The organism is Lutimaribacter marinistellae (assembly GCF_042648365.1).
Lineage (GTDB): Bacteria > Pseudomonadota > Alphaproteobacteria > Rhodobacterales > Rhodobacteraceae > Lutimaribacter_A > Lutimaribacter_A marinistellae.
The window spans coordinates 110,528-167,214 of sequence record NZ_JBHRXI010000016.1 but is presented as its reverse complement, the minus strand read 5'-3'; the positions used below and the strand labels follow the sequence as shown (position 1 = coordinate 167,214).

General features: G+C 61.0%; 54 protein-coding genes, 1 tRNA gene and 2 pseudogenes (1 of these 57 cut by a window edge). 29 read left to right on the top strand and 28 right to left on the bottom strand.

The features are described from left to right. From ACFORG_RS14930 to ACFORG_RS14915, 4 genes are all read left to right on the top strand, one after another. Positions 1 to 64 carry the 3' end of a hypothetical protein gene (locus tag ACFORG_RS14930; protein WP_386736331.1) on the top strand. 440 nt of this gene lie to the left of the window's left edge, so the window shows 64 of its 504 coding nt (coding positions 441-504); the start codon falls outside the window, past its left edge; it ends in the stop codon at positions 62 to 64. Beyond that, a complete protein-coding gene (locus ACFORG_RS14925) occupies positions 65 to 2,122 on the top strand; it encodes a DEAD/DEAH box helicase (protein ID WP_386736330.1) in 2,058 nt (685 codons plus the stop codon). It abuts the gene before it with no gap. A gap of 247 nt (positions 2,123 to 2,369) precedes the next feature. Continuing rightward, on the top strand, positions 2,370 to 3,308 hold the full coding sequence (locus tag ACFORG_RS14920; protein ID WP_386736329.1) for a GIY-YIG nuclease family protein: 939 nt from the start codon (positions 2,370 to 2,372) through the stop codon (positions 3,306 to 3,308). A gap of 62 nt (positions 3,309 to 3,370) precedes the next feature. Next, positions 3,371 to 3,838 carry a N4-gp56 family major capsid protein gene (locus ACFORG_RS14915; RefSeq protein ID WP_386736328.1) on the top strand — a complete coding sequence of 156 codons (468 nt, stop codon included), beginning with the start codon at positions 3,371 to 3,373 and terminating at the stop codon, positions 3,836 to 3,838. Positions 3,839 to 4,125: 287 nt separating this feature from the next. Here ACFORG_RS14915 and ACFORG_RS14910 read toward each other — a convergent pair whose 3' ends face one another. Next, the gene (locus tag ACFORG_RS14910; protein ID WP_386736327.1) at positions 4,126 to 6,519 is read right to left on the bottom strand and encodes a hypothetical protein; all 2,394 of its coding nucleotides are present in this window, start codon (positions 6,517 to 6,519) and stop codon (positions 4,126 to 4,128) included. 254 nt (positions 6,520 to 6,773) lie between these two features. On the opposite strand from ACFORG_RS14910, the gene ACFORG_RS14905 reads away from it, so the two are divergent. Continuing rightward, positions 6,774 to 7,031: a ParA family protein gene (locus ACFORG_RS14905; protein WP_386736326.1), complete on the top strand. Its 258-nt coding sequence runs from the start codon at positions 6,774 to 6,776 to the stop codon at positions 7,029 to 7,031. 493 nt (positions 7,032 to 7,524) lie between these two features. Here ACFORG_RS14905 and ACFORG_RS14900 read toward each other — a convergent pair whose 3' ends face one another. Continuing rightward, on the bottom strand, positions 7,525 to 8,097 hold the full coding sequence (locus ACFORG_RS14900; RefSeq protein WP_386736325.1) for a recombinase family protein: 573 nt from the start codon (positions 8,095 to 8,097) through the stop codon (positions 7,525 to 7,527). A 280-nt stretch (positions 8,098 to 8,377) separates the two neighbouring features. On the opposite strand from ACFORG_RS14900, the pseudogene ACFORG_RS14895 reads away from it, so the two are divergent. From ACFORG_RS14895 to ACFORG_RS14885, 3 genes and pseudogenes are all read left to right on the top strand, one after another. After that, positions 8,378 to 9,440 (top strand): annotated as a pseudogene (locus ACFORG_RS14895) (IS3 family transposase); the annotation flags it as partial. A 245-nt stretch (positions 9,441 to 9,685) separates the two neighbouring features. Further along, a complete protein-coding gene (locus ACFORG_RS14890) occupies positions 9,686 to 10,603 on the top strand; it encodes a hypothetical protein (RefSeq protein WP_386736324.1) in 918 nt (305 codons plus the stop codon). Positions 10,604 to 11,315: 712 nt separating this feature from the next. Then, a complete protein-coding gene (locus tag ACFORG_RS14885) occupies positions 11,316 to 11,858 on the top strand; it encodes a hypothetical protein (RefSeq protein ID WP_386736323.1) in 543 nt (180 codons plus the stop codon). Between the two features lie 500 nt (positions 11,859 to 12,358). On the opposite strand, the gene ACFORG_RS14880 is transcribed toward ACFORG_RS14885, so the two are convergent. From ACFORG_RS14880 to ACFORG_RS14870, 3 genes are all read right to left on the bottom strand, one after another. Continuing rightward, complete coding sequence (locus ACFORG_RS14880; protein WP_386736322.1) at positions 12,359 to 12,685, bottom strand: hypothetical protein; 327 nt, start codon at positions 12,683 to 12,685, stop codon at positions 12,359 to 12,361. Positions 12,686 to 12,782: 97 nt separating this feature from the next. Continuing rightward, a complete protein-coding gene (locus ACFORG_RS14875) occupies positions 12,783 to 13,745 on the bottom strand; it encodes a hypothetical protein (protein ID WP_386736321.1) in 963 nt (320 codons plus the stop codon). Between the two features lie 26 nt (positions 13,746 to 13,771). Further along, positions 13,772 to 14,086 carry a hypothetical protein gene (locus tag ACFORG_RS14870; protein WP_386736320.1) on the bottom strand — a complete coding sequence of 105 codons (315 nt, stop codon included), beginning with the start codon at positions 14,084 to 14,086 and terminating at the stop codon, positions 13,772 to 13,774. Between the two features lie 648 nt (positions 14,087 to 14,734). On the opposite strand from ACFORG_RS14870, the gene ACFORG_RS14865 reads away from it, so the two are divergent. Continuing rightward, positions 14,735 to 15,946: an RSP_2647 family RNA methyltransferase gene (locus ACFORG_RS14865; RefSeq protein ID WP_386736319.1), complete on the top strand. Its 1,212-nt coding sequence runs from the start codon at positions 14,735 to 14,737 to the stop codon at positions 15,944 to 15,946. Next, positions 15,943 to 16,485: an RSP_2648 family PIN domain-containing protein gene (locus ACFORG_RS14860; protein WP_386736318.1), complete on the top strand. Its 543-nt coding sequence runs from the start codon at positions 15,943 to 15,945 to the stop codon at positions 16,483 to 16,485. Before ACFORG_RS14865 ends, ACFORG_RS14860 begins: the two co-directional genes overlap by 4 nt. Here ACFORG_RS14860 and ACFORG_RS14855 read toward each other — a convergent pair whose 3' ends face one another. From ACFORG_RS14855 to ACFORG_RS14825, 7 genes are all read right to left on the bottom strand, one after another. Beyond that, positions 16,486 to 17,172, bottom strand: coding sequence for a M48 family metallopeptidase (locus ACFORG_RS14855; protein WP_386736618.1), 687 nt, complete (start codon positions 17,170 to 17,172; stop codon positions 16,486 to 16,488). Positions 17,173 to 17,211: 39 nt separating this feature from the next. Beyond that, positions 17,212 to 18,639 carry an alkaline phosphatase D family protein gene (locus tag ACFORG_RS14850; protein WP_386736317.1) on the bottom strand — a complete coding sequence of 476 codons (1,428 nt, stop codon included), beginning with the start codon at positions 18,637 to 18,639 and terminating at the stop codon, positions 17,212 to 17,214. Between the two features lie 7 nt (positions 18,640 to 18,646). Next, on the bottom strand, positions 18,647 to 19,831 hold the full coding sequence (locus ACFORG_RS14845; RefSeq protein ID WP_386736316.1) for a vWA domain-containing protein: 1,185 nt from the start codon (positions 19,829 to 19,831) through the stop codon (positions 18,647 to 18,649). Between the two features lie 6 nt (positions 19,832 to 19,837). Continuing rightward, a complete protein-coding gene (locus ACFORG_RS14840) occupies positions 19,838 to 20,005 on the bottom strand; it encodes a hypothetical protein (RefSeq protein ID WP_386736315.1) in 168 nt (55 codons plus the stop codon). A 7-nt stretch (positions 20,006 to 20,012) separates the two neighbouring features. Then, complete coding sequence (locus ACFORG_RS14835) at positions 20,013 to 21,380, bottom strand: DUF2927 domain-containing protein (protein WP_386736314.1); 1,368 nt, start codon at positions 21,378 to 21,380, stop codon at positions 20,013 to 20,015. Then, the gene (locus ACFORG_RS14830) at positions 21,377 to 21,826 is read right to left on the bottom strand and encodes a GNAT family N-acetyltransferase (RefSeq protein WP_386736313.1); all 450 of its coding nucleotides are present in this window, start codon (positions 21,824 to 21,826) and stop codon (positions 21,377 to 21,379) included. Before ACFORG_RS14830 ends, ACFORG_RS14835 begins: the two co-directional genes overlap by 4 nt. 126 nt (positions 21,827 to 21,952) lie before the next feature. Beyond that, positions 21,953 to 22,798, bottom strand: coding sequence for an AAA family ATPase (locus ACFORG_RS14825; RefSeq protein WP_386736312.1), 846 nt, complete (start codon positions 22,796 to 22,798; stop codon positions 21,953 to 21,955). A 307-nt stretch (positions 22,799 to 23,105) separates the two neighbouring features. Here ACFORG_RS14825 and dksA point away from each other — a divergent pair, with 307 nt between their 5' ends. Further along, complete coding sequence (gene dksA, locus ACFORG_RS14820) at positions 23,106 to 23,528, top strand: RNA polymerase-binding protein DksA (protein WP_386736617.1); 423 nt, start codon at positions 23,106 to 23,108, stop codon at positions 23,526 to 23,528. A gap of 72 nt (positions 23,529 to 23,600) precedes the next feature. Further along, positions 23,601 to 24,773 (top strand): FAD-dependent monooxygenase, encoded by a 1,173-nt coding sequence (locus ACFORG_RS14815; protein ID WP_386736616.1) that lies wholly within the window; start codon positions 23,601 to 23,603, stop codon positions 24,771 to 24,773. Positions 24,774 to 24,777: 4 nt separating this feature from the next. Here ACFORG_RS14815 and xth read toward each other — a convergent pair whose 3' ends face one another. Both xth and ACFORG_RS14805 read right to left on the bottom strand, forming a co-directional pair. Next, the gene (gene xth / locus ACFORG_RS14810) at positions 24,778 to 25,557 is read right to left on the bottom strand and encodes an exodeoxyribonuclease III (protein WP_386736311.1); all 780 of its coding nucleotides are present in this window, start codon (positions 25,555 to 25,557) and stop codon (positions 24,778 to 24,780) included. 70 nt (positions 25,558 to 25,627) lie between these two features. Continuing rightward, positions 25,628 to 25,951 (bottom strand): HesB/IscA family protein, encoded by a 324-nt coding sequence (locus tag ACFORG_RS14805; protein ID WP_386736310.1) that lies wholly within the window; start codon positions 25,949 to 25,951, stop codon positions 25,628 to 25,630. 77 nt (positions 25,952 to 26,028) lie between these two features. Here ACFORG_RS14805 and ACFORG_RS14800 point away from each other — a divergent pair, with 77 nt between their 5' ends. The 7 genes from ACFORG_RS14800 (at position 26,029) to ACFORG_RS14770 (ending at position 32,944) form a co-directional block, all read left to right on the top strand. Then, positions 26,029 to 27,198, top strand: a complete 1,170-nt coding sequence (locus ACFORG_RS14800; RefSeq protein ID WP_386736309.1) for a deoxyguanosinetriphosphate triphosphohydrolase — start codon at positions 26,029 to 26,031, stop codon at positions 27,196 to 27,198. A 63-nt stretch (positions 27,199 to 27,261) separates the two neighbouring features. Beyond that, positions 27,262 to 29,013, top strand: coding sequence for an arginine--tRNA ligase (gene argS, locus ACFORG_RS14795; protein ID WP_386736308.1), 1,752 nt, complete (start codon positions 27,262 to 27,264; stop codon positions 29,011 to 29,013). Between the two features lie 95 nt (positions 29,014 to 29,108). Beyond that, positions 29,109 to 30,206 (top strand): SPOR domain-containing protein, encoded by a 1,098-nt coding sequence (locus ACFORG_RS14790; RefSeq protein WP_386736307.1) that lies wholly within the window; start codon positions 29,109 to 29,111, stop codon positions 30,204 to 30,206. Beyond that, on the top strand, positions 30,203 to 31,210 hold the full coding sequence (gene nagZ, locus ACFORG_RS14785) for a beta-N-acetylhexosaminidase (protein ID WP_386736306.1): 1,008 nt from the start codon (positions 30,203 to 30,205) through the stop codon (positions 31,208 to 31,210). The genes ACFORG_RS14790 and nagZ overlap by 4 nt, the downstream gene beginning before the upstream one ends. Next, a complete protein-coding gene (locus tag ACFORG_RS14780; protein WP_386736305.1) occupies positions 31,200 to 31,997 on the top strand; it encodes a segregation and condensation protein A in 798 nt (265 codons plus the stop codon). Before nagZ ends, ACFORG_RS14780 begins: the two co-directional genes overlap by 11 nt. Further along, a complete protein-coding gene (gene scpB / locus ACFORG_RS14775; RefSeq protein ID WP_386736304.1) occupies positions 31,990 to 32,652 on the top strand; it encodes an SMC-Scp complex subunit ScpB in 663 nt (220 codons plus the stop codon). The genes ACFORG_RS14780 and scpB overlap by 8 nt, the downstream gene beginning before the upstream one ends. Before the next feature lie 67 nt (positions 32,653 to 32,719). Beyond that, positions 32,720 to 32,944, top strand: coding sequence for a hypothetical protein (locus ACFORG_RS14770; RefSeq protein ID WP_386736303.1), 225 nt, complete (start codon positions 32,720 to 32,722; stop codon positions 32,942 to 32,944). Positions 32,945 to 32,959: 15 nt separating this feature from the next. Here the strand turns inward: ACFORG_RS14770 and ACFORG_RS14765 are convergent, their stop codons facing one another. The 8 genes from ACFORG_RS14765 to ACFORG_RS14730 all read right to left on the bottom strand — a co-directional run bounded on the left by ACFORG_RS14765 (position 32,960) and on the right by ACFORG_RS14730 (position 38,393). After that, positions 32,960 to 34,054 carry a 2'-deoxycytidine 5'-triphosphate deaminase gene (locus ACFORG_RS14765; protein WP_386736302.1) on the bottom strand — a complete coding sequence of 365 codons (1,095 nt, stop codon included), beginning with the start codon at positions 34,052 to 34,054 and terminating at the stop codon, positions 32,960 to 32,962. Between the two features lie 57 nt (positions 34,055 to 34,111). Beyond that, positions 34,112 to 34,188, bottom strand: a tRNA-Pro gene (locus ACFORG_RS14760). A gap of 61 nt (positions 34,189 to 34,249) precedes the next feature. Continuing rightward, positions 34,250 to 34,930, bottom strand: a complete 681-nt coding sequence (locus ACFORG_RS14755) for a MerR family transcriptional regulator (RefSeq protein WP_386736301.1) — start codon at positions 34,928 to 34,930, stop codon at positions 34,250 to 34,252. A 15-nt stretch (positions 34,931 to 34,945) separates the two neighbouring features. After that, complete coding sequence (ihfA, locus tag ACFORG_RS14750) at positions 34,946 to 35,248, bottom strand: integration host factor subunit alpha (protein ID WP_386736300.1); 303 nt, start codon at positions 35,246 to 35,248, stop codon at positions 34,946 to 34,948. 97 nt (positions 35,249 to 35,345) lie between these two features. Beyond that, positions 35,346 to 36,317 carry a beta-ketoacyl-ACP synthase III gene (locus tag ACFORG_RS14745; RefSeq protein WP_386736299.1) on the bottom strand — a complete coding sequence of 324 codons (972 nt, stop codon included), beginning with the start codon at positions 36,315 to 36,317 and terminating at the stop codon, positions 35,346 to 35,348. 5 nt (positions 36,318 to 36,322) lie between these two features. After that, positions 36,323 to 37,429, bottom strand: a complete 1,107-nt coding sequence (plsX, locus tag ACFORG_RS14740) for a phosphate acyltransferase PlsX (RefSeq protein ID WP_386736298.1) — start codon at positions 37,427 to 37,429, stop codon at positions 36,323 to 36,325. 23 nt (positions 37,430 to 37,452) lie between these two features. Next, positions 37,453 to 37,659, bottom strand: coding sequence for a 50S ribosomal protein L32 (rpmF, locus tag ACFORG_RS14735; RefSeq protein WP_386736297.1), 207 nt, complete (start codon positions 37,657 to 37,659; stop codon positions 37,453 to 37,455). Between the two features lie 203 nt (positions 37,660 to 37,862). Further along, positions 37,863 to 38,393 (bottom strand): YceD family protein, encoded by a 531-nt coding sequence (locus ACFORG_RS14730; protein WP_386736296.1) that lies wholly within the window; start codon positions 38,391 to 38,393, stop codon positions 37,863 to 37,865. Positions 38,394 to 38,480: 87 nt separating this feature from the next. Here ACFORG_RS14730 and ACFORG_RS14725 point away from each other — a divergent pair, with 87 nt between their 5' ends. From ACFORG_RS14725 to ACFORG_RS14715, 3 genes are all read left to right on the top strand, one after another. Continuing rightward, positions 38,481 to 38,945, top strand: a complete 465-nt coding sequence (locus ACFORG_RS14725; protein WP_386736295.1) for an outer membrane protein assembly factor BamE — start codon at positions 38,481 to 38,483, stop codon at positions 38,943 to 38,945. A gap of 82 nt (positions 38,946 to 39,027) precedes the next feature. After that, positions 39,028 to 39,768: a GNAT family N-acetyltransferase gene (locus ACFORG_RS14720; RefSeq protein WP_386736294.1), complete on the top strand. Its 741-nt coding sequence runs from the start codon at positions 39,028 to 39,030 to the stop codon at positions 39,766 to 39,768. Between the two features lie 42 nt (positions 39,769 to 39,810). After that, complete coding sequence (locus ACFORG_RS14715; protein ID WP_386736293.1) at positions 39,811 to 41,619, top strand: ABC-F family ATP-binding cassette domain-containing protein; 1,809 nt, start codon at positions 39,811 to 39,813, stop codon at positions 41,617 to 41,619. Positions 41,620 to 41,745: 126 nt separating this feature from the next. On the opposite strand, the gene ACFORG_RS14710 is transcribed toward ACFORG_RS14715, so the two are convergent. From ACFORG_RS14710 to tyrS, 3 genes are all read right to left on the bottom strand, one after another. Further along, a complete protein-coding gene (locus ACFORG_RS14710) occupies positions 41,746 to 42,501 on the bottom strand; it encodes a 3-hydroxyacyl-CoA dehydrogenase (RefSeq protein ID WP_386736292.1) in 756 nt (251 codons plus the stop codon). After that, positions 42,471 to 43,373, bottom strand: coding sequence for a GNAT family N-acetyltransferase (locus ACFORG_RS14705; protein WP_386736291.1), 903 nt, complete (start codon positions 43,371 to 43,373; stop codon positions 42,471 to 42,473). Before ACFORG_RS14705 ends, ACFORG_RS14710 begins: the two co-directional genes overlap by 31 nt. A gap of 163 nt (positions 43,374 to 43,536) precedes the next feature. Beyond that, entirely contained in the window at positions 43,537 to 44,787 is a 1,251-nt protein-coding gene (tyrS, locus tag ACFORG_RS14700) for a tyrosine--tRNA ligase (protein ID WP_386736290.1), read from the bottom strand. Positions 44,788 to 44,850: 63 nt separating this feature from the next. Here tyrS and ACFORG_RS14695 point away from each other — a divergent pair, with 63 nt between their 5' ends. Next, on the top strand, positions 44,851 to 45,975 hold the full coding sequence (locus ACFORG_RS14695; RefSeq protein WP_386736289.1) for an anhydro-N-acetylmuramic acid kinase: 1,125 nt from the start codon (positions 44,851 to 44,853) through the stop codon (positions 45,973 to 45,975). Positions 45,976 to 45,984: 9 nt separating this feature from the next. Here ACFORG_RS14695 and ACFORG_RS14690 read toward each other — a convergent pair whose 3' ends face one another. After that, entirely contained in the window at positions 45,985 to 46,875 is an 891-nt protein-coding gene (locus ACFORG_RS14690) for a fatty acid desaturase (protein WP_386736288.1), read from the bottom strand. A 32-nt stretch (positions 46,876 to 46,907) separates the two neighbouring features. Next, on the bottom strand, positions 46,908 to 47,327 hold the full coding sequence (locus tag ACFORG_RS14685) for a cupin domain-containing protein (RefSeq protein ID WP_386736615.1): 420 nt from the start codon (positions 47,325 to 47,327) through the stop codon (positions 46,908 to 46,910). A 79-nt stretch (positions 47,328 to 47,406) separates the two neighbouring features. Between ACFORG_RS14685 and ACFORG_RS14680 the strand changes: the two genes are divergently transcribed. From ACFORG_RS14680 to ACFORG_RS14660, 5 genes and pseudogenes are all read left to right on the top strand, one after another. Continuing rightward, entirely contained in the window at positions 47,407 to 48,825 is a 1,419-nt protein-coding gene (locus tag ACFORG_RS14680) for a protein adenylyltransferase SelO (protein ID WP_386736287.1), read from the top strand. A 527-nt stretch (positions 48,826 to 49,352) separates the two neighbouring features. Further along, positions 49,353 to 51,158: an adenylate/guanylate cyclase domain-containing protein gene (locus ACFORG_RS14675; protein ID WP_386736286.1), complete on the top strand. Its 1,806-nt coding sequence runs from the start codon at positions 49,353 to 49,355 to the stop codon at positions 51,156 to 51,158. A gap of 169 nt (positions 51,159 to 51,327) precedes the next feature. Then, positions 51,328 to 51,897, top strand: a complete 570-nt coding sequence (locus ACFORG_RS14670) for a carboxymuconolactone decarboxylase family protein (RefSeq protein WP_386736285.1) — start codon at positions 51,328 to 51,330, stop codon at positions 51,895 to 51,897. A gap of 594 nt (positions 51,898 to 52,491) precedes the next feature. Then, positions 52,492 to 53,876 (top strand): annotated as a pseudogene (locus ACFORG_RS14665) (IS1182 family transposase). Positions 53,877 to 53,982: 106 nt separating this feature from the next. After that, a complete protein-coding gene (locus ACFORG_RS14660; RefSeq protein WP_386736284.1) occupies positions 53,983 to 54,522 on the top strand; it encodes a DsrE family protein in 540 nt (179 codons plus the stop codon). Positions 54,523 to 54,682: 160 nt separating this feature from the next. Here ACFORG_RS14660 and mazG read toward each other — a convergent pair whose 3' ends face one another. Beyond that, positions 54,683 to 55,522, bottom strand: a complete 840-nt coding sequence (gene mazG, locus ACFORG_RS14655) for a nucleoside triphosphate pyrophosphohydrolase (RefSeq protein WP_386736283.1) — start codon at positions 55,520 to 55,522, stop codon at positions 54,683 to 54,685. 64 nt (positions 55,523 to 55,586) lie between these two features. On the opposite strand from mazG, the gene ACFORG_RS14650 reads away from it, so the two are divergent. Then, positions 55,587 to 56,687 (top strand): M20 aminoacylase family protein (locus tag ACFORG_RS14650; protein ID WP_386736282.1); only part of this gene is annotated, 1,101 nt, incomplete at its 3' end.

The window sequence follows — 56,687 nt, the reverse complement described above, 5'->3', positions numbered from 1 at the left end:
CCAACGTGTCTTGGATTGGTGGCAGGCAGTTTTGATGCCGATCGTCAAGAAGGAGGGCAGCTAGATGTCTCAACTGAAATCAGTTCCTTCCGTTTCCGTAACCTACGCCCAGACCGGTAGTTCCACCAAATCGAATGAGCTCGGTATGCGGGCCATGCAGGAGCGCGCTTATGAAAAGCGGGGCGAGCAGTACCTTCTGATCAAGTCGCCGCCTGCCTCGGGAAAGAGTCGCGCACTCATGTTCATCGCGCTCGACAAGCTGCACAACCAAGGGCTCAAGCAGACGATCGTGGTGGTGCCCGAGAAGTCGATCGGGTCGAGCTTCAACGACGAGCCGCTGAGTAAGTTCGGCTTCTGGGCGGATTGGACCGTCGCGCCGAAGTGGAACCTCTGCAACTCGCCTGGCACGGATGGCGGCAAGGTCAAATCGGTTGGTGCGTTTCTGGAAAGCGGCGACCAGGTGCTTGTCTGCACCCACGCAACCTTCCGCTTTGCCGTGGAGAAGCTTGGGATCGAGGCTTTCGATGATCGGCTGATCGCCGTAGACGAGTTCCACCATGTCTCGGCGAGCGAGGACAGCATCCTTGGCTCGCAGCTCAACGAGTTTATCGCTCGCGACCGCGTGCATGTCGTTGCCATGACAGGCAGCTACTTCCGAGGCGATGCCGTACCGATCCTGTTGCCCGAGAACGAGGCGAAGTTCGACACGATCACCTACACCTACTACGAGCAGTTGAACGGCTACAAATACCTGAAAACGCTCGATATCGGCTACTTCTTTTACTCAGGATCATACGCCGACGACATCCTGAAGGTGCTCGATCCGAACGAGAAGACGATCGTACACATCCCGAACGTCAATTCACGCGAGAGCACGAAGGACAAGCACCGCGAGGTCGAGCACATCATCGACGCCCTGGGTGACTGGCAAGGGACCGATCCGGCCACCGGTTTTCAGCTTGTGAAGACCCCTGAGGGCAAGATTCTGAAGATCGCTGATCTGGTCGATGATGAGGCGGTGAAGCGCGACAAGGTATCGAGTGCGCTCAAAGACCCTGCCAACAAAGGCAACCGCGATCATGTGGACATCATCATCGCTCTTGGGATGGCCAAGGAAGGCTTTGACTGGATTTGGTGCGAACACGCGCTTACGGTCGGATATCGCGCCAGTCTGACCGAGATTGTGCAGATCATCGGTCGGGCGACCCGCGATGCCGAGGGCAAGACGAGCGCCCGTTTCACCAACCTGATCGCTGAGCCCGACGCCTCTGAAGCAGCCGTCACCGAGGCGGTGAACGACACGCTGAAGGCGATCGCCGCAAGCTTGCTGATGGAGCAGGTTCTTGCCCCGCGCTTCAACTTCACCCCGAAGACCCCGAAAAGCGGTCCGGTCGAAGGCTTCGACTATGGCGAAGGCGGCTATGACCCCGACAAGGAAAACATTGGGTTTAGCGAGGAAAGTGGGCAGTTCCAGATCGAAATCAAGGGATTGGCCAAACCTAAGAGCAAGGAGGCCGAGCGCATTTGCCAGGAGGACTTGAACGAGGTCATCACCGCCTTTGTTCAGGACAAGACGGCGATCGAGCGCGGGCTTTTCGATGAAGAGCTCGTACCCGAAGAGCTGACGCAGGTGCGCATGGGTAAGATCGTCGGCGCGAAATTCCCTGAGCTCGACGCCGAAGATCAGGAGGCCGTGCGCCAGCACGCGACTGCCGCGTTGAACCTGACGCAGAAAGCGAAGGAGGCCGCTCTTGCGAGCTCTGACGACGATGCGCAGGTGAGCGGCAACACGGCGTTGATCGATGGGGTGCGCAAGTTTGCGATGGATGTGCGCGAGCTTGATATCGACCTGATCGACCGCATCAACCCGTTCGGCGAAGCTTACTCAATCTTGGCAAAGACCATGAGCGAGGAAAGCCTCAAGCAGGTTGCGGCGGTGATTTCGGCGAAGAAGGTCCAACTCACGCCAAAAGAGGCGCGCGACCTGGCGCGGCGCGCGGTGAAGTTCAAGCAAGAAAGGGGGCGGTTGCCGTCCATCACATCTCCCGATGCCTGGGAAAAGAAGATGGCCGAAGGCGTGGCGTTCCTAGCCCGCATGAAGCAGGAGGCCGCCAATGGCTAGAGAGTTCTCCGAAGAAGATGATGCGCTTCTGGCCGAGCTTGGCGTCGAGGTCGAAGCCAAGAAGGCCGTCACGCGCACGCCGCGCGAAGAGCGCATTATCGCAGGCTTCGAAGAGATTCAGCGCTTCGCTGAGGAACACGGGCGCGCACCGCAGCACGGCGAAGATCTTGACATTTTCGAGCGGCTCTATGCGGTCCGGTTAGATCGCATCCGCGAGCTTCGGGAATGCCGAGAGCTGGTCGAGCCCTTGGACGACACAGGGCTTCTCAGTGGCGCGGCACAAGCGGCCGTGGTGGACACCGAAGAGCTCGACGATGATGCGCTTTTGGCCGAGCTAGGAATCGAGCTCGAAGCGCCACCAATCACTGAGTTGAAGCACGTCCGATCGACCGCAGAAAAGAAAGCCGCTGACGAGGTGGCCAGTCGCGATAGATGCGAGGACTTTGAGACCTTCAAGCCTCTCTTTGAGCAGGTGCAAAAGGAGCTCGATAGCGGCCTGCGCGATACGCGGCCTTTCGAGATGAAAGCCGAGATCGAGAAGGGGCGCTTCTTTATCGTCGGCGGTCAGAAAGCGTATGTTGCGGAGAAGGGGGAGACGACGATCACCGACCAGGGGCGCACGGATGCCCGCCTGCGCGTGATTTTCGACAACGGCACCGAGAGCAACATGCTCATGCGATCACTCCAACGCGCCTTGAACAAGGATGAAGCCGGGCGACGGATCACGGAACCGACCGCCGGTCCCTTGTTTTCCGATCAAACGATCGACGGGGACGAGGCAAGTGGCACGATCTATGTCCTGCGTAGCAAGTCCGATCATCCGCTTGTCGCTGAAAACCGCGATCTCGTGCACAAGATCGGCGTGACGAATATGAGCGTTGATAAGCGTATCGCGGGCGCACATCTTCAGCCGACCTTCTTGATGGCCAATGTCGAGATCGTTGCGACCTACGAGCTCTACAACATCAACCGGACCAAGCTCGAAAACCTGATCCATCGCATCTTTGAGCCCGCTAGGCTTGAGATCGAGATCATGGACAGGTTTGGACGGCCGGTCGTCCCGCGCGAATGGTTCCTGGCGCCCTTGTTCGCGATCAAAGAAGCCGTCGAGCGGATAAAGGACGGCACGATTTCCCGGTATGTCTATGACCCGAAAAAAGCAAAATTAACAAGGAGCGGGCAGTAGTGGGCAAGAATTTTCAGATTTAGGAGAAAGGACTTCCAGGCCTGCCCGAGCTGGAGAAAGCCTTGGCCACCCTCTGTGAAGAAGACTTGCTTAGGCCCAAGCACTATGGCAAGACCATCAAGGTCTACCAGTATGTGCCGCTGCTCGATGACCGCAACGTCAACGATCAGGGTATCGACGCAACCGGTGCTGCCATCGCAAATGGTAACCTCTACGGTTCGAGCCGTGACGTGGGTACGATCACCAGCCGTCTGCCGACCCTGTCGGAAACTGGTGGCCGTGTGAACCGTGTCGGCTTCAAGCGTCTGGAGTGTGAAGGTTCGATCACCAAGATGGGCTTCTTCATGGAATTCACCCAGGAGAGCTTCGACTTCGATACCGATGCAGATCTCTATGGCCACCTGAGCCGTGAGATGGTGACCGGTGCGACCCAGTTGACCGAAGCTGTTCTGCAGGTCGATCTTCTGAACGGTGCAGGCGTGACCGTCTATGCTCGAAAAAGGCGAGGTTCAGATATTACAATTTACTGACCGGCAGTATGAACTGATCCTGAGATATTCGGCCCAAGGCCGCGCAGCACAAAGGAAAAATCCTGAGCAGTTGGTGCTATTTTGATAAATGTAAGCATATTGCGTGCTAGGTCATCTTGGTTTTGTGCCATGAAACCATGGCATTACCGGATGACCCAGCGTAGCAGATCAGGAATGACGGTCCAGCCGCAGCGCACGTTGCGTGTAGCTGTAGCTGCGCAGCGTAGCAGATCAGGAATGACGGTCCAGCCGCAGCGGCACTAGCCATCAAAAGCCGGGCAGTGGCTTCATTTCTCTGTTGGAAGGCCTTGGTGTCGTTCCGTGATGGGTGCTCGGTTGAGTGCCGAATCCCTCTTGCCCTTCGCCCACTTTCTCGCCGCCTCAAATGGCCGTCGAAAGGCGACCTCATTCAGCCCGGGACGTGCGCCTAACCGTCGTTCCACCGCCTTAGCTACCCGAAGAACCCGTGTGCTGCTGGGGGCCATACGCCTTGCTGAAATGACCAGTTCGATGACATCCTGCTCGTTACGCGGTACCGGGCCGAGATCCCATCGCTTTTCAAGGGCAGCAACAAGATCATCCTCGGCGCGCCGCGTCATCCAGCAACCGAGTTCACCATGCTCTCCGGCTTTTACTCGCACTCGTACAGCACGTGCTGAGAGACGTTCGATCTGCTGCTCAACGGCCTCGACAACCGCGTCGTGTAGCCTTTTGCTTTTGTGCAGGAGTTCGCGGCGCCAGTCCTTCATTAGAAGGCTAGTTACCGCTTCTCTCGTACCACCGACTCCGAACAGGGCAGCACACGCAGCGGCTGGACCAAGGATCAGTGTACCTGCAGGTCCGACCGTGACGAGACCGACCCACGCACCGGCCTTGCCGCCAACGAAACCCAAAGTACCGCGTGCGGCTCCGTCAATGATGAGCCACGCCGGCAGGTCCTCAATAGGGATTTCCCCCCGAACCACTTCGAAGCCACCACGCAGTGCGCCAACCCAGAGCGCGAGTTCTAGGACGCCGGGATCGGTCAGCACAGCCGCATGCCCGATTGTGTCAGCAATCAGGGTCTCGATATCGCCAACCTCAAAACCAGGCAATGTCGTCACGAGGTCTGCCCATACCTCTCCGGGCTGCGATGCGCCCCAGTCGGCTGCCTTGGCTGCAAGCTCCTCGTTGGCGATCACCGGGATATCCGGATACCTGGCGAAATGCTCCTCGAGATTGGACAACTCTGTCCCGCACTTCACCTGAACAGGGTTCCCATCAACGATCAGGTCAAATCCAGGAGTGCTGCTGGTTTCTGCGAGGGCAACGTCATGACCCTCGGCTACGAGCCAATCCAGAACGAGACGTTCAGCCACATAGCCTCGTAATGCATAGTTGGCGCCGTTGACCGCAAACTCCTGAGCATGCAGCGCGAAACTCAGCGGATCGCCAATATCTGCGCTTCGGGAAAAGTCTGCGGCCTCTAGGACACGTTCATCGATAGCAGTAGCGCTCCAAAGCATCTCCCCGGCCGTCATCAGTCCGATACTGCTGGCATCAAATTCATTGAGCCCAAGCCTGTGGGAGTCCGCACGAGCAATCCAAGTGTTTGGAGGTGGACCGGCAGACTCGGGAAGCCGCCGTGTGAGGCGCTTGTTCATGAAAGCCAGTCGCTGTCGCAAGGCCTCGCGATCCCGCTTGCTCAGATGGGAAAGTGCCGCGGCAGGCGCGTTGTCGAGCAGGCGCATTTCGTTGAGGAAGTTGGCAAGCGCGCGCTCTGTGTCTCGCGTGCCGGACATAGCCAGGATCACGCACAAGCGTGCAGCAATCTGGCTTTGGACTGCACATGACCCCTTGCCCACGCCGTACCACGCGAGCGCCCCCACGCCGACCATAACAGTCGCGGGGTGGATAAGTGTTGCCAGCAGCGACACCAGAGCTGGTCCACTCACCATGGGTATCCAGGCACTGAGCTGCGCGGCGAGGATGTATGGTGCGAAACCTGTATTCCCGACGATCGCTGCGAACACGGCCCAGCTACCACCGACAGCGATTGCTTTCTGCGCGGCAGCATGAGTCTTCTCCAAAGCCTCCCTGACCGCCGGATCAGCTTTGCCGGCGGCTGCCTCCACCACTTGCTCGTTCGAAAGCATGTGGAGCATTTCTTCGCGGACGAGTTCTGGGAACGCAAGGGGCTTCTCCTTGTTCAGAAGGTCTCGTGCTGACTTGTAGATTTCGGCGGCTTTGGTGGCCGCGAGTTCCCCCATCCCTTCTGACGAAAGCTTTTTCGCTCTTCGATTGCGTTCAGAAACTACAGCTGGGGTTAGCCTTTCTGAGGCCCGGATCGCCAGAGCAGCCGCCATTTGCATCGCAGATTTTCCCGATAGTGGCGGGATCGGTGGCACCCCAAGTGCCGTTGCAAGGTGTGTCAGGAGACGATGCCGCAACACACTTGTTGTCAGACAAGAGGTCTCAAGTTCCTGACCGCGCTCCTCAAGATCACGTCCTTCTCCCTCGCGCATAATACGTAGCTGCTTGCCGATATCTTCGACGGCACCCTTGGCCAGCTTAAGTGCGTTGATGCTCTCCATCAGAGCGATCAGGCTGCAGAGCTCTCGGCGCTCCAGCGCGCCGATGCCGGCTAGAATGGAGACAGCCGTTATCTGATGCGGAAGGTGCCCGTCGATGGCTACCGGCAAGTTTGTATCTTTGCTCATCGTTTTTTAGGTGGCCTATCGTATCAGGAATGACGGTCCAGCCGCAGCACCATCGACACGGCCCCGACTGCCATCGGGAGCGTAGCAGATCAGGAATGACGGTCTAGTTACAACAGCGACCTGTGGCTTGCCTGCAGCAAGTGCAGTGCATCTGAACACCTGAATGTTGGCAGACATGCAGGTGTGGTAGTGTGCACACGTGAAGACGTGAAAACACGCAAAGCGAGCAGTTACCAATGAAAACCATAGCCATCATCAGCCAGAAAGGCGGGGCTGGGAAAACCACCCTCGCCCTGCATCTAGCCACCGCTTCGGTCCTTGCCGGTTACAATACCGCGATTATTGACCTAGCCTCGCTTACATCCCCAAGAGAGTTCCCAATGCCCCCCGCGCCAGCGCTTAAGACTCTTGCGGTCTCCACGCTGCCGCTAAACACTGCAACCCAATGCTCTGCCCCCAGAAAACTGGATCGTTCGGAGCTGCAGTATTCCTGAGATTTTCCAAAAATGGTGATAACCTCCTGCAAGAGCCAAGATCACCTTTGCTTGGCCCTGGCCCCATCGGGGCGCTGGTTTCGGTACCACAAGCCATCAGTCCCAGAAGATGTGAGGCGCCCTGGCAAACCTAAGTTCAAACTCGTGGCATTTTGGGCAACGATAATGCCCATCAGGATAGTAAGAGAGCTCTCCCAGAACATAGTGGTTCGTGATCTGTGCGTTCTTGCCATCGCCTGCCCACACAGTCGACGCGTCGAGACGTTCCACCGCTTGCGACCCGCAAGAGCTGCATGAAAGGGGTTTGGCAAGGTAATTCGTCGTGACAAGGGTTCTGCATGAAGCACAAATAACGGGCCATCCTACGTAGTTGTCGTAGTTCGTCCGACCGCTGCCGAGAGATAGTTCAGTATTGTAGCCGCATGCACTGCAGAGGCATCTCACACTCATTCCCATTTACTACCCTCAAGTGTCTGCTGCGAAAGCAGGAACCTCATCCTTCCTTTACCTGGGACCGTGCTGCCGGCAGATGCCGGTACAAGGTCGCTGGTGAGACCCTTAACTGACGCGCGACTTCTTCGACGGTAATCTTGGCATCAGCCAGCATGGCTTTGGCGGCTCTAAGATCACCCTCCGAGAGCTTCTTGGGTCGTCCACCTGTTCTTCCCCTGGCTCTGGCTGCGTCCAGCCCTGCGCGCGTTCTCTCGCGGATGATGGACCGTTCAAATTCCGCCAGCCCTCCAAAGATGTGAAAGACCAGCTTGCCACCTGGCGTGGTCGTGTCGATCGCTTCGGTCAGGGAACGAAAGCCAATGTTTCGAGCTTCCAACCCTTCTACTGTTTCGATGAGTTGCTTCATGGATCGAGCCAAGCGATCCAGTTTCCAGACCACCAAGGTATCCCCTTCACGCATGTAGTCGATCGCAGCTGCCATCTCGGGGCGGTCTCTCTTGGCTCCCGAAGCCTTCTCCGTGAAGATCTTCTCGCACCCCGCCGCGGCAAGAGCATCATGTTGAAGCTCCGGTTTCTGATCCTGGGTCGAAACCCGTGCATATCCAATCAACATGCTCAATCCTCTCAAAACTCATGTTTCGTCATACAAAGTGAGAGAGATATTTCAAGAGACTGTTTTGAGAGACTATGGGCGGTCTGGTGAGCTGGATTAGGGGGTGGGCACAGGGTCTCTCAAAAATAACCGTTTTTTGTTCGACAAGTGGTATCGAGCGGGAATGCAATGAGCATGCCACATACGGGACAACATGAAGACGGAGGTGACCTTCCCCCCGATATCCGGGCCATTGCGAACTGGAATTTTCCACCTTTGAATGGACGAAGGAGGAAGACCCATGAAGCGGAAGCGTTTCACAGAAGAACAGATCATCGGCGTGCTGAAGGAAAGCGAGGCTGGCGCGAAGACGGATGACATTTGTCGGCACCACGGCATCAGCTCAGCTACGTTCTATAGCTGGCGGAAGAAGTACGGTGGCATGGAGGCTGGCGACGCCAAGCGTCTGAGGGCCTTGGAAGTGGAGAACGCCAAGCTGAAGCGGATCGTCGCGGACCAGATACTCGACATGTCCGCGATGAAGGATCTGCTGCAAAAACATTGGTAAGCCCATGGCGAAGCGACGAGCCGTGGGCTTTCTGATGACTGAGCGCGGGTTCAGTGAGCGGCGCGCGTGCCGGATCGTCGGCCTCGCGCGGTCGGTGCAGCAGTATCACCCCATGCCCAAGGATGACGAAGCAGCCGTTACGCGCATGAAAGAACTGGCGTCGGAGAACCGGCGCTATGGCTATCTGCGCCTGCACGCGATGCTGCGCCGGGAAGGCCTCGTTGTGAACCACAAGCGCACGTATCGGCTTTACACCGAGCATGGCTTACAGGTTCGCACGAAGAAGCGGCGCAAACTGCCCAGGCGGGATCGCGTCGAACCTCAGGTGCCCGATAGGCCGATGCAAAGATGGTCATTGGACTTTGTCAGCGACCAGTTGGCTGACTGCCGCCGGTTTCGTGTATTGAACATCGTCGATGACCACAGCCGGTTCTGTCCCGGCCAGATCGTCGATGTGTCAATCCCAGGGGCTCGCGTTGCTCGGTTCCTCGATGATCTGGCCCATCGCGTTGGCTTGCCCGAAGAGATCATCCTCGACAACGGGCCCGAGGGCACCAGCAAGGCGATGTTCGACTGGTCCGAGCGGACCGGCGTGCGCCTGCGGTTCATCGAGCCGGGCAAGCCCGTGCAGAACGCCTTCGTGGAGAGTTTCAACGGCAAGTTCCGGGACGAATGCCTGAACCTGCATTGGTTCCGCTCCCTGCGCCATGCCCGCGAAGAAATTGGACAATGGCGAAATCACTACAACACCAAGCGCCCACATTCGGCGCTCGGATACCTGTCACCAACGGAGTTCCTGATGAAAACCACCGCGCCAGCGCTTGAGACTCTTGCGGTCTCCACGCTGCCGCTCAACACTCAAACCCAACCGGAAGATTCCAGATCAAAACCGGCCCTAACCGCGGGGGAAGGTCAGAGGTACTCATGGATTGGTTTGAAGAGATTACTGGGTTTAAGGAAGCTGACTATCACACCACGCAATCGCGATTGTTTGTGCAAGATGGACATCTCTGTTCCCATTTTACGAGTCGGAAAACTGGCGTGGGAGACTTGCAGCTGCCTTCCCTTGCAGAGCTGAGGGCATCCGCTTTATTCCAATATGGAGAAAGTCGCCTTTCTGTCTCAAATATTGTGGGTGATGTACGGAAAATACACCAAAAATCGCAGTTCCGAGGAGCGCTTTTCCAAGTAGCCTCGCAGTTCAACGTGCTAGAAATGGTGAGTCCGGGTGTTTCGCCAGAAGTTGGTGTGTCAGGTTATGCGTTTGACCGAACACAGGGACCTGCATGTGCTATTGCTGCCGGCGCGGCTACCATTTATCGAAACTATCTTTTCCCACTGGCAGGAGGGCTGGGACAAACCGCAGACCGTCAAATCAACACATTAGCTGATCTATCGCAAGCACTTGGGACCTCGCTTGCGACAGACGCTGGTGACCTGTTGCCGATGAAAAACGGTTACGCACTTCCAAAAAAATCCAATCTCGAACGCATCAATAGTGTACTTAGTGCAATGACTGAGGCCGAGTTGGAAGACTTGAAGGGTAAGCTCAGAATAGGCTTCCACAGAGATGTCGAAGTCACAGACGTCCAAGCCGAAAAACCACTTATTGTATCACAGGCATTTTGTTCTGCTCTTCCAGTCGCATACTCTGAAATTAGTGTAGATGTTTGGGAACCTTTTGCGCGTCTAGTACTCGAAGCTGCCTACGAGGCAACACTCTGGGCAGGTTTGATTAACCATGCTCGCGGCGGTTCAAATAAAGTCTTGCTTACTCGGCTGGGAGGCGGAGCTTTCGGCAACCGCGATAGCTGGATCGATGACGCGATAGGCAAATGTCTAGAGCAGTTTCGTGACAGTGGTCTGGAGGTCGTATTCGTAAGCTCTAGATCGACTCCCCGGTCGATGATCGACCTCGCCGAAAAACATGGAGGAAGGCAAGTTCAGCCCGATTTCTAAAGGGCACTTGTTGTAAGGCTTTCGGGTACCGGAGGACACATTCCGGCGCCTGCTGCCGACAGGTCCGACGACACCATGAGCGCGCTAGTATTTGAAGGTGTTGGTCAGCCTGCGCCGGCGGCGAACTCGTTAACCTTTCGCGGGCAGGACAGCTTAACTGCGGTTCCGGTGGAGGCCCGGTGCGTATGCAGCAAACAAGGATTCACATGAATCCATCCGCGGATGGAGGATGGTGAAGAGCCGACTTAGTCTTGCTCTGTCCCCGAAAGCTAGATCGTTTGAAGCTTGGGTTTTTGGCTAGGCTTCCCTCGCTGGAGAGCAGAGCACCGGGGTATTCCGCTGTGAGCAGCCCAGATTTAGCCTTTAGGGGTGCTTTAGTCGGATCAGGTACTGAAATGAGTTTTAGATTTTAGGGGTAGGACCGTGTGGGTCAGTTCTGACTTGGCAGATCAGAAACGTTAAGGTTTAGGTCTGCTTTATCGGCCCCGAGGTAGTCGAGACTTCCAGCGAGTAGTGCGCGCCATGCGGGACACTGCGGCGGCTGCCGTGCTGCCCCGCTGGATGTAGGAGGCGCTCAACTGGCCGGATGGTTTCTTCCCGGGGGGAACGAGTGAAGAAGAAGCCCAAGCGGCGCAACCGCACTGCATGACCACTTGCGGCAATGCTATGGCCTCGCCTGTTCGACTAGCACGGAGGGGTGTATGCTGCGCACATGCGCCAACTCAGCTTTGTCGAGAAACTCCAGCAAATCCGCGATGACAATCGCGTCCACCCTGTCGTGGCGCATGTGCGCAGGTGGCTGGAGTTCAACAGACACAGGCTCGTGCCGGTGTTGATGCACGAGAATAAGGCCGAACTGCTCGAACCAGACAACCTGCCCACCGGCAAGGTCAGGCCGGTGCAGTGCCTGCCACGGAGCAAGTTCGCCAGGGTTCACGAGGTAAAGCCCGCGACCCCGCCACCCATCGCAGGCTTCCGGGTCTACGAGGAGGGCAGGCTGATGGGGTTCTACGTCTGGCCTGGTGTTTTCAACAGCGAGCTCGTGCCTCACGGGTCCACGAGCATCCTTACGCGCAAGAAGCTCGCCGCCCTTGGACTCCTCATGCACCGCTATAACCGGCTGACATGCGTGCTGCCGCAACCCATCAAGCTTGCGTTCATCGAAGGGTCCACCAGGACGCACACCTATCGTGTCGTGGGTCTGCGTGGGTTCGACCTGCGACAACCAGCGCAGACCGGGGCCCATCCGTGGTAAGTGCGCGTCCACCGGCGCGCACCAACCCGGCCTGAAGCGAGCCCCAGGCACCAGACAGCCTGTATTGCTCCGACGCCTGCTCACAGGCTGCCGTAGCAGCTTACGAGGCGGCGAGTTGGGGAGAAGCCGCCAGGCCGACGACAGAGGCTGTTCGGCGGCTCGAGAAGGTGGTTGAGCACTCCCGACCGTTGCACGCGGCAACATCCACGGCCTGACGCCCCGAAAAATACGAAGAATAATCGGATGATGACTGGACTTCGTGCGCTCCTGACATTTGTCGTCATCCTCGTCTTATCCATTTTACCACTTCAAAGCGCGGCAGAAAATGCCAGGACGGAAGCATTCGAAACAGCATGTCTGTTCATGCACAGAGGTGTCACCCATATCGACGGTTCGTGCTTTGTAGTGACCCATGGCGAGGTCATCATTGTAGGATTTGACCCAGGCGACAGAGACCCAACAAATAGGCTTATATTCTTTTTTCGCGCAACGGAGAAATCTCAGGATACTGGAGTGGGGAACCAGGTGCGTCGCATGCACATGAAGTTCTGGGCGCCTTGCAGAAGCACGACGAATGTTCCCGAAATGGAGAAACGCGAATCTGCTTCGGCAATCACCTTGCTCTTCCCGTCAGGGTTCCAACCAGTGGTCGCCTTTTCGGTTATACTATCCAGATCGATGGCGAGATTATCTGCGAAGATCCGAAGATCCGAAGATCCGAAGATCCGAAGATCCGAAGATCCGAAGATCCGAAGATTACCAACAATGCGCGAGATGGTCGGATGTACATCTATTGCTCCACCGACGGAAACGAAAAGAAGTGACACTTCTCTCCTTCGAGCATGAGACGGACGCGCACAGGCCCCGGCCCGCGCCCTCGTCGGTCCTTAACCCGACACGGTGCAACGCCCTCAGTTCGAGCCTCTATTCAGTGCACCCGTCAACCCGGAACAAATAAGTGTAAGTATCTTTAGACGTTGCTGTGACGAACCTACCGTCATCCATTTTCCTATGTTCCGCCTTTAACATGTTGCCTGAATGCCACACGGTTGTTTTCCAATATGATTTTTCTTCCTCGTTGAGCCCAAATATCGTTCCCCCCACGCAGGTCCTAATGTCCCCCTTTTCGGTACATTCTAGATTGGTGATGTCTATCCAACGGCCACCGTTTTCTTCTTTTTCATGGGTAATCAGGACCGCCTTTAAGTCGTCTGAGGTTCGATGGTATTGAATTTCGGCTTCGATGATTTCTTCATTGCTGGATGGGGCCAGTTTGCAGACTTCGGGGGAAAACTCTTTTTTTGCCACTACATCCGATGGCAAACCAAGCCTTTCGGCCTCGGATTTCGTAACTGCCCCAGAAAAGCAACTGCGCAAATTCTCCTCCGAAAATGCCCCCGCCCCATCTCCCAGGTAGAGCCGATGTTCGCCCACGAAAAACTCGTCGTGGTTCCGGAAACGACCAATGATGGACTTAGCTACCAAACCGGCAGTCAAGTCGTCCTCAATGTCGGTCAGAAACTCCAGTTCCAGATTTGCTACATCGCCTTCAGTGTAGAGGTCTGTTGGTCGAGAGGGAGGCGGAAGGTCGCTTCCGCCCATGGAAAACGAAGTTGAGCTTTCGTTCTTTGGAACTTCTGTAAAAATCCAAAGCAAGCTGACAGGGGGCTCGTCGAACACGTTCATGTCCCCAGCTACACCCAAGGCCAACTCAAGGTCTGTCTTTCTGTTTTTGAAAAGGCAAATAGGTCCCACATCCTGTTCTTTTGAAACAGACCAGTTTTTGTCGAGATAGACCTGTTCTCCTTCTTCTGCTGAGGCGACACTGGAAGTCGATGCGAAGGCGCTTATCGCGAGTGCGACTATTCGCTGTTTCATTTCGTTCATCCTTGTTCCGTCGCTTCAGAATATTTCTACTGCGCTTTGTCTGAACAAATTTTCGATAGCTGTTTCGCTCCCAGGCTTGTTTCGACAGATAAAACATCGTCAAGAACACAATTTGCCCATCGCTTCTTTCTTTTCCAAACTCTAATGCCGCTATCTGTCTCGGGTTTTTCAGTGAAGAGATACCTACAAGCATAAGCTGCAGCTTTGGCCGCATCTTCGGTTTTTGCCACTACCACATAATCGCCTCGGCAGTCGGCTTCACTCGAAGGTCCAAATATCCAGGCTGCCGCCTGCGTGGGGATAAATGGAAAAAAGACTATAAGAAGAATGGCTTTTCTCACGGCTCCCTCCCGGCAAGCAACGATATTTTGGGGATGCTTTTGCCGATCAAGAGACAAAGGCTGCTGTGGACTCGTGTGCCGTCGCAATCCAACGTTTCTGGGTCATGTCCGTTCTCCTGTGGCAACAACTCTTCAAGTTGGAGGTAATGGCGATTGGCCCTTACGGCTTGCGGTTCTCTGCCAAATTTTTTGTAATTTGCGCCAATTCTCTGGAGTGGCGCACTCCAAGCCTGGTGCGCTTGCTGCTGGCTGACATTAGTTTCTACCCCCGACATATTGGCACACCTCCAGAACGGGATAACAGAGGGGGCACCCCCTGTCCAACCCCCCCCCGGGGGCGGCACAGGCCGGGCGGCGCGCCCATCCACACAATCGCTCAAGCCCCTGGTTACACGGTGCAACCTCGCCCTCGAATGTCGCCAGGGCAGGCGCAGCGCAACGCATCCCGCAACGCGCAAGCAAAGCACCCACCGACAACCCCTTCGTGTCCACCTCGCCACCAGCCCCGGGCTGTGCTAAACGACAACCATAACAACCTGCAATCGTGAGAGTGCGCAACGAACCGACCACGCCGCCAAACCCGGCTATCGTGATGCTGCTGTGATGCGAAGCGCTTAAGGCATTGATAGTAAAGGATACGAGTCTGCCATGACAGCGCCCTCTTCTCATTCCGACCGTCCCCGCATCCGCCTGAAACCCAAGGCGAATGCACGTGCCATCCGGCATGGGTTTCCATGGGTTTACGACAACGACATCGTGACCGACCGCCGGACCCGCAGAATCCAACCGGGTTCACTGGCCGTTCTCGAAGACGGGGACCGCTCTCCGCTTGGGCTCGTCGCTGTCAATACGAACTCCCGCATCATGTGCCGCATGCTGGACCGTGACCCCGAGGCGGTGCTTGATGCTGCCTGGTTCGAGGCGCGTCTCTCCCGCGCGCTGGAGTTGCGGCAAACACTATTCGACGCTCCATTCTACCGTCTTGTCCATGCCGAGGCCGACGGCCTGCCGGGCGTCATCATCGACCGGTTCGGTGATGCCTGCGTGATCCAGCCAAACGCGGCTTGGGCCGAGGCGCATCTCGACCTGATGACTGCCGCCCTTGTTGCTGTGACCGGAGTGACCTGCGTGATCAAGAACGCCTCTGGTCGTGCGCGTGGGCTGGAGGGGCTGGACGATGTCGCGGCGGTATTGCACGGCGCGTCGCCTGATGGGCCGATACAGGTTCCGATGAACGGTGCAACTTACATGGCCGATCTGACGGGCGGGCAAAAAACCGGCCTGTTCTACGACCAGCGTCCGAACCACGCTTTTGCTTCCCGGCTGGTGACACCGGGGGCAAAGGTACTGGACGTGTTCAGCCATGTGGGCGGTTTCGGTCTTGCTATGTTGGCCGCCGGTGCGGGTGAGGCGCTCTGTGTCGATGGCTCGGCGCCCGCGCTCGATCTGGCCAGAAAAGGGGCGGAAATCGGCGGCTTGCGGGATCGGCTGCAAACCCGCCAAGGCGATGCTTTTGAGGTCTTGAGCGCGCTAGGGCAGGAAGATGCGCGTTTCGACGTGGTGATCTGTGACCCACCTGCCTTTGCGCCGTCCAAACCGGCGCTCGATGCCGGGCTGCGTGCCTACGAGCGTATTGCGCGCCTAGCCGCTCCTCTGGTGAAGCCCGGAGGCTACCTGGGGCTTTGTTCCTGCTCGCATGCCGCCGACCTCTCCCGCTTCCGCGACGCTTCGGCGCGCGGTATCGGACGCGCAGGGCGGCAGGCGCAGTTGTTGCACACGGGTTTTGCCGGACCCGACCATCCGCAACTGCCGCAACTGGCTGAAACGGGCTATCTCAAAGCCTTGTTCTTCAGGCTGTGAGGGCGGTTCTCGATACCTGCGTCATATACCCGACGGTGATGCGCGAGATGCTTCTGGGTGCCGCGGGCCTGGGTCATTTCACGCCGCTGTGGTCGGCGCGCATCCTTGAAGAATGGGCGCGCGCCGCGGTCAAGCTGGGACCAGACGGCGAAGCGCAGGCACGAGCGGAGATCGCCATCACCAGAACGGCCTGGCCGCAAGCCGAGGTCGCGCCCGCACCAGGGGTCCAGGCGCGGCTGTGGTTGCCCGATCCCGCTGACATCCATGTGCTCGCCACCGCGGTGGCTGGATCCGCCGATACGATCGTGACACTCAACCGCGCCGATTTTCCGCGAAACCTTCTGGCCGAAGAAGGGCTGGACCGGATCGACCCCGATACGATGCTCATGCAATTCTGGCAGGATGCACCAGAGGGAATCGAAGCATTGGGATCGAAGGTATTGGGTGAAGCAAACCGGCTGTCGGGGCGGGAATGGGAGATGCGGCCGCTTTTGAAGAAGGCGAGGCTGCCGCGGCTGGCCAAGGCGCTGTCGGCCTGATCACGCCTTCGTCCAGCGCGCCTCCAACGCCTCGAGCGCGGCAATGCGCTCGTCTGTCTTGGGGTGGCTCATCAGCCAGGCGGGCACCACTCCGGCACGGTTTTGTGTCAGCGCATCCAGCTTGCGAAACAGGGATTTCTGCGGCTCGACGCCTATGCCTGCCTTTGTCAGCAAGGCCGCCGCATATTCGTCGGCCTCGTACTCGTCGCTACGTGACAGGCGAGAGGCCAGCAGGCTTGTCAGGAAGTTGGCAATCCAGACACCGACAAAGGGGATGAACCGGTTCAGCAGCAGGATCAGGGCCGTTCGCAGCGCATTCTGACCCGAGAAATCGATCATCCGGCGGCGGGCATGGCCGAGCGCCACATGGCCCAGCTCATGCGCGATGACCGAGGCCATTTCCTCACCCGTCACTTCGCCCGACCGGAACTTGCGGTAAAAGCCGCGGGTGATGAAAATGCGCCCATCGGGTGCGGCAAGCCCATTTACCGGGTCGACCTCGTAGACATAGACCGGGATCCGCCGCAGATCGAGCGCGGCAGCCAAACGGTCAGTCAAGCGTTTCAACTCGGGATCCGCCAACTCGGTCGACCGGGCATCAAGGTCTCGATGCGTACGCCAGACGGACACGCGGTACATGACCAGCGCGTACAGGATCGCAAGAAGAATTGGCGTGAACTTGAGCATAGGCATGATATGGGCCGGCACGCCCCTCGCGGCAAGGGATCAGAGGGCGAGGGCAGGGGAGCGTCCGGACTCTTCGAAGACCCAGCGCGCGGACCAGTCCTGCCCGGATGTCTCGACTGTCAGGTAATTTCGTTCCGCCACATACCGCCGGGGCTGGCCGGGGATGGGCAGGATGCGCACCTTGTGGCCGGGCAGGGGGCTTTCCCCCATCCACGCGAGGGCACCCAACGCACGCGCCCAAGCCTTGGGCGGGGCGCGATGAGCAATGCCAGACGCGACGAGTTGATGCATGGGTTTGCCATTGGGCAGCGCCATTTCGCCGCGTGTCGCAAGGTGGATTTCCCCGGACAGGACGGTCACGTCTTGCCCCTCGGGTGCCGCGATGCGGGCCATAGTCTCCAACATCTGGATCCATGAACCGCGATGCGCGCGGCTTTGCCATTGATCGCGCAGGTCGTCCTCGTATTTCTGCATCGACGGCATCAGTACCATCAGGAGTTCAAGCAGGGAAAGACGAGGCCCCAGCAGCGGCACGCTCGACATCACCAGAGTGCGGCCCGGAGCAGCTTTGCGGGATTCTGCTTCGATCCATGTCCAGCCGCGTGCCCCCATCACCTCGCGCCGACTGCGTTCCGAACGCAGGTCGGGACCGAGGATGCGCAGGCCGAGTGCCGCGACCGACCAGCCCAGATGCAGGCCCAGCGGATCGGCGAAACGGCCGGGCAGGTCACCATCGACAGTGCCGTGTTGAAACAGAAGCGCTGCCTCCCGCGCGGTGTCGAACAGGGTCTGCCCGACGGGAGAATAGGTGCGCGACCGTCGCAGCGATCCCCAGCCGTCGCAAATGTCGTGATCGTCCCACTGCATCAGCGAGGGAACGCGCGCCATGACATGGGCCATCCCGGGGCAGCGATAGACGGCAAGGTAGCGTTCCATGAACCGCTCGCGCAGATGTGTGCGCAGATTGCCGAGATCGGCCCGGGACGGATCGCGCGGAATGCGGTCGGGCCAATCCTCGCTCATGGGATGTCCATGAGTGACCTCGTCAGCATAGACCTGATCGCCCCCGTGAAGCAAAAGCGAAAAGGGGAACGTCTCGTGGTCTTGCGCCAGGCGCGACCACATCACGTTGCGCTCTTCGTTCGGGCGGTCCAGGTCGCCATGTTCCTCACCATTGCACGACACATAGGCGATCCGCATGTCGGGGCCGAGGCCCGCCAGATCGAAGCTTTCGCCGCGCCACCGGTAATCCGATGGGCGATCGGCGGGCACGCTGAAGCGGGCGCGGAAGACGTCCACCTCCCGATACCGCGCAAGGCGTTCTGGTTGGACAGGGCCCTCTGGTGTGTCCAGTGGCGTAGGCAATTCGCCCGAGGTCATCACGATAAGCGCGGCCAGGCACACTCGCCCCTCGCGGATATCATCGACGATCAGGATTGGCCCAATCGGCCCCTGCGCAGCATTCATGGAGCCGTCAGCGTGTTAACTCGCGCATGCCGCGTTCCAACCCTTGAAGTGTCATCGGCACCATCTGGTCGTCAAAGATGTCGCGGATCATCGAGATGGAGTGGGTGTACTCCCAGTATTTTTCAGGCACGGGATTGATCCACAGGTTCGACGGCCATTGCTCTCGCGCACGCATCAGCCATGCCTGTCCGGCTTCGGCGTTCCAGTGTTCATTCGCGCCACCGGGATAAGCAATCTCGTAAGGGCTCATCGACGCGTCGCCGACAAAGATGCACTTGTAGTCGGGCCCATAGGTCCGCAACACCTCCCATGTGGGAATCTGCTTGTCCCAGCGACGCCGGTTGTCACGCCAGACACCCTCGTAGAGGCAATTGTGGAAATAGTAGTATTCGAGGTGCTTGAACTCGGATCGCGCGGCCGAGAACAGTTCCTCCACCACTTTCACATGCGGGTCCATCGACCCGCCAACATCCAGAAACAGGACGACCTTGACCGCGTTGTGCCGTTCGGGCCGCGTCTTGACGTCAAGATACCCGTGTTCCGCCGTCGCGCGGATCGTGCCGTCAAGGTCCAGTTCTTCAACTGCACCTTCGCGCGCCCACCGGCGCAAGCGTTTCAGCGCAACCTTGATATTGCGGGTGCCCAGTTCGACCGTGTCGTCGAGGTTCTTGAACTCACGCTTGTCCCAGACTTTCACCGCACGGCGGTGACGGCTTTCCTTCTGGCCGATCCGCACGCCCTCGGGGTTGTAGCCATATGCGCCAAAAGGCGAGGTACCGGCGGTGCCGATCCACTTGTTGCCACCCTGGTGGCGGCCTTCCTGCTCCTTGAGGCGTTCGCGCAGCGTCTCCATCAGCTTGTCGAAACCGCCAAGCGCCTCGATTTCGGCCTTTTCCTCCTCGGAGAGGTGCTTTTCGGCCATCTTCTCGAGCCAGTCGCCGGGAATGTCGACGGCTTCGAGGACGTTTTGCAGGCTGATCTCTTCCAGCCCCTTGAAAGAGGCGGCAAAGGCCCGGTCGAACTTGTCGATATTGCGCTCGTCTTTCACCATCGCAACACGTGCGAGATAGTAGAATGCTTCGACGTCGTAGGTCGCCAGACCCGCCTTCATCCCTTCGAGAAAGGTCAGGTATTCGCGCAAGCTTACCGGCACACCGGCCTTGCGCAGGTTCTCGAAAAACGGAAGGAACATGGCGCCTCAGATTAGGGTACGATCTAGAACCAATGTAATGACCAGACCAAGAAGCGCAAAGGCAATCCCGTAACCGGCCGCATATTGAGCAACATCCGCACCGCTGCCCTTGCGTCGTTTCGCCGTCATGGCACCCAGTGCCGCGCCCAGCACGGCAAGCCCCAGAATGATCATCGTTTCTCTACCCGCCCAGCCTGTTGCGGGGGTTCAAAAGCGCGACATCCCTCATCAGCGCCCGAACCGCCCAATCCGAGCCGAAGCCGTAACGCGCCCAGCCCAGACTGTCCAGCCGGGTGGCCGCGGCTTCCTCGCCGCGCCCTTCCAGGTCAAGCGCTTCGGCCTGAAGCAGCATCATCGTCGCCAGAAGCGCTGCGTTCTCGGCGCGACGCACGTCTTCGATGGGGCCTCTCAATTGGGCAAGCGCGTTCGCTCCGTCGCCGCGGGATATCGCATAGGCTGCAGTCTGTGCGCGGACATGCGCCTTATGCAGGTCGGTGCCGGGTGTCTGGTCCAGAAATTTGAGCGCGGTCGCGTAATGCCGCTGGGCAAGATCTGCGTCACTCATCTGTATCATCCGCCCGAGGGTGTAGTGCGAGAACGCACGGCGCTGATCCGTCCAACCCTGGCCCTGCGCGATGCGTGTGGCCTCGTTGGCGGCACGGACGCGTGTTTCAAGCCCCGCACCGGGGCCAAGTGCACGTTGCATCGCATCGATCCAGGAACGCGGCGTGCGACTCACCCGCTGTCGCCCGATCCCGTTGCCTGCCGGATTGAGGCGGGCGAGAAGATCGGGCAGCACCCGCGCGACCTGTGCCCGGGTCATGCCGCTGCGCAGCTCCGGCGCATAGGTCGCACGAAGGATCAACATGTCATACCCGGTCAGAACGGTATGCATGTTGTCGTCGTTGAAGACCGATTCCGGCAGCGAGTAGAGGTCGTTGAGCGGGCCGATCGCCTGTGCCAGTTCTTCGTGCAGGCAGTCCCGCACCTCTTGCGGGGTGGCATCGTTGGGCAGGAAGATGCCCAGCGTTTCGCGCGTGCTCAAGAGCGACCAGTTGGTTTTCTCCCGGCGTCGTTCGCGACGGAAATCGGCGAGGCTGGTGATGTTGGGAACAACGAAACAGGCGGCCTGTGGCAAAGCGCGCCGGATCTCGGACCGGCCGACGGCTTCGATCGTGATATTCGCAGCGCCCGATCCGACCTGGCGAATGTCGATGCCGGCCTCGTTGCGCAAGCGCGACAAGAGGCGCGCCAAATCGGCCTGAAGCGAAGGCGGTGGTGCACCGGTCACGCGAACAGTGATCGGGTTTTCGAACCGGGTCATGATCGGAAGTTCGCGCCCGCTTTCAAGTTCGAAGTGGAGCGCGAGAAAATCCGCCGCGATGTTCGCGTTCGACCGCGACGGCACCTGCGGCCGAGGGGCCGAAAAGCTCTTCATCGGTGGCAGGGTGCTGTCTGCGATCTGGGCGCGCGTGGGCGTGTCCTGAAGCGGAACCGTGTCGCATCCGGCCAACACCAGGGCCATGGAAAGGAGGGCACGCTTTATCATGGGCGCTGGTACTTGATGAATGGGCTGAGCTTGCCGATCCGGTCGTATAGCTGGCGAGCAGTGTGGTTGAATTCCTGCGTCAGCCAGTAGACCGATGGCGCCCCGCGCCGGTCAGCCTCGACATAGACCGCTTCGATCAGTTTGCGACCTATCCCCGTGCCGCGACTTTCAGGCACGGCATAGAGATCCTGAAGGTAACAGACATTCTCGATCTTCCAGCCGTGGCGGTGGAACAGGAAATGTACCAAACCGACCAACTGACCGTCCTGTTCGGCGACAAACCCCGAAAACTCCGTCGGGTCGTCACTGAGCATCCGTTCAAAGCTGCTATCATAGATTTCTTGGGGAAGCTCGGTTTCGTAAAACGCGAGGTAATCACGCCACAATGCGCCCCAGGCCTGCCTGTCATCGGCCCGCAAGGGGCGGATCTGCACGTCACTCGTCAAAGGCTGCATCCCGGAACAGTCAACACGTTTCAAGGAACCGACATGCCGGACGTTCCCGGCATGTCTATGGTGGCATTCTGACCAGATCAGGGCAAGGCCCGCGTAAAACGCGAAGCCGGTCGTGGTTTAGCGTTGCGCGCGAGCCATGAAGGCGAGGCGTTCGAACAGGTGAACGTCCTGCTCGTTCTTGAGAAGGGCGCCGTGCAGCTTTGGCAGGGCAGAGGCTCCATCACGCTTGAGGTCTTCTGCGGTCAGATCCTCGGCCAGAAGCAGCTTGAGCCAGTCCAGAACTTCCGAGGTCGAAGGTTTCTTCTTCAGCCCTGCGGTATCGCGCAGCTCGTAGAATTGAGTCAGCGCGGTTGTCAGCAGTTGCTCCTTGATGCCGGGGTGATGCACCTCAACGATGCGCCGCATGGTCGCTTCGTCCGGGAAACGAATGTAGTGGAAGAAGCAGCGCCGCAAGAAAGCGTCGGGCAGTTCCTTCTCGTTGTTCGACGTAATGATTACGATGGGGCGTTGCTTGGCGCGGATCGTCTCGCCGGTCTCGTAGACATGAAACTCCATCTTGTCGAGTTCCTGCAAAAGGTCGTTCGGAAACTCGATATCCGCCTTGTCGATCTCGTCGATCAGCAGCACGATCTTTTCGTCCGCCTCGAAGGCCTGCCAGAGCTTGCCCTTCTTGATGTAGTTGGAGACGTCGTGCACCCGTTCCTCGCCCAGCTGGCTGTCGCGCAGGCGGCTGACCGCATCGTATTCGTAAAGACCCTGCTGCGCGCGCGTGGTCGACTTGATGTTCCATTCGATCATGCGCAGCCCAAGCGCACCCGCCACCTGCTTGGCCAGTTCGGTCTTGCCTGTTCCGGGCTCGCCCTTGACGAGGAGCGGCCGCTCCAATGTGACCGCGGCGTTAACGGCGATGGTCAGGTCGTCGGTGGCCACGTAATCGGCGGTCCCCTCGAAACGTGCGGTCATGTGTGTCTCCGGAAATCTGTGCATGCGATAGCTCGCAACCGACCTAAAGGCGGTGTTGCCCTTTGGCAAGCACCACACCAGGGCCGGTTTGGGACATACTGTCGGGAATGCTTTGAAATCTGACCTAAAAACAAGGATTTGTCTTTGGGCAATGATGCCACCGTCTCGATCCCGTTTTGACATGATGTTGCGCTCTTTGTGTAGTGACATTCCCCGGCCAAAGGGCTAAACGCAGCGCAGAAGGGAGAGCCGAATGTCAGGTGAAACACCAACTATCGACGTTTCAGGCCGTGCCGAGGGAGCCAAGATGAAGCAGGAAACCTTTCTGCCGGACGACTACCGCCCGGCCGAGGACGAACCGTTCATGAATGACCGTCAGCTTGAATATTTTCGTATCAAGCTGATCAACTGGAAAAACGAACTTTTGGCGGGCAGCCGCGATACGATCGAAGGGTTGCAGGACAACACCCGCAACATTCCCGATGTCGCCGACCGCGCAAGCGAAGAGACGGATCGCGCGCTGGAACTGCGCACCCGTGACCGTCAGCGCAAACTCGTTGCAAAGATCGACGCAGCGCTGCGCCGCATCGACGAGGGGGAGTACGGGTACTGCGAAAAGACCGGCGATCCGATCTCGCTCAAACGGCTTGACGCGCGTCCCATCGCGACGATGACGCTCGAAGCGCAGGAGCGGCACGAACGGCGCGAAAAAGTCCACCGCGACGACTGACGATCGGACTGTTAGAATTCAACTGAAACGCCGGGGCCAACCGCTCCGGCGTTTCCGTCTAAAAGGGGCATGATGGAGTTTTCCGGGCGAAAAATCGTGGTCGCCGGCGCAGGGATCGGCGGGCTCGCCTCGGCATTGGCCCTGCGCCAACGTGGAGCAGAGGTCGTGGTGCTCGAACAAGCCGATGCCATCCGCGAGGTCGGAGCGGGCCTTCAGATCAGTCCCAATGGCGTAGCCGTCTTGCGCGCGCTGGGTCTCGAACGGGCTTTGAAGTCGATCTCGATGGCGTCCAAGGCCGTCGTGTTGCGTGACTTCCGCGCGCCGGGAGAGGTTCTGCGCCTCGATTTCAATACCCAGCCCGAGGCCGAGGATTATCGCCTTGTCCACCGGGCGGACCTTGTCGACCTTCTGGCCGATGCCGTTCGCCGTGCCGGTGTGAATATCAGGCTCTTGCAAAAGATCGACAGTGTCGAAGACGGGCAGCGGGCGCAGGTCCGCATGGCGAACGGGGCCGAGGTCGAGGCCGACTTGCTTGTCGGTGCCGATGGCTTGCATTCAACAAGCCGCATCGCGCTGAATGGTGCCGATCGACCGTTTTTTACCGGACAGGTCGCGTGGCGCGCGCTGGTACCCAATACGCTGGGCCTTCCATCCGAGGCGCAGATTTTCATGGGGCCGGGTCGGCACCTTGTCTGTTATCCGCTGCGTAATGACACCGTGGTCAACATTGTCGCGGTTCAGGAACGCCGAGAATGGGCCGCCGAGGGGTGGGACCATTCCGACGATCCCGACAACCTGCGTGAGGCCTTTGCCGGTTTCGAAGGAACGCCGCGCGCGATCCTTGAACAGGTGATCGACGTGCGGCTTTGGGGGCTTTTCCGACATCCTGTGGCGCGTCGCTGGCACGGTCAGTCGGTGGCCATTCTGGGCGATGCCGCGCATCCGACGTTGCCGTTCATGGCGCAAGGGGCAAATCTCGCGCTCGAAGATGCCTGGGTGCTGGCCGACAGTCTTTCCGGCGCGGCTACGATGCGGGATGGGTTGCGTCGTTACCAATCGCGCCGGCGAGAGCGAGCGGAACGTGTCATCGCGGCAGCAAACGGAAATGCGTGGAAGTTCCATGTTCGCCCGGCACCTGTACGCAAGGCAGGGCATATTGCTCTGCGCCTCGCCGGCGCGCTGGCGCCCGAGCGCATGTTGCGACGTTTCGACTGGATCTACGGCCACGACGTGACCGCGACCTGAGCGGTCAGATGTCCATTTCTGCCCAGACTGGTACGTGATCCGAGGGCTTTTCACGCCCGCGTATCTCGGAATCGATGCGACAATCGACAAGCAGGTCTGCGGCCTGCGGATTCAACAGCAGGTGGTCGATCCGGATGCCATCATTCCGGTTCCACGCGCCCGCCTGATAATCCCAGAACGAATAGTGACCTGGGCCCTGTACCCTGGCTCGAAACGCATCGGTAAAGCCCAGGTTAACGATCCGTCGAAACGCTGCACGGCTTTCGGGTCGAAACAGTGCATCCTCGCGCCATGCCTCGGGGCGTTTTGCGTCTTCTTCCTGCGGGATGATGTTGTAGTCGCCGGCCATCAAGGCGGGCTCTTCACTCTGCATAAGCTCCCGCGCACGATGATACAGCCTTTCCATCCACGATAGCTTGTAGTCGAATTTTGGCCCGGGTGCCGGGTTGCCGTTCGGAAGGTACAGCCCGCAGACCCTCAGGGCCTGCTTTCCCACCACAGTTGCCTCGATCCAACGTGCCTGCTCGTCGGTCTCGTCCCCGGGCAGCCCACGCTGGACGTCCTCAAGCGGGAGTTTCGAAAGGATCGCAACCCCGTTGAAGCTCTTTTGGCCGTGGGTTTCGACCGAGTAACCGCGGTCCTCGAACAACTCGCGCGGGAAGTTCTCGTCGACCGATTTGATCTCCTGCAGCAGGGCCACGTCAGGCTGCGCTTCGTCGAGCCAATCGGTCAGCGCGTTCACCCGCGCCTTGATGCCGTTGATGTTGAATGTAGCGATCTTCATGCCCGGCCCTCTTGTCTTGTCGCCGTCCGGTCTAGCCCTTCGTTACGGCGGGGGGCAAGAGGGTGCAGGATTACATCGAGAACGAGGTGCCGCAGCCGCAGGAAGATGTGGCGTTCGGGTTGTCGATGACGAAACGCGCGCCGATCAGTTCCTCGGTGAAATCGATCGTGGCGTTTTCCAGAAAAGGAAGCGAAACGCTGTCGACAACCACTTTCTGACCCTGACCCTCGAGAACGAGGTCATCCGAACCGGGCGCATCCAATGCGATCTCGTATTGAAAGCCCGAACAACCGCCACCCTCGACGGCCACGCGCAAGGCCTGTCCCTGATCGGCCGCGCCGATCTCGGCAAGGCGGGCAAAGGCGCGATCTGTCACTCTGGGGGGAAGATTCATCCCTGACTCCAATGGTTTTCATATTCGACTGCCTGCAATATAGAAAGCGCGAGGACAGCCGACAAGGACAGGTGGACATGCGCGCGCCCTATGCCTCGGACCCCGACCGCGCCCGCGGTCGGCTCGTGCCGGAGGAGGAGAGCAGTTTCCGGTCGTGTTTCCAGCGAGACCGCGACCGTATCATCCATGCCGGCGCGTTTCGCCGGCTCAAACACAAGACGCAGGTCTTCGTCGAGCATGAGGGCGACAACTACCGCACGCGACTTACGCATTCAATCGAAGTCGCGCAGGTGGCTCGCACGATTGCCGGCGCCCTCGGGTTGAACGGTGAGTTGACCGAGGCGGTCGCCCTTGCGCATGACCTGGGCCATACACCCTTTGGCCATACGGGTGAGGACGCGCTGCACGCGTTGATGGCCCCCTATGGCGGGTTCGATCACAACGCCCAGGCGATCCGTATCGTGACACGATTGGAGCGCCACTATGCGGCCTTTGACGGGCTGAACCTGACATGGGAAACGCTCGAGGCGATTGCCAAGCATAACGGACCGGTGATCGGCGATCTGCCCTGGGCGCTGGCCGAGTGCAACGCGGGCTTCGACCTTGAACTGGAAACCCATGCCAGTGCCGAGGCGCAGGTTGCCGCACTGGCCGATGACGTGGCCTATAACAACCACGATCTGCATGACGGCTTGCGGGCCGGGCTTTTCACCGACGACGAGATCGCCGAGCTTCCCATCATCGGTCCCTGTTACGCCGAGGTAGACAGAGCCTATCCGAACACGAACTCCTATCGTCGCCGTCATGAGGCGCTGCGACGGGTTTTCGGGGTCATGGTCTCTGATGTGATCGAAACCTCGCGCGCCGCTCTGGCAGAGGCACGGGCCATCTCGGTCGAGGATATCCGCGGGCTTGGTCATCCGGTGATACGGTTTTCACCTACTCTCTGGTCTGACCTGAAGGTTATCCGGACTTTTCTGTTCCGGCGCATGTACCGGGCGCCCTCGGTGATGGAGGTTCGTGCCCGCGTCTCTCGCGTGGTAAAGGAACTGTTTCCGATCTATCTTTCGGACCCACGGCAAATGCCCCGTCACTGGCATCGCGATATAGAGGCGGCGGAAACCGATACGGCCCTTGCGCGGATCGTGTCCGATTACATCTCCGGTATGACCGACCGGTTCGCCTTGCAGGATCATGCCCGCCTCACCGGGGGCGATCCACTGCAACTGCGCGGCACCGGAACCTGAAACCGCGTCCATTGACGCGGGCGGTTTGCGTGGTAAACCGCCGGCAAGCAAAAGGACAGTCACATGAACCTCTTTACCCAGATCCGTGGCCTTGTGCTGGACGCGCTTGCGCAGATGCAATCCGAAGGCGCTCTGCCCGAGGGGCTCGATTTCGCGAATGTCACGGTGGAGCCGCCTCGCGACCCGTTGCATGGGGACATGGCAACAAACGCGGCGATGGTGCTGGCCAAACCTGCGGGCAAGAAGCCGCGGGATATCGCCGAAACGCTGGCGGAAAAGCTTGGCGCCGATGAACGCATCACAAGCGCCGAGGTGGCGGGACCCGGCTTCCTGAACCTGCGCCTGGCGGCATCCGTCTGGCAGTCCGTGATCAGCACGGTCTTGCGCGATGGAACCGATTTCGGTCGTTCCGACATGGGGCAGGGCAAAACCGCGAATGTCGAGTTCGTGTCCGCCAACCCGACCGGGCCGCTGCATGTGGGGCATTGCCGTGGCGCCGTGTTCGGCGATGCGCTGGCAGGTCTTTTGCAATATGCCGGCTACGACGTCACACGCGAATACTGGATCAACGATGGCGGCGCTCAGGTCGACGTTCTGGCCCGCTCGGCCTATGAGCGGTATCGCGAGGCCAATGGCCTCGATTTCGAAGTCAAGGAAGGCCTCTATCCCGGCGACTACCTGTTGCCCATCGGCGAAGCGCTGAAAGAAAAGTTCGGCGACAGCATGATCGACAAGCCCGAGAGCGAATGGCTGGCCCCGTTCCGCGATTTCACCATCGACGAGATGATGAAGCAGATCCGCGAGGATCTGGCCCTTCTCGGTGTCGAAATGGATGTCTGGACGTCGGAACGCTCCTACTACGACAGCGGCAAGATCGAAAAGACGCTCGAAGAGCTCAAGGAACTGGGCCTCGTCTATCGCGGTGTGCTGGAGCCACCCAAGGGCAAGGCCCCGCCCGAAGACTGGGAACCGCGCGAACAGATGCTGTTCAAGGCGACGGAGTATGGCGACGACGTGGACCGTCCGGTGCAGAAATCCGATGGCGGCTGGACCTATTTCGCCCCCGACCTTGCGTATCACTATGACAAGGTCAAACGGGGCTTTGACGTGATCATCGACGTGTTCGGTGCCGATCATGGCGGATACGTCAAGCGGATGAAGGCAATTGTCGCGGCGCTGGATCACGAAAAACGCGTGAACTTCGACATCAAGCTGTGCCAGCTGGTAAAGCTGTTCAAGAATGGCGAACCCTTCAAGATGTCCAAGCGGGCAGGGACCTTCATCACCCTGCGCGATGTGCTGGAACAGGTCGGGCCTGACGTGACCCGCTTCGTTATGCTGACACGCCGCAACGATGCGCCGCTTGATTTCGATTTCGACAAGGTGCTCGAGCAGAGCCGCGAGAACCCGGTCTTTTATGTGCAATACGCCCATGCGCGCGTGATGAGCGTTCTGCGCCGGGCCGAGGAGGCTGGCATGGATGCCGATGACGCGGCCCTGCTGAACGCAGATCTGTCGCGTGTCGATCACGAGGCAGAGCTTGCTGTCGCCAAGAAACTGGCCGAATGGCCACGCCTGGTCGAGATCGCGGCACGCACCAATGAGCCGCACAGGATCGCCTTCTACCTATATGAATTGGCGGGAGAATTTCACTCTCTGTGGAATCGCGGCAACGATGTTCCGTCGTTGAAATTCCTGCAGGATGGCGATGTGGCCACAAGTCATGCAAAAATGGCACTGGCCCGTTCGGTGGCGGTTGTGATCGCCGCGGGTCTGGGTATCTTGGGCGTGACGCCGGCGCAGGAGATGCGGTAACCAATACCGCCCGAACCGCCGGTCCGAGGCAGGAAACAGGACAGAAGGGACCCCGAGCGCGGCGCAGACACGCGCGAGCGGGCAGTGAGGCGGACATGGCGAGTTTCGACACAACGGGGCAGTACGCCCCGCAGCAGGTTCATTACACGTATCAGAATGCTTACCAGGTACCTCCGGTCGCCGCGCCGGAACAGGTGGTGCAGGACAGTTTCGACACGCAGACGATCGAGGGGCCGCGTGTCCCGTTCATCGGGCGCGTCGTCACCGCCGCCGGGGCCATCGGCTCTTTGGCGTTGGTGGTCGGCATCGGCATCTGGGGCTACAAGCTCGTCGCCCGTGACGTGAGCGGCGTCCCGGTCGTCCGCGCGGTAGAAGGCCCGATGCGCATTCAGCCCGCTGACCCGGGCGGACAACCGGCGGATCACCAGGGGCTTGCCGTCAACACCGTAGCCGCCGAAGGCACGGCCGCACCGCCGCCCGACAAGCTGTATCTTGCGCCGAAGCCGGTTTCGCTCTCCGAAGAGGATGTTCCGATGGGTGAGATGAAACCGGTGAAGGCCTCGCTGACGGTCGACGAGGCGATGCCGATCTCGGATGATGCGGTTGCCGCTTTCCGCGACGGGTCGGTTGATCAACTGGTGGCCGAACTGATCGCCGAGGAAGAGCCGCAACAGACCTTCCTCGAAGGGGAGAATGGCGAAAAGATTGCCGCGATCGTGCAACCCGAACCGATGCCCGCCATCGACCCTGCGGATCTGGTCCAGCAACAGCCCGCGCCGGCACTTCTCGATGCGCCTGGCGTAAAGCGCTCGCCTCGGCCGCAATTGCGCCCCGCGCGGGCAACGCCCTCGGGCATCACGAACCGCACCACGGTCGAAGCGGCAGTTGCCGCGGCCGTGGACACGGCGGCCGCTCTCGATGTCGATGCGGCGACTCTGCCCGTCGGCACCCGCCTCGCGCAGTTGGGCGCTTATGATACTCCCGATATCGCCCGCGCCGAATGGGATCGGATCAATGCCCGCTTTGCCGATTACATGGATGGCAAGCAGCGCGTGATCCAAAAGGCCGCAAGTGGTGGGCGTACCTTCTACAGGCTGCGTGCCATGGGTTTTGACGACCTTAGTGATGCACGACGCTTCTGCGCGGCTCTTGTTGCCGAACGGGCAGACTGTATCCCGGTGACGACCCGGTGACCTTCGGGGCGACGATCCTCGACGCCGATGGGCTTCGCCTCACGCGCGAAGAAAAAACGCTGTTTGCCGAGGTGAACCCGTTCGGGTTCATCCTTTTCGCGCGCAATATCGACAATGCAGACCAGGTTCGTGGGCTGTGTGAGGAATTCCGCGCGGCCGTCGGGCGCAACTGCCCAATCCTCATCGATCAGGAAGGCGGAAGGGTGCAGCGTTTGCGCGCTCCGCTCGCGCGTGAATGGCTGCCTCCTCTCGACCATGTTGCAAGGGCCGGGGACTCCGCCGTGCGGGCGATGTATCTGCGGTATCGTCTGATTGCGCACGAATTGCACGCACTCGGAATCGACTGCAATTGCGCCCCGATGGTCGATATCGCACGCGATGACACGCATCCTTTCCTTGCCAACCGCTGCTACGGTCATGACGCGGAAACCGTGGCCACGCTGGGCCGCGCAGTTGCCGATGCCCTTATCGACGGCGGCGTCTTGCCGGTGGTCAAGCACATGCCCGGACATGGTCGCGCGACGATGGACAGCCATCACGACCTGCCGCATGTTCATTCCGACCCCGAGGATTTGGACGACACCGATTTCCTGCCCTTCCGCGCGCTTGCGGATCTGCCGATGGGTATGACGGCGCATCTCGTCTATGACCGCATAGATGACGCGCCTGCAACGATCTCGCCCCGGATGATTGACCTGATCCGTGAGCAGATCGGGTTTGACGGGCTTATCATGACCGATGATCTGTCGATGAAAGCTCTCCGCGGCAGCCTTGATGAACTTTCTGCTGGTGCTATCGCCGCGGGATGTGACGTGGTTCTGCATTGCAATGGGTCGCTGGCAGAACGCGCCGCGGTCGCCCATGCCGCCGGACCGATGACAGCCGACGCGCAGTACCGCGCGGAAAAGGCGCTCGCTTGCCGACGCGATCCCGGCGAACTTGACATCGAGGCCGCCGAGGCCGACCTTTCCCGCCTCATGGGCGGAGAGGTGTATGACCGATAATCTGTTTGCCGGGGACGAGGGCCTTTCGGTCGCCGACAGGCTGGCCGCCGAGGCACTTATTGTCGATGTCGACGGTTTCGAAGGACCGCTCGACGTCCTTCTGACCCTGTCGCGGACGCAAAAGGTGGACCTGCGAAAGATCTCGGTTCTGGCGCTTGCCCAGCAATACCTGACATTTGTCGAACGTGCGCGGGCGCTTCGGATCGAACTGGCCGCCGATTACCTAGTCATGGCTGCGTGGTTGGCCTTTTTGAAATCCCGCCTTCTGTTACCGCCAGACCCCGAGGAAGAGGGACCGACTGGCGAAGAACTGGCTGCCCACCTCGCGTTTCAGCTTGAGCGGTTGCAGGCTATGCGCGACTCGGCTGCACGCCTTATGGGGCGCGATCAACTCGGGCGCGACTTCTTTCACCGTGGCCAGGGCGAGGATGTTACCAGAATCCGAACCGTGACCTATACCGCGACCTTGCTCGACCTCATGCAGGGCTACGCGCGCATCCGTACACGCGACGAGTTTCGTCCCTTCGTCATGGATCGCGACTCCGTCTTCACGATGGAGCAGGCACTGGATCGGATGCGGCCCCTGATCCGGTTTGCCGGCAGCTGGACCGATATGGAAAGCTATCTGCCCGATGGATGGCATGCCGAACCCGCGCGCAGGCGTTCGGCCACAGCGGCGACGTTTGCGGCGTCTCTCGAACTGGTGAAAGAAGGGCATCTGGAGATTCGACAAAGCGACACATTCGCGCCGATCCATCTGCGCAGGAGAACAGACAAGAGTGACTGAACCCCACGATGACGATGCCGGCGAAAGCCTGTTCGACGCACCGCCGCTGGCCGAGCAGGAGCGTATGGTCGAAGCGGTGCTTTTCGCCAGTCCCGAACCGGTGACCGTGTCCGACCTCGAGGCGCGCATGCCGCATGGCAGCGACGCCGCGCAGGCGCTGGAGCTGTTGCGCAAGCGGTATGAGGGGCGCGGTGTACGTGTGGTCAAGGTCGGAGATGCCTGGGCGATCCGCACGGCCCCCGATCTGGGCTTTCTCATGCAAAAGGAGATCGTCGAGACGCGCAAGTTGAGCCGCGCAGCGATCGAGACCCTTGCCATCGTTGCTTATCACCAACCCTGCACACGGGCAGAGATCGAAGAGATCCGAGGCGTTTCGGTCTCGCGCGGGACCATCGATCAGTTGCTCGAGATGGAATGGATCCGCCTCGGGCGTCGAAGGATGTCACCCGGGCGCCCGGTGACCTTCGTCGTCACGCCACAGTTTCTGGATCATTTCGGCCTGGAAAGCGCCCGTGATCTGCCGGGTCTCAAGGAGTTGCGCGCCGCCGGATTGCTTGAGAACCGCCCGCCGCCGGGAACGATTCCGCTGGGCGAAGGCCGCGACGAGGTCGAGGAGACGGACGAGGGGCAATCGGAACTTTTTGAAGAGGATTGAGCCTTTCGCCCTGAAATCTGCATGATTTACCGCTATATTGCGGCTGGGCAGCAAAGAGAGACGTGCGATGAACGCGAACCACATAATCAATATGATCGTTAAAATGGTCATCGGCAAGCTGGTGCATACCGGCATGAATGCCGGCTTTGACGCGATGTCCAAGATGGGAAGCAGGAAGGGAAAGCCGCAATCCGGCGCCGCGGATGAACAGTTCGCCGAGGATTCGAACGGCCCGTGGACGCGCGAGAACAGCGCCAAGATAAAGCAGGCGACACGCCTCCCGCGCAGCTAACTGCATCCTGTTCGTTTACGGGGCAGCCTTGAAATGCTTGGATAGCTTCAGGCCTTGCCCCTGGTAGTTCGAGGCGATGCCCGCACCGTATAGCTGTGTGGGCCTCTGCGCCATCCGTTCATATACGAGGCGGCCGACGATTTGGCCGTGTTCAAGGACGAACGGAGCCTCGTGGCATCGTACCTCGAGCACGCCACGAGATCCCTTTCCCCCCGCCGCGTCATGCCCGAAACCGGGGTCGAAAAAGCCCGCATAGTGCACGCGGAACTCACCGACCATGGCGAGGTAAGGGGCCATCTCGGCCGCGTAATCGGGCGGAATATGGACAGCCTCGCGGCTGACGAGGATATAAAACGCACCGGGATCGAGGATGATGCGACCCTCATTCGTGCGGATCTCCTCCCAGAACGCGTCTGGCTCGTACTGGCCGATACGGTCCAGGTCTATGACGCCCGTGTGCGGTTTGGCGCGATAACCGACAAGGTCGCCGGCTGCCGGTCGCAGGTCCACGGAAAAGCCAAGCCCGTCGTGAATGACCGCGGGGCCATCGACAAGCTGCGTCTGTTCATGGAGAGCGCCAAGTTCGCCGTCGTCCAGAACAGCCTGACCCTTGCGAAACCGAATCTGGTTCAGTCGCATTCCCGGACGGACCAGAACGGAAAATGATCGGGGGCAGATCTCGGCGTAAAGCGGGCCGTCATACCCTGCCGGGATCCGGTCGAACTCGGTGCCGTGATCGGTGATTGCGCGGGTGAGCAGATCAAGACGACCGGTCGAGCTCTTGGCGTTGGCCACCGCCGAAACACCAGCGGGAAGGGTCAGTGATTCCATCAGTGGAACGAGGTAAACGCAGCCCTTTTCCAATACTGCGCCCTCATCCGTCAGGGGAATGCGGTGCATCTCGAACTCGTCGAGGCGCTGCCGGACGGTATTGCCTTCGCCTGCAAGGAAGGAGGCGCGGACGCGATAGGCGACGGTGCCCAGTCGTAAGTCAAGGCTTGCGGGTTGTACTTGTCCGTCCACGAATGGAGCTTGAGCGCGGATGGCCCCGGCGGCAATCATCGCTTCGATGTTCTGGTTCGGAAAGACACCTGCCGTTTCATCGCTCATGACCAGACCCCTGATGCCTAGGGCACAGTCCCGTCATAAGAGATGTGCGGTAGCTGATGGTCGGGCTAGCAGGACTTGAACCTGCGACCTTCCGTCCCCCAGACGGACGCGCTACCAGGCTGCGCCATAGCCCGACGTGGGAGCGTTCATAACGATTTTCCCGGCAGGGGCAAGAGCAAACCATTGGAATTTTTCTTATCCAGCGGCTTCCGCGTCGTAACGCTCCAACCAGGTTCTAAGCGCCTGGGCGAGGGGCACGATTTGCTCTTTTTCCGAGGCGGTCAACCGGTCGATTCCTGCCAGTGCGGCCAGCGGTCCGGGGGCCGGTTCTATCGCTTCGTCCAATGCCTCATGTTCGACCTCGTCCGCGTTCAAGGCAGGGTTTTCAGCATCTGCTACGGCCTCGACATCGGGGGGCGGGGACAGGAAAGAGGGCAGTTTGGCCTTTTCGGCCGCCTGAGGTGCGGTCAGCGCTTCGACCCTATCGGGTTCAGTCATGTCGCCAAAGTCGAGGTCGATCTGCGCGCCTTCCGACTCTTGCGACCGTCCTTGGAAACGGACAACGGTTCCGCCCTCGGTAAAGGCAGGTTCAGACTTCTCCTCCAGACCTTGCGACAGGTCGGCGACGTGGGACGGGCCTTTCTCGCGCAGGATTTTCTGGACCCCCTTGATGGTCAGCCCGTCGTCATGCAGGAGCTTCTTGATTCCGCCCAGCAATAACATGTCGTTCGGCCGGTAGTATCGACGTCCTCCGGCACGCTTAACGGGTTTGACCTGCGCGAACTTGCTTTCCCAAAAGCGCAGAACATGGGCCTGAACCCCCAGCCATTCCGCAACTTCGCTGATCGTGCGAAAGGCATCGGGGGATTTCGTCATCGTCCAGCGCCCGCCTTACTTGCGGTTGCCGGCGGCAACCCGGTCCTTCATCAGGTGCGATGGACGAAACGTCAGAACACGGCGTGGCTGGATCGGAACCTCTTCGCCGGTCTTCGGATTGCGACCGACGCGGGCGGACTTGTCGCGAACACTGAACGTCCCGAAAGACGAGATCTTGACCTGTTCGCCCCGAACAAGTGCATCCGACATGTGGTTCAGCAAGCTCTCGACGAGCTGCGCACTTTCGTTGCGGGAAAGACCGACCTCGCGGAACACCGCCTCGCTCAGATCCATGCGTGTCAGAGTTTTTTCGCCCATGCGGCCCCCCATGTTGTGAGCGAAGCATAGGGGCAGGGCAATTTCCCTGTCAATATCAAGGAATTGGAGGCGAGGGTTCGGGCAGCCGCCCGCCGCCTTACCAGCGAAGGACGACAGCGCCCCAGGCAAGACCCCCGCCAATCGCCTCGGTAACGACCAGATCGCCACGCTTGATCTGACCGCGCGCCTTGCCGACGGACAGTGCCAAGGGGATCGACGCGGCCGACGTATTGCCATGGTCCTGTACGGTCACGACCACCTTTTCCATAGGCAGATCCATCTTCTTGGCAGTCCCTTGGATGATGCGGATATTGGCCTGATGCGGCACGATCCAGTCGACATCCTGGCTGCTCAATCCCGCGCGCTGCAACGCCGTTTCTGCAGTTTTTGCCAGTTTTTCAACGGCATGCCGGAAAACCTGGTTCCCCTGCATGCGCAAGTACCCAGTGGTTTGCGTGGACACGCCGCCATCGACGTAAAGCAGCTCGCGGTAGCGCCCGTCCGAGTTCAGGTCGACCGACAGAATCCCGCGGTCCTGCGCAGTTCCGGTACCGTCCTGCGCCTCGAGGACAAGGGCACCGGCACCGTCGCCGAAAAGCACGCAGGTCGAACGGTCGGTCCAGTCCATGATGCGCGAAAAGGTTTCGGCACCGATCACGAGCACGCGCTTTGCCTGGCCGGAGAGGATCAGCGCGTTGGCATTGCTCAGCGCGTAAACGAAGCCCGCACAAACCGCCTGAACGTCAAAAGCGAATCCCCCGGTCATGCCCAGCCGGGCCTGAACCATGGTTGCGGCCGATGGAAACGTCAGGTCGGCAGTCGACGTCGCCAACACGATCGCATCGATGTCGTCTGCCGTCAGCCCGGCATCATCAAGCGCGGCTTGCGCTGCATGTGTGGCGAGGTCCGAGGTTGTTTCCCCCTCGGCGGCGAAATGACGGCGTTCGATGCCAGACCGGCTGCGGATCCATTCGTCGGTCGTGTCCAGCGTGGCCTCGAATTCGGAGTTGGGAACGATGCGCTCGGGCAAGTAATGCCCAACCCCGGTGACGACTGCGCGGCCTGCCATATTTTCTAACTGCCTTCTTGTTTTTCCTGCGTCGCTGACGCGAAGTGAACCTCATCTTGTGCAAGCTCGACAGTGGATGCAACCCGTGCGGCCAGCTTTTCCGAGAAGTCCGACTTGGCCAGTTGAAAGGCCAGTTTGATGGCGGCCGACACGCCTGTGTCGTCGGCGCCACCATGCGACTTTACCACCGTCCCGTTCAGCCCCAGGAATACGCCGCCATTGACACGGCGTGGATCGATCCGTTTCTGAAGACGTTTGAGCGATGTCAGCGCAAGGACCGAGGCGATGCGCGACAGCGGAGAGTATCGGAACGCTTCGCGCAGCAGATCGCCGATCAGCGAGGCTGTGCCTTCGCCGGTCTTGATCGCAACATTTCCGGTGAACCCGTCGGTGATGATCACATCGGTCCTGTTGCCGGGAATATCGCCACCTTCTACGAAACCCACGAATTCGAAGTTCGCCCGGTCGGCGAAGCTCTCGATCATTTCATGGGCTTTCTTCAACTCGGACCGGCCCTTGTGCTCCTCGGTCCCGACATTGAGCAAGCCGATCCGTGGGCGGGGCAGGTCCAGGCCGTTGCGTGCGTAAGACGCCCCCATGAGTGCGAATTGCAAAAGGTCCGTCGCGTCCGCGCGCACATCCGCGCCGACATCCAGCATGACGTTGAAGCCTTGTGGATTGCGCGAGGGCCACAGAATCGCGATAGCCGGGCGGGTGACGCCCGGCAGCTTGCGAAGCCGCATCATGGACAGCGCCATCAGAGCACCGGTATTCCCACACGAGACAGCTCCGTGCGCTTCGCCCAGACGTACGGATTCGAGCGTCGACCACATGGAAGTTCCCTTGCCGTGGCGTACCACGTGGCTGGGTTTGTCTTCCATTGTCACGACATCGCGCGCGTCGCGGAAGGAGATCCGGTCAAGCAGCATCTGCCCCCCGCGGCGGCGCGCGATCATCTCGCGCAACTCGTCCTCGGGGCCATGCAGGATGTACCCGAGTTCGGGGTTCTTCTCTGCCGATTTGGCCATGCCCGATATGACGGTCGCGGGGCCCTTGTCCCCGCCCATGGCATCAACCGAAATGGTGATCCGCTGATCTGGCTGTGCCGTCATATGTATGGCCGCCTAGTCGGTGCTCAGGCCGCGTCTTCGTCCAGATCGATCTCGTCGGCCTGCGCGACCACTTCGCGGTCATCATAGTGGCCGCAGGAGGGGCACACGTGATGGGGGCGCTTCAGTTCACCGCAATTGGCGCATTCGTTCGGGTTGGCAGCAACCAGAGCGTCGTGCGCGCGGCGATTGTTGCGGCGCGACTTGGAAACTTTGTTCTGTTGGACAGCCATGTCTCAACCTTTGTCTGACTGGGGCCCGCGGATGTAACCGGGACCGGGTTTCATTCTACGTTTCATGTGGCGTGACGAGCGTGTAGGCCGCGGCCCCGACGTTGTCCAACCCAAAATCCGATGAGCGCGCGAAAATACTGCGAATCTCGCGGGGTTCAAGGGCTTTTTCTGAGCGGCCCCTATGACACCGATTTACTCAAATGTCATGAACCTTTTTGCATCTTTTCGCGCAGGCCCGACAAGGCCGCGAATGGTTTCGTGTCCTCGTCCCGCAACGGCTCGGTTCCGTCTTCGGCGAAGACCGCTTCGGCGGTTTCCGCGCCATCCGTGCGCGGATAGAGCGGCAGGGCAAGCGCCAGCGCCTCGGCCATGACCGCGCGCGGCGAGATCACGTCGCGCAGAGGCTCGTTTTCGTCATCCTCGGGCATTTCAACTTCGTCGCCTTCCGGCTCAACCCAGTTGGCCATGTACAACCGACGAACGGGCACGTCGATTCGTGTTGTCACCGGGTCGAGCGTCACCACGCAGGCCTGCACCACCGTCGCGCCCAGATTGCCGGTCAACAGCCAGTCGCGCTTGCCCTGCACCTTGACCTCGCCCGAGAATCGCAGTTTGCGAACGCCGAGGATCCCCAAGGCATCGGCAAGCGCTGCACGCTCTTCGGCTTCGGGGGCGATCTCAAAGGGTGTGGGCGTGCTCTGGGACAGTGCCGATACACGCAGATCATCACTCATAAGGCCGCCTTTCCTGTGTTGAACCGGGGCAAGTGTTTCTGTAATCCCAATTAGAAAGGGCCGGGTGCCGATACAAGGGGGGCAGAAATGCTCAAGACCGCAGTGCTGTTGAAACCGGTATCCCGGCTTCTCGCGATCGGGGTGCTGCTTGGTTCGATGGCCTGTACGTCCATCTATCGCAACCACGGCTACGTTCCCACGGCTGAAGAACTCGCCGCCTTGCAGGTTGGTGTGGATACGCGCGACAGCGTGATCGAGGCGATCGGTACGCCCAGCTCTTCTGGGATGCTCGATGATTCGGGCTATTTCTATGTCACTACGCGGTTCCGCCACTATGGTGCTCGCCAGCCCGAGATCGTGTCGAGGCAGCTGGTGGCCATCCGGTTCGATCAGCGCGGTGTCGTTCGCAACATCGAGCGTTATGGGCTGGAACAGGGCCGGATCGTCGAACTGGACCGCCGGGTGACTGACTCGAGCATCGAGGACAAATCCTTCCTGCGTCAACTCCTCGGCAATGTGAGCACGTTCAACCCGGGCAACCTGGTCAACTGATCGGCGCGTCACGCCGCTGTCATGTCTTGTGTGCTAGCGCTGCTGCCAATAAATTGGGGCAAGGACATGCGGAGGGCCCGAGATGGCGCAATCGCCTCTGTTGAGCAAAGGCCGATACCGAGCGCGGCTGGCCGTTGATCAGGCAGATCTGGCTGCGGCCCAGGACCTCCGCAGCGTCGCCTTTCAGACAAGCGGCACGGATCATGACGCGCATGACGCGGCCTGCTCACATGTTCTGATCGAGGATCTGCGCGAACAAAGTCGCCTCGTATGCTGCTTTCGCATGCTGACCATGCAGGGCGGCGCCGAAATAGGGAAAAGCTATTCAGCTCAGTTCTACGATCTCTCCGCGCTTGAGACATTCGAGGGCCGTATGGTCGAAATGGGCCGCTTTTGCGTTCACCCCGACTATACCGATCCCGACATCCTGCGCGTCGCATGGGGGGCCATGACGACCTATGTCGACCGCAACGGAATCGAGATGCTGTTCGGCTGTTCTTCCTTTGCCGGTACCGAGACAGGGCAATACCTCGATGCGTTCGCCATGTTGAAAGCGCGGCACCTTGCGCCGAAGCGCTGGTGGCCCAAGGTGAAGGCTCCGCACGTCTTCCGCTACGCCGCGCGCTTGCGCCGCAAACCAGATGCGAAAAAGGCGATGCTGCGCATGCCGCCGCTTTTACGGACCTACCTGATGATGGGGGGCTGGGTCAGCGATCACGCGGTCGTCGACCGGCACATGAACACCCTGCATGTCTTTACCGGACTCGAGATCGGGGCGATCCCCCCGGCGCGCAAACGCCTGTTGCGGGCGGTGGCCGGTTAAGCGGGCGTTGACGCGCCGACCGAGCGGGTTTAGCTGGCGCGTATGGCACGTATCCCTCTTCTGCAATTGAACGGAATCTCGCTGACCTTCGGTGGCGACCCCGTGTTTTCCGACCTCGATCTCGTTGTGCACATGGGCGACCGCGTCGCCCTCGTAGGGCGCAACGGGTCCGGGAAATCGACCCTCATGAAGGTCATGGCGGGCTTGGTCGAGCCGGACGCCGGAGAGATCGTGGTGCCGCCCGGAAAAAGTGTCGGTTACATGGAGCAAGACCCTGACATGGAAGGCTTTTCCACGCTGGGCGATTACGCCACAAGCGAGTTGGAGCCGGGCGAACTGTACAAGGTCGAGCGGGCGGCCGAGGGTTTGAAATTCGACCCCGCGCGCGCGGTCGGAACCGCGTCGGGCGGAGAACGTCGCCGCGCGGCGCTGGCCAAGCTGATGGCCGAGGCGCCGGAACTGATGCTTTTGGACGAGCCGACGAACCATCTCGACATCGAGGCGATCGCCTGGCTCGAAGCAGAGCTGTCCGCGACGCGGGCCGGCTTTGTGCTGATCTCGCACGATAGGGCATTCCTGCGTCAATTGACGCGCGCAACACTATGGATTGATAGGGGAAATGTCCGTCGGCAAGAGCGCGGTTTCGAGTATTTCGAGGCGTGGCGTGACCAGGTCTGGGAAGAAGAGGACACGCAGCGGCACAAGCTGGACCGTCTTATCAAGTCCGAGGCCCGTTGGGCGGTGGAAGGGATCAGCGCGCGGCGCAAGCGCAACCAGGGACGGGTCAGGGCCTTGCAGGCACTGCGGGCCGAACGCGCTGGACAGATCAAGCGACAAGGCGCCGCGGCCTTGGAACTAGAGACCGGGCCGAAGTCCGGCCGTAAGGTGATCGAGGCCGTTGGGTTGGCAAAAACCTTCGGTGACAAGACGATCCTGCGAAAGCTCGACCTGCTTGTGCAACGCGGTGACCGGGTCGCCTTCGTTGGTCCTAACGGTGTTGGAAAAACGACCGTTATCAAAATGTTGCTCGGTGAAGTTGAGCCAGACGAAGGTTCGGTCAAGTTGGGCACAAACCTTGAGATTGCCGTTTTCGACCAGGCTCGGGCGCAGCTCGACCCCGAGATGAGCCTGTGGGACAGCCTGACCGGCGATCCGACGATGCGGGTGTCGGGCAAGGCCGATCAGGTCATGGTGCGTGGGCAGCCCAAGCATGTCGTGGGTTACCTCAAGGAGTTCCTGTTCGATGAGCGGCAGGCGAGAGCGCCGGTTAAGTCCTTGTCAGGTGGAGAAAAAGCGCGGTTACTTCTGGCCAAGCTGATGGCGAAACCGTCGAACCTGCTGGTCCTCGACGAACCGACGAACGACCTGGATATCGAGACGCTGGACCTGTTGCAGGAACTGCTGGACGAGTATGACGGAACGGTACTGCTCGTCAGCCACGACCGTGATTTCCTGGACCGTGTGGCGACAACGACCGTCGCGATGGAGGGCGACGGGAAGGCTGTCGTCTATGCCGGTGGATGGTCGGATTACCAAGCGCAGCGGCAACCAAGTGTCAAGGAAAAAGAAGAAAAACCAAAATCTTCGAAGGAGAAAGTAAGGCAGGAATCCGCGCCGAAACCAGGGTTGAGCTTTACCGAGAAGCACAGGCTGGAAAAGCTGCCGGCCGAGATCGCGCGGCTGGAGGCCGAGATCGGGAAACTACAGGAGTTGATGGCCGATCCCGAGCTTTTCACGCGGGAGCCGGTGAAGTTCCAGAAGGCGACCGAGGCCCTGGTGGAGCGGCAGGAAAAGCTCGCCGCGGCCGAAGAGGAGTGGCTGGAGCTGGAAGAAAAGGCCGAGGCTGGATAAGCGGCGGGGACCTGTCGGTACCCCCTGAATTGACCGTTTTGTACCCCTCTGGCGGGTGCCATTGTCCGTTTTGTACACGGTTGTACAAAGTGGTCCGGGCCCAGTTCCGAGCCCGGACCGCATCGTTCAGCGCATGCGCAAGGCGCCGTCGAGGCGGATCACCTCGCCGTTGAGATAACCCATCTCGACCATGAACCCGGCAAGCCGTCCGTACTCTTTGGGGTCGCCCAGCCGGGCCGGGTTCGGGACGTCGGCGGCCAGCTGCTGCCGCACCTCTTCGGAGAGTGTCATGAGCATCGGGGTCAGGAAGATCCCAGGCGCGATGGTGTTGACCCGGATGCCGACCGAGGCGAGGTCGCGCGCCATTGGCAGGGCCATGCCGACGACACCGCCCTTGGAGGCGGAATAGGCGGCCTGACCCTTTTGCCCGTCGAAGGCGGCGATGGAGGCGGTGTTGATGATGATGCCGCGCGCGCCGTCGGGCTCGGGCTCGTTCTTGGCCATCTCCATCGCGGCGAGGCGCGCGACGTTGAACGTGCCGACGAGGTTGATGTCGATGGTGCGCTGGAACGCGTCGAGCGGGTGCGGGCCGTCCTTGCCCGTGGTCTTGATGCCGTAGGCGATGCCAGCGCAGTTCACGCAGGCGGTGATCTTGCCCATCTTTTCCATCGCGTGGGCGATGGCAGCCGCAACCGACTCTTCGCTGGTGACGTCGGTCTGGACGAAATGGCCGCCGATTTCCTGAGCGACCTGTGGCCCGCGCTCGGCGTCGCGGTCGAGGATGGTCACCTGTGCGCCTTGTTCGGCGAAGTGGCGGGCGGTGGCCTCGCCCAGGCCGGAGGCGCCGCCGGTTACGATGGCGGCTGTGGTGCTGAGTTGCATGTCGGGCTCCCTCCCGTTGATTTGAACATGCGTTCAAATAGCCGGTTCCGGGCGGCACTGTCCATCCCGCGCATGAGCGGCGGCCAAAGAAGCCATGTGCCGCCCAGCGCACGGGCGTTTGCGCCTGTGCCGAGCTTGAACCGGGCGAGGCCGGCAGCGCTCTCGGTCTCGACCGGGCCGAGGTCGAGCCGGGTGATGCCGCGCGCGGCGAGCCATGTCATCGCATGCCACATCAGCAGGTTATGCGCGCTGACGGCGCGACCCTGCGCGGTGCTGTGGCCGATGTGATAGGTTGCGGCCCGCCCGTGGAGCAGCAGCAGGATTGCGGCGACCGGACGGCCGCTGTGCAGGGCGGTGAACAGGCGGGCAGAACCGGGATTGGCGCGGGTATAGGCAAGCGTCAACCGCACGGGCCATGACCGGTATCCGCGTGCGCGTTGCTGGGCCATGTCGGCGGTGAACAGCCAGTGGCCGGGGTCCTGCGGCATCGCCGCGTCCCGGACGGCAAGGTTCTGCCGCAGCGCATGGTTGAGGCGGTTGCGCCACTTCTGACGCAACCCCGAACGGAGGTTCCCCGTCAGGTCCAGTTCGGCCACGTGGGCGGGGGTGACGAGCATCAGCGCGCCGAGGCGGGCAAGATCGGGGCAGGGTGCGTCTGGGTTGAGGATGACCGGAGCGCGTCGCAGTCCGGAGCCGTGCAGCAGGCCGGGAAGCGTCTTCCTGTCGATCCGGGCGCGCGAGAGGAGGGTGACGGGCAGGCCCAGCATGCGGCGGCGGAGAGCAAGCGTTCCGTAGCCAACGGTAAGCGGTGTCTGACCGCAGGCGGACATCATGGCGGCGAACTCGGCGCTCTGTGACAGGGGCGGTGACATGGGTGCCTCTTTACCGCGCGATAACCTAAGCCCGCGTTAATGGACCCATGAGACAGAAACCGATTCCCGCGCCACGGCTGACGAAAAAGGCCGCCCTGATGGGGGCGGCCCTGATGGCATTCCCGGTCTGCATCCTGCTGGATGCCCTCGGACGACTGTTGCTTTAGCCCAACTGCACCAGCGCGTGGCGTTTTTTGCCGGCGCTGAGCTTGATCGGCGAGGCAAGTGCCGCCGCGTCGATCATCAGGCCGGCATCGGTCAGCGGCGCATCGTCCAGCCGGGCGCCGTTTTCGGCGATCAGGCGCTTGGCCTCTTTTCCGGATTTGGCGAGGCCGGATTTCACGATGATCTGCACGATGGACATGCCGTCGCCCAGTTCTCCGGCGGAGAGGGTCAGGGTCGGCAGGTCATCGCCCACGCCGCCCTTTTCGAAGACTTCGCGCGCGGTCGCCTCGGCGGTGCGGGCGGCCTCGGCCCCGTGGCACAGCGTCGTGACCTCGTTGGCGAGGATGATCTTGGCGTCGTTGATCTCGGACCCTGCCAGCGCGCCGAGGCGGTCGCATTCCTCGACCGGAAGCTCGGTGAAGATCTTGAGAAAGCGGCCGACATCGGCATCGGTGGTGTTGCGCCAGAACTGCCAGAACTCGTAGGGCGAAAGCATCTCGGCGTTGAGCCAGATCGCGCCGCCCTGGCTTTTGCCCATCTTGCGCCCGTCCGAGGTGGTCAGCAGCGGTGTGGTCAGGCCATAGATCTCGTGGTCGAGCACGCGGCGCGTCAGGTCGATGCCGTTGACGATGTTGCCCCACTGGTCCGAGCCGCCCATCTGCAGGATGCAGCCATAGCGGCGGTTCAGCTCAAGGAAGTCATAGGCCTGGAGGATCATGTAGTTGAATTCCAGGAAAGACAGCGACTGTTCCCGGTCGAGCCGCGATTTGACGGATTCGAAGGACAGCATGCGGTTGACGGAAAAGTGCCGGCCGATGTCGCGCAGGAACTCCAGGTAGTTCAGATCGTCGAGCCACTCGGCGTTGTTGAGCATCAGCGCGTCGGTTTCGCCCTCGCCGTAGGACAGGTACTTGGCAAAGACCTGCTTCATCCCGGCGATGTTCTCGTCGATCTGGTCGGGCCCGAGAAGGGGGCGTTCGTCGGACCGGAAGGAGGGGTCGCCCACCTTTGTCGTGCCGCCGCCCATCAGCGTGATCGGCTTGTGCCCGGTCTTTTGCAGCCAGCGCAGCACCATGATATTCATCAGGTGACCCACGTGGAGCGACTTGGCAGTCGCGTCATACCCGATATAGGCGGTCTGGACACCGCTCATCAGCGCCTCGTCAAGGCCCTGGTAATCGGTGCAGTCGGCGAGAAAGCCGCGTTCCAGCATCACTGCGATGAAATCCGATTTCGGGTGGTAGGTCATGTCTTGCCTCGGGTCAGGATTGCGAGGCACCTTATAGGGGGCAGTGCAACGAAGGAAAAGGCCATGAACAGGGCCACGCGAAAGGCACGTGACGCGGCCGGTCCGGTCGCTGCGCTGGGGGCGATGTCGGGGACGTCGCTGGACGGGATCGACTGGGCCATGGTCGAGACCGACGGGCAGAGCATCACATCGTTCGGGGCAAGCGGGTACCGGCCCTATACCGAGGCCGAGCGCGCGGTGCTGCGCGCAGCACTTGGCCGCTGGTCCGGGCCGGAGGTCGAGGCCGCGGCGGCGCTGGTCACGCAGGCCCATGTCGCGGCGTTGCAAGCCGCCCAGCCGGCAGAGCTGGTTGGGTTCCACGGTCAGACGCTGGCGCATGAGCCGCGCGGGCGCGGCACGTTGCAGGTTGGCGATGGCGGCGCGCTGGCCGAGGCGCTGGGCCGCCCGGTGGTCTGGGATTTCCGCAGCGACGATGTCGCCATGGGCGGCGAGGGCGCGCCGCTGGCGCCGTTTTTCCATTTTGCCTGTGCGAAGTGGATCGGTGCGGGGCAACCTTTGTGTTTTCTCAATCTCGGCGGGGTCGGGAACCTGACCTATGTCGATCCGTCCTTTGACCGGCCCGAGGTGGAGGGGGCGCTCTTGGCCTTTGACACCGGGCCTGCCAATGCGCCGGTGAACGACCTGGTGCAGGCGCGGCTGGGCCGGGCGATGGACGAGGGCGGCGCGCTGGCGCGCGCGGGCAAGGTTGAGACCGGGGCGCTGGAGCTGTTCCTGGCCGAGCCGTACTTTGCGCGGATTCCGCCCAAGTCGCTGGACCGCAACGATTTCGCCGAGATGGTGGCGCTGGTGGGGGAGTTGGGCGACGCCGACGCGGCCGCCACGCTGACCGCGATGTGCGCTGCGGCGGTCGCGCAGGGGATGGAGCATTGTCCGCGACCGCCCGCGCGGGTGCTGGTGACGGGGGGCGGGCGGCTGAACCCGGTCCTCATGGAGATGCTGCGCGTCTCGCTCGATTGTCCGGTCGAACCGGTGGAGGCGGTGGGGCTGGATGGCGACATGCTGGAGGCGCAGGCCTTTGCCTTTCTCGCGGTTCGCGTGGCGCGGGGGATGTCGACATCCTGTCCCGGCACGACGGGCGTTGCGGCATGTGTCGGTGGCGGAACGGTGAGTGTGCCTGAGACTGCATGACCGCGCCTGTCACTTTGACAGGTTGTCGAGATAGCTTCGGGTAAAGCGCGCGTAACCCCGCGACGTCGAGAGCAGATGGGCGCGCGTCACCGCGTGAAAGGCGGGCAAACGGTGGAACGGCACCGCCGGAAAGGCGTGGTGTTCGGCGTGATAGGGCATGTTCCAGGCGATGAACCGGATCGCGCGGGTGGTGAAGGTGGTGCGCGAGTTCTCGAGCATGTTCGCCACCGGCGGGCAGAGGCCATGTTCGGCCAGCAGGTAGAGCCGCAGCACCGGCTGGGCGATCAGCACCGGCACCAGCCAGAGCCACAGGGCAAGCGGTGACACCAGCAGGCTTGCCGCCACAAGCACGTAGAGCGCGATGAGAGTCCGCGCCTCGACCCGCATGGCACGGCGTTTGCGCTCGGGCAGGTAGGGCGCGGTGATCTGCCCGAACGCATTGGTCCGGATCACCCGCGCCATCCCGGACCAGTAGGGCCAGCCGCTGAGATAGAGGGCCAGCGACGCCCGGCTGTCGGGGCGCGGCTTGCCGTCAAGCTCGGGGTCCCGCTCGGGGTCGTTCGTCCACTTGTGATGGGCGAGGTGAAAGTAGCGGAACCAGGTGAAGGGCAGGGCAAGCACCGGCGCGATGGCATGGCCCACGACCTCGTTCAGCCAGCGCGAGCGGAACGGCGTCTGGTGCGTGCATTCGTGGCTGAGCGTGAAGAGAAAGACGAGGAGCACGCCCTGCGGCAGGAGCAGAAGCGGCCAGAACGGCACCTGCGCCACGATCCCGGCACTCGTGAGCGCGATGAGGCCAAGATGTCCGGCAAGATGCCAAAGCCCGGCCCTGTCGGATCGGGAGATCAGGCTGGCGCGCTGCTCGGGCGGAAGCGACCGGATGAGGGCGGTGTGATCCATGCCGTGAGCTTTGCGCCCGAATCGGGCGGCGATCAAGCGCGCGGGATGTCGAAGCCCGGTGCCGCGAGGTCGAAGCCGTCGAACTCGAACCCCGGTGAGACGGTGCAGCTGACAAGCGTCCAGTCACCGGTGCTGTGTGCCGACTGCCAGTGATTTTGCGGCACGATGAGCTGTGGCGCGCCGGTGGCCAGGTCGGGCGTGAGCAGGTGATCGGTCGCGGGGCCGGTTTCGTCGGCGGCAATCGCGAGGGTCAGTGCCGCGCCCGCGTGGTAGAGCCAGATCTCGGTCGCGTCGACGCGGTGCCAATGGCTGCGCTCGCCCGCGCCAAGCAGGAAGTAGATGCAGGTTCCGGTGGGTCTGCCCGCGTTGGTGGCCCGCCATGTCTCGCGGTACCAGCCGCCTTCGGGGTGGCGGGCCAGGTTCAGGCGGGCGATGATCTGCTCGGCGGTCATGCGGATGTTAGACCACGCCGCGTTGGATCTGGCAATTCTGCGCACTGGCAATTTCGGGGGCGGCGCATATCTTGGCGCCATGAGCATGCACATACCTTTCGACAACAGTTTCGCCCGTCTTCCGGGCGCGTTCTTTACCCGGCAGGGGCCGGAACCGGTGCGCGCGCCGCGGCTGATCGCCTTCAACGAGGATCTCGCGCGCGTGATGGGAATCGCCCCGGGCGAGGTCGAGGAGATGGCGCGGGTGTTTGCCGGCAACGACCTGCCCGCCGGCGCGGACCCGCTGGCGCAGCTGTATGCCGGGCACCAGTTCGGCCATTACAACCCGCAGTTGGGCGACGGGCGGGCGGTGCTGTTGGGCGAGGTGGTGGGCGCCGACGGGGTGCGCCGCGACATCCAGCTCAAGGGATCGGGGCGCACGCCCTACAGCCGGGCGGGCGACGGGCGCGCATGGCTTGGCCCGGTTCTGCGCGAATACGTGGTGAGCGAGGCGATGCATGCGCTGGGCATTCCCACGACGCGGGCGCTGGCGGCTGTCGAGACGGGCGAGACCGTGCTGCGCGAACGGCCTTTGCCGGGGGCGGTTCTGACCCGGGTGGCGGCCAGTCACCTGCGCGTGGGCAGTTTCCAGGTCTTTGCCGCGCGCGGCGACCTGGGCAGTCTGGGTCGGCTGACGGATTACGCGATCGCGCGGCATTACCCGCAGGCCGAGGGGCCGATGGGTCTGTTGACCGCGGTGCGCGATGCGCAGGTGCGGCTGGTGGCAAGCTGGATGGCGGTGGGGTTCATTCACGGCGTGATGAACACCGACAATTGCGCCATTTCCGGTGAGACCATCGATTATGGGCCCTGCGCCTTCATGGAGGCTTATCACCCGAACACGGTCTACAGCTCGATCGACCAGTTCGGGCGCTATGCCTATTCGGCGCAGCCCGATATCGTGGTTTGGAACCTCGCACAGCTGGCCACGGCGCTGATCCAGCAATGCGAGGACAAGGAGGCCGCCGTCGAAGAGGCCACCGCCATCGTGCATGCCATGCCCGCGATGCTGGAGGCCGAATGGCTGGCGCGGTTCCGGACCAAGCTGGGACTGACCAGCGCGCGCGAAGGCGATGGCGCGCTGATCGCGGGCCTGTTGCAGCGCATGGCCGAAGGGCAGGCCGATTTCACCAATACCTTCCGCGCGCTGGGCGACCCCTCGGCGCGCGATCACTTCCTCGACCCGGCCGCCTATGATGGCTGGGAGGCGGACTGGCGCGCGCGCGCCGAAGGGGAACCTGATCCGCTCGGCGTGATCGCGGCGGTAAACCCGGCCTTCATCCCGCGTAACCACCGCATCGAACAGATGATCGCGGCAGCGGTCGAGGGCGATTATGCGCCTTTCCACCGGCTCAACGCAGTGCTGGCGCGCCCCTTCGACGATCAGCCCGGGGCCGAGGATCTGCGCCGCCTGCCCAGCGAGGGCGAGATGGTGCGCGCGACCTTCTGCGGTACCTGAGCGGTCATGCGCGACCGCCGCGCGCCCGCGGCGCGCGGCCCGGCCCAACGCCGAGGAAGGCGCCCGAAGGGCGGCCCCGCAGGGGGCGGGAGCGCCCCCAATCCGTCAAACTGCGCAAAGGCGCGGGCCCGTCCGGATTTGCCTTGCACCTTTCGGGGCGAGCGGTCAGGCCAAAATCTCAAAATGAATCTTGTGGTGTCCGCAAACCGTGTTGGTCCGCTATGCGGACAAAAGGTCATTGGCCGCGATTGAGCGCTGCCAGCTTACGTGAAGGGTCACCAAGCGCGTCAAACGGCGTTTCAAATCTTCACCGAAACGGACTTGATAATCTGCCTCTGGCAGTAGCTTCGCTTGGTCTCCTGTGAAACCAACGAGGCTGTATGCGCCAGGTCTGCAAGGGATGCGGTCCGATCATCGAATACAAACGGGCATCCTTCACAGCGAGGACGGCATCCTTTTCTTGCCGCTCAATCGGCTCAATCGGGTAATATGCTTTCATTGGACAACCGGCCGATCGGAAAGAAGGGATGTCGAGGGAACAAGACAGGAGACTGGCCGCAATTCTGGCAGCCGACGTGGCAGGGTATTCGCGGCTTATGGGAGCAGATGAGAGCGGCACACTTGCCGTCATCGAGGAGTTGCAAGAGCGCATCCTGCTTCCGACGGCGGAAGGCTTCTCAGGGCGTCTGTTCAAATCGATGGGTGACGGTTTTCTGTTCGAGTTCTCTAGCGTCGTCGCTGCAATGCGGTTCGCCGTCAAGGTGCAGCACGAGTTGCAGAAATGGAACGAAACAAGGCCGGCCGCGTCCCCGGTCGAATTGCGGATGGGCTTGAATATCGGCGATGTCATCGCGCGCGGGGAGGATTTGTTCGGTGACGCCGTAAATGTCGCAGCTCGATTGGAGGGTATAGCGGCTCCGGGCGGTGTGTGCATTTCCGAAGCGGCGATGCAGCAGCTTGGCGATCGGATCGCCCTCGATGTCGAGGATCTGGGCGAACGGGCGCTGAAGAATATCGAGACACCGGTGCGCGCCTACGCCGTACGCTCCGCATCCGCGCCGCGTCCAGTCGTCGCCAGCGCTGACAAAACGCTTGAGTCCGAGCAGGCGGATCCCGGCTTCAGGTCTTACGATTTTGCATCGGAACGTCCGTCGCTCGCGATCTTTCCGTTCCGTAACATAGCGACGACCTCGGACAGCGAGTTCATCGCGCAAGGCATCTCACTGGGGCTTCAGACGCTTCTCGTGCAGCTGCCCAACATGTTCTTCGTGAATGCCTGCGGCCATGCGGGTTATCGCGACGGGAGCGCAACGGCTGCGCAGGCATTGGCCCATATGCCGGTGCGCTACGCGGTGGAAGGATCGGTCCAGCAGGTCGCCTCGCAGCTTCGGGTAAATGTTCAAGTTACAGATCTGAAGGAAAACACGGTGAAGTGGGCCTCGAACTACGATCGGAGCGTCGATAATCTCTTCGCCTTGCAGGACGAAATCGCGCGCAGCATCGCTGGCGCTTTGAGCGTGGAACTGATCGGCGGCCACATGGCGCGCGATTTCACGGGCGGGCTCGACGGATCGAAATCCTGGGAACATTTCCTGCGCGGAATCAACTATTTCTACCGCATGACTAAGTCCGACCACGCACAGGCGATCCCACATTTCGACGCTCTTGCGCAGACACATCCGAACAGTGCGATTGGACCCTGCTACCTGGCGGTCCTGTATTTCTACGCCCAGCGGCGCGGCTGGTCTCATGATCCCGATGCAACGCTTTCCGAGGCTGCCAAATGGGCGCGTCGCGCGCTGGCGCTGGAAGAGGGTAATAACGGGCTCGGCCACGCGGTGCTCGGGGCGATCGCACTGGAAGAACACAAGCATCAGGAAGCCGAGCGGCTCAGTCATATTGCTGTCGGGTACCGTGCAAGTTGCCCGTTTGCCCATTGTCAGTTGGGGATCACCCAAACCTATATCGGCGAGCCAGAAAACGGTATCCGCAATATCCGCAATGCCATTGGGCTGCGGCTGGCGGGACCGATGCCGATGGAACTGGGCGCATTGGCCGTCGCTTACCGCGACAATGGGGACTTTGACCTGTCGATCGCGGCCGCCGAGGAAGCGATCCGCATTGCGCCAGAATACCTTGACGCCTACGTGACCATGACGTCAGATTTCGCATTGAGGGGTGACATCGAAAAAGCCAGGAAGACATCCGAGGCGATCTTGTCGAGCGAACCAAATTTCCGCATCTCCGATTTTGTCGAGCGTCAACCCTACTTATCCGCCGAAATGGGGAATCGCATCACGACTGCCTTGCAGACTGCCGGATTGCCCGGGTAACCGGACCGCTATGGGCTCTCTCGACACCTTTTCTGCGTGGAGCGTGGAGGGCCGTTCGGCCCTTCGTGCGGGATTGTGCCCCGTCGGGGCATTCGACTCCTGGGTGCTGTTACCTCTGTGCTACTTCAGAATACTCCCAAAATTTTCCTGTTTATCGTAAGAGAGTTGCATGAAACGCTTGTTCCCATCACTGCCTGACAACGCAACGCTTGGAAGTGTCTATCGCGCCTTTCCAGACAAGCTCGCGCCGCTCTGTGCATACGAAAGTCTGGTGATGCGGGGTGAGAGTGATCTTTCGGTGGCGGATCGTGAACTTATCGCTGCCTATGTCTCGGGATTGAACGCTTGTGCTTATTGTCATGGCGCGCACATTGTTTTCGCCAAAGCCTACGGCATTGAGGTCGAGACGATCGAGGCATTGATGGAAGATCGCGATACGGCCCCCGTCCGGGAAGAGCTCAAGCCGATACTCGCCTATGTCGAGAAGCTTACCGCCTCACCATCGCGCATGATGGAAGCGGACGCGCAAGCTGTGTATGCGGCGGGCTGGTCGGAGGGTGCCTTGTTCGATGCGATCCAGGTTTGCGGCGTGTTCAATCTAGTGAACCGCTTCATCGAAGGAACGGGCGTTCAAAGCCCCGGCAATGACCCAAGAGATGCTGATGAGGCGACTTTGGAGAGGTGCCGGAGCGATACGTTCTACACTGACTTCGGCCGTCAGCACGGCCTAGACGTTTGATGTGTGCAGGCCGGGTTCGGGTCACGCTCGCCGATTGAATAACTCAATAGGACAAATCAGGGTCAGCCTGCTTTTCGCGCGACCAAGGCAAATTGGGTGAACGAAAAGAGGAAGGAAGTCTGGACTTTGGGGGGACAATAGCCATGGCCGATCCGTTTCAAGATGTGGATGCAGCAGGGCAAGATTTCATTTCCGCCTTTGCTGGATCGATGGATGAACGTCAGTCAGATCCCGTCATGAAAATCAGTGGCGAGATATCCTGACGAGCTCGCGTTTCCAGAAACAAGTCTGACGGTTGAAGTGGGCTGCGGTGCCGGGGCCGTAACCCGCCGCTTGGCAAGAAGGCTAATCGCGCGCGCGTCATTGGCTTCGAGCCCTCAAGAGGCTTTGTGAAAGAAGCGAAGGCCCGGGTCCAAAGCCAAGACACGGTCGCAAATAGCGATAGGGGAGGAAGCCAGTCTAAAGAAACACGAGTTGTCGAAGGCCACATAAACCCCGAGACGGTCGGCATTGGGCTTGTTCCGCTAAAAAACGCTTGCTTGATTGAGGTGCCTCTGGCTGATTCAATTCCCTTGCTGGGTGGAAGGGTCGGCGATGATGGGACCGCGGCAGGAGGCGCAGCCGGCGCTGTTCTACGAGTTCTCGCTGGAAGATCATGTCCCGCCGGATCACCTTCTGCGCTCGATTGACCGGTTCGTGGATCTGTCCGGCATCCGCGCTTGCCTCGCCGATGTTTACAGCCATACTGGTCGGGGTTCTGTCGATCCGGAGTTGCTGATCCGCATGCTGTTGGTGGGGTATCGCTTCGGCATCCGGTCGGAACGGCGGCTCTGCGAGTAGGTGCATCCGGACCTCGCTTACCGTTGGTTCTGCCGCCTCGACCTCAGCTACCGGGTCCCGGATCACTCGACTTTTTCGAAGAACCGGCACGGCCGATTCCGGGATAGCGAGCGATTGCGGCATCTGTTCGAGACGACCGTGGCCCGGTGCATCGATGAGGGCTGGTTGGTGGCCAGCGCATGGCGGTTGATGCCAGCCTTATCGAAGCGGATGCGAACAAGCAGAACTCATCGCCGAAGGCGGACTGGGACGTCAGGCAGGTCGATCCCGCTGATGCGCCCCGAGCGGTTCGCGAGTATCTGGACGTTTTAGACGAAGCCGCATTCGGCGCAGCAAGCGAAGTCCAGCCCAAGTTCACCTCGCATTCCGACCCGGTGAGCCAGTGGACCGCGGCCCGGAAAGGCCCGGCATTCTTCAGCTATTCTGAGAATTACCTGATCGACACAGACCATGGTGCAATCGTGGATGTGAAGGCGAAAAGGTCGATCCGGCAGGCCGAAGCGGGATAAACCAAGACCATGCTCAGGCGGGTGAAGGCCAGGTTCGACCTTCACCCTGGACGCCTGATCGCGGACACCACATACGGCACCGGGCCGATGCTGGGCTGGCTGGTCGATCGTAGGATCGCCCCGCCCATCCCCGTCATTACCAAGTCGGGACGCGATGACGGGACCTGGGCCCGCGGCGACTTCGAGTGGGATGCAGAGAACGACAAATACATCTGCCCCGAGGGGCACGGACTGAAGCAGTTCCGCCGGAACTGTACTGACCCCACCCGCGGGCCGACCGGCAAGGGGACCGCCCGCCATCGCGCCCTGACAGAAGTCTGCCAAGCTTGCCCATCCAAGGCCATGTGCTGCCCGAACGCGGATGCTCGCAAGATCACCCGCGAGGAACATGAAGACGCCCGACAGGTTGCTCGCGACATCTCCAAGACCGACCGATACGTGACCTCGATGAAGCTGCGAAAGAAGATCGAGATGCTCTTTGCGCACCTCAGGCGAATACTCGGCCCGGGACGGCTCCGACTACGTGGCCCATGCGGTGCAAATGACGAATTCCTTCTCGCCGCCACCGCCCAGAACCTCCGGAAACCGGCCAAGATCTTTCCTGCGCCGCAGCAAACGCGAAAAGCCTGACCAGATAGGCGCTCGCTCGCTGTGCAGGTCACCACCTTCTGCGCCAGCAACATGTTGTTTTTCCACAGAAACGGCGGATTGCGGACCTTCGCTGCGGTCGCTAAGCTTGCGCGCCGCTGCGCTGGGCGGCCTTGCGGCACTGACAGTCCTTACTGCCGCGCAGGCCGGCCCCGGGGACCCGCCCAAATTCGATCCCGTGGGCTACGAGGCGCAGAACGTGCTCTATGACAGGAACCATGCCACGCCCGAAGACGGGCCGCGCTCGCTGGGCTATATCCGCAACCGTATCAAGGCGATGGAGGAATCAGGGGACGTCGAGCACTCCAACATCCTTGTCGTCGCGCATGGCAACGACCTGCTCGCCTTCTCGCGGCTGGACAGCGAGGCCTTTTCCGACGCCTACGAAAAGCTCAGGGAACTGGCCGACATGGGGGTTCAGTTCCATGTCTGCCGCAACGCCGCGCGCGGTCGGGGATATGGGTTCGAGGACTTCTACGACGTGGTGACGGTGGTGCCCGCGGCTGTGATCGACATCGAGAAATACGGCAACATGGGCTACCGCTACATGTACCCGGCCCTGTTCTCGCGCATGATGGGCGAGGATGACATCATCCCGAAACATCCCGAAGTCAGGATGGACGAGTGACCATGCGGGGCGTGGCGTCCGGCGATGGCCGGCGCGGCGCGCCTGCTTGCGCAGGCGTCAGGCGGAGCGAGGCTGCGCCTCGCGCTTGGTCTTAGGGATGCGAGGCTCTGCCTCGCGCTCCGGGATATTTCGGGCAAGAGGAAGGGGCGGGGAGGCGGATCTAGCCTGCGCGCGTCCTTTCGCGGTGTTTGGCGGCGTCCCACAGCTCATCCATCTCTTCCAGCGTGCTGTCCTCGGGGCGTTTGCCCTTCTCTGCCAGCGCGGCCTCGACCGCCTCGAACCGGCGGGTGAACTTGGCATTGGTGCGGCGCAGGGCGGTTTCGGCCTCCAGCCCCAGGTGCCGGCCCAGGTTGACGATCACGAAGAGCAGGTCGCCGAACTCATCCTCGAGCGCATCGGCATCCATGCTGTCGCGCGCCTCTTCCAACTCGGCCGCCTCCTCGGTGATCTTGGCCAGCACGTGAGAGGCATCGGGCCAGTCGAAGCCAACGCGTGCGGCGCGTTTCTGGAGCTTCTGCGCGCGCAGAAGCGCGGGCAGGTTCATCGCCACGCCGTCGAGCGCGCCCTGCTGCGCCTTCTCGGCGCGCTCGGCGGCCTTGATCGTTTCCCAGTCGCGGGTCTGCTGATCGGCAGACTTGTCGCGCGATTCGTCGCCGAAGACATGCGGGTGGCGGGCGACCATCTTGTCGGACATGGTGCGCACCACGTCCTGGAAAGTGAAATGGCCTTTCTCCTCGGCCATCTGCGCGTGGAACACGGATTGGAACAGCAGATCGCCCAGCTCGCCCTTCAACTCGTCCCAGGCCTCGCGCGCGATGGCATCCTCGACCTCGTAGGCTTCCTCGATCGTGTAGGGGGCGATGGTGGCGAAGTCCTGCTCGATATCCCAGGGGCAGCCGGTCTGGGGGTCGCGCAGGCGGCGCATGATTTCCAGCAGCCGTTCGATGCCTGCGTCGCGGTCGTGGATAACGGGATGATCGGCCCCGGTTTGATCGGCCATTGTGCTGCCCCCTGCTTCGGTGTCAGATGCATCAATCCCCGAGCAGGCCCAAGGAGTCCACCCCATGCCCGTGATCAACCGGATCGCCGATTTCGCCCCCGACATGGCGGAATGGCGGCAGCATCTGCACCGCATTCCCGAGCTGGAGCTGGACTGCCACGAGACGGCAGCCTTCGTTGCCGAGCGGCTGCGCGCGTTCGGGGTGGACGAGATCCACGAGGGCATTGCGGAAAGCGGGATTGTGGCGATCATCGAGGGCACTGGCGCGGGGCCGACGATCGGGTTGCGCGCGGACATGGATGCGTTGCCGATCAACGAGCAGACGGGCCTGCCCTATGCATCCGAGCGGCCGGGGCGGATGCATGCCTGCGGCCATGACGGGCATACCACGATGCTGCTGGGCGCGGCGCGTTATTTGGCCGAAACGCGGAATTTCGCGGGGCGCGTTGCGTTGATCTTTCAGCCCGGCGAGGAAGAGGGCGGCGGGGCCGACGTGATGGTGCGCGAGGGGATGCTGGACCGGTTCGGCATTGGCGAGGTCTATGCGCTGCATAATGCGCCCGGGATGGCGGAGGGCGATTTCTATACCACGCCGGGGCCGATCATGGCGGCGGTCGACACGTTCGAGATTCACATCACGGGGCAGGGCGGGCATGGGGCCATGCCGCATGAGACGCGCGACCCGGTGATGGCGGCCTGTGGCATGGCGCAGGCGATCCAGACCATCGTCAGCCGGAACCATCACGCGATGGAGGACCTCGTGATCTCGGTCACGCAGATCCATACCGGGACGGTGAACAACGTGATCCCCGAGACGGCCTTTATCAACGGGACGGTCCGCACCTTTGATCCGGCCGTGCAGCAGATGGTGATGCGGCGGATGAAGGCCATCGTGGACGGCCACGCCGCCAGCTACGAGGTCGAGGCGCGGCTGGATTACATGGTGGGTTACCCCGCGACGATCAACGACGCGGAGAAGACGCGGTTCGCCGTGTCGGTGGCCGAGGAAGTTTCGGGCGAGGCGCGCGTGATCGGCGATGGCAGCCGCGAGATGGGCGCGGAGGATTTCTCGTACATGCTCCAGAAACGGCCGGGCGCCTACCTGTTCCTGGGGCAGGGCGAGAGCGCGGGGCTGCATCACCCGAGATACGATTTCAACGATGCG

Bases quoted from the DNA above. Each gene is read 5' to 3' on its own strand.
- ACFORG_RS14725 (WP_386736295.1), top strand. From the start codon at position 38,481: ATGCTCAAGACCGCAGTGCTGTTGAAACCGGTATCCCGGCTTCTCGCG.
- ACFORG_RS14800 (WP_386736309.1), top strand. From the start codon at position 26,029: ATGCGCGCGCCCTATGCCTCGGACCCCGACCGCGCCCGCGGTCGGCTC.
- ACFORG_RS14745 (WP_386736299.1), bottom strand. From the start codon at position 36,317: ATGGCAGGCCGCGCAGTCGTCACCGGGGTTGGGCATTACTTGCCCGAG.
- ihfA (WP_386736300.1), bottom strand. From the start codon at position 35,248: ATGGGCGAAAAAACTCTGACACGCATGGATCTGAGCGAGGCGGTGTTC.
- ACFORG_RS14855 (WP_386736618.1), bottom strand. From the start codon at position 17,172: ATGCTCAAGTTCACGCCAATTCTTCTTGCGATCCTGTACGCGCTGGTC.
- ACFORG_RS14840 (WP_386736315.1), bottom strand. From the start codon at position 20,005: ATGATCATTCTGGGGCTTGCCGTGCTGGGCGCGGCACTGGGTGCCATG.
- ACFORG_RS14710 (WP_386736292.1), bottom strand. From the start codon at position 42,501: ATGCAACTCAGCACCACAGCCGCCATCGTAACCGGCGGCGCCTCCGGC.
- ACFORG_RS14720 (WP_386736294.1), top strand. From the start codon at position 39,028: ATGGCGCAATCGCCTCTGTTGAGCAAAGGCCGATACCGAGCGCGGCTG.
- ACFORG_RS14815 (WP_386736616.1), top strand. From the start codon at position 23,601: ATGGAGTTTTCCGGGCGAAAAATCGTGGTCGCCGGCGCAGGGATCGGC.
- ACFORG_RS14850 (WP_386736317.1), bottom strand. From the start codon at position 18,639: ATGAATGCTGCGCAGGGGCCGATTGGGCCAATCCTGATCGTCGATGAT.
- rpmF (WP_386736297.1), bottom strand. From the start codon at position 37,659: ATGGCTGTCCAACAGAACAAAGTTTCCAAGTCGCGCCGCAACAATCGC.
- ACFORG_RS14685 (WP_386736615.1), bottom strand. From the start codon at position 47,327: ATGACCGCCGAGCAGATCATCGCCCGCCTGAACCTGGCCCGCCACCCC.
- plsX (WP_386736298.1), bottom strand. From the start codon at position 37,429: ATGACGGCACAGCCAGATCAGCGGATCACCATTTCGGTTGATGCCATG.
- ACFORG_RS14680 (WP_386736287.1), top strand. From the start codon at position 47,407: ATGAGCATGCACATACCTTTCGACAACAGTTTCGCCCGTCTTCCGGGC.
- ACFORG_RS14925 (WP_386736330.1), top strand. From the start codon at position 65: ATGTCTCAACTGAAATCAGTTCCTTCCGTTTCCGTAACCTACGCCCAG.
- ACFORG_RS14875 (WP_386736321.1), bottom strand. From the start codon at position 13,745: ATGAACGAAATGAAACAGCGAATAGTCGCACTCGCGATAAGCGCCTTC.
- ACFORG_RS14805 (WP_386736310.1), bottom strand. From the start codon at position 25,951: ATGAATCTTCCCCCCAGAGTGACAGATCGCGCCTTTGCCCGCCTTGCC.
- ACFORG_RS14780 (WP_386736305.1), top strand. From the start codon at position 31,200: ATGACCGATAATCTGTTTGCCGGGGACGAGGGCCTTTCGGTCGCCGAC.
- ACFORG_RS14715 (WP_386736293.1), top strand. From the start codon at position 39,811: ATGGCACGTATCCCTCTTCTGCAATTGAACGGAATCTCGCTGACCTTC.
- ACFORG_RS14905 (WP_386736326.1), top strand. From the start codon at position 6,774: ATGAAAACCATAGCCATCATCAGCCAGAAAGGCGGGGCTGGGAAAACC.
- ACFORG_RS14755 (WP_386736301.1), bottom strand. From the start codon at position 34,930: ATGACGAAATCCCCCGATGCCTTTCGCACGATCAGCGAAGTTGCGGAA.
- mazG (WP_386736283.1), bottom strand. From the start codon at position 55,522: ATGGCCGATCAAACCGGGGCCGATCATCCCGTTATCCACGACCGCGAC.
- ACFORG_RS14690 (WP_386736288.1), bottom strand. From the start codon at position 46,875: ATGGATCACACCGCCCTCATCCGGTCGCTTCCGCCCGAGCAGCGCGCC.
- ACFORG_RS14765 (WP_386736302.1), bottom strand. From the start codon at position 34,054: ATGAGCGATGAAACGGCAGGTGTCTTTCCGAACCAGAACATCGAAGCG.
- ACFORG_RS14885 (WP_386736323.1), top strand. From the start codon at position 11,316: ATGCGCCAACTCAGCTTTGTCGAGAAACTCCAGCAAATCCGCGATGAC.
- dksA (WP_386736617.1), top strand. From the start codon at position 23,106: ATGAAGCAGGAAACCTTTCTGCCGGACGACTACCGCCCGGCCGAGGAC.
- ACFORG_RS14695 (WP_386736289.1), top strand. From the start codon at position 44,851: ATGAACAGGGCCACGCGAAAGGCACGTGACGCGGCCGGTCCGGTCGCT.
- ACFORG_RS14845 (WP_386736316.1), bottom strand. From the start codon at position 19,831: ATGTTCCTTCCGTTTTTCGAGAACCTGCGCAAGGCCGGTGTGCCGGTA.
- ACFORG_RS14670 (WP_386736285.1), top strand. From the start codon at position 51,328: ATGAAACGCTTGTTCCCATCACTGCCTGACAACGCAACGCTTGGAAGT.
- ACFORG_RS14825 (WP_386736312.1), bottom strand. From the start codon at position 22,798: ATGACCGCACGTTTCGAGGGGACCGCCGATTACGTGGCCACCGACGAC.
- ACFORG_RS14865 (WP_386736319.1), top strand. From the start codon at position 14,735: ATGACAGCGCCCTCTTCTCATTCCGACCGTCCCCGCATCCGCCTGAAA.
- tyrS (WP_386736290.1), bottom strand. From the start codon at position 44,787: ATGACCTACCACCCGAAATCGGATTTCATCGCAGTGATGCTGGAACGC.
- argS (WP_386736308.1), top strand. From the start codon at position 27,262: ATGAACCTCTTTACCCAGATCCGTGGCCTTGTGCTGGACGCGCTTGCG.
- ACFORG_RS14705 (WP_386736291.1), bottom strand. From the start codon at position 43,373: ATGTCACCGCCCCTGTCACAGAGCGCCGAGTTCGCCGCCATGATGTCC.
- ACFORG_RS14900 (WP_386736325.1), bottom strand. From the start codon at position 8,097: ATGTTGATTGGATATGCACGGGTTTCGACCCAGGATCAGAAACCGGAG.
- ACFORG_RS14675 (WP_386736286.1), top strand. From the start codon at position 49,353: ATGTCGAGGGAACAAGACAGGAGACTGGCCGCAATTCTGGCAGCCGAC.
- ACFORG_RS14835 (WP_386736314.1), bottom strand. From the start codon at position 21,380: ATGATAAAGCGTGCCCTCCTTTCCATGGCCCTGGTGTTGGCCGGATGC.
- ACFORG_RS14730 (WP_386736296.1), bottom strand. From the start codon at position 38,393: ATGAGTGATGATCTGCGTGTATCGGCACTGTCCCAGAGCACGCCCACA.
- ACFORG_RS14790 (WP_386736307.1), top strand. From the start codon at position 29,109: ATGGCGAGTTTCGACACAACGGGGCAGTACGCCCCGCAGCAGGTTCAT.
- xth (WP_386736311.1), bottom strand. From the start codon at position 25,557: ATGAAGATCGCTACATTCAACATCAACGGCATCAAGGCGCGGGTGAAC.
- ACFORG_RS14770 (WP_386736303.1), top strand. From the start codon at position 32,720: ATGAACGCGAACCACATAATCAATATGATCGTTAAAATGGTCATCGGC.